The organism is Nocardia sp. MH4, from assembly GCF_019266065.1.
Taxonomy (GTDB): domain Bacteria; phylum Actinomycetota; class Actinomycetes; order Mycobacteriales; family Mycobacteriaceae; genus Nocardia; species Nocardia canadensis.
On the sequence record NZ_LPNR01000099.1, the window covers coordinates 56,632 to 102,368 of the forward strand.

The 45,737-nt window shown below is 70.5% G+C and carries 50 protein-coding genes (1 of these 50 running past the window's edge); 13 read left to right on the top strand and 37 right to left on the bottom strand.

Annotated features, from left to right (window positions below):
- On the bottom strand, positions 1 to 808 hold the 5' portion of the coding sequence (locus tag ATM97_RS15065; protein ID WP_218718641.1) for a wax ester/triacylglycerol synthase family O-acyltransferase. 602 nt of this gene lie to the left of the window's left edge; 808 of the gene's 1,410 nt are visible here — the first part of the coding sequence; the start codon lies at positions 806 to 808; its stop codon lies off the left edge, out of view.
- 247 nt (positions 809 to 1,055) lie between these two features.
- Between ATM97_RS15065 and secA the strand changes: the two genes are divergently transcribed.
- Complete coding sequence (gene secA, locus ATM97_RS15070) at positions 1,056 to 3,851, top strand: preprotein translocase subunit SecA (RefSeq protein WP_218718642.1); 2,796 nt, start codon at positions 1,056 to 1,058, stop codon at positions 3,849 to 3,851.
- 116 nt (positions 3,852 to 3,967) lie between these two features.
- Here secA and ATM97_RS15075 read toward each other — a convergent pair whose 3' ends face one another.
- The 4 genes from ATM97_RS15075 to ATM97_RS15090 all read right to left on the bottom strand — a co-directional run bounded on the left by ATM97_RS15075 (position 3,968) and on the right by ATM97_RS15090 (position 5,604).
- Positions 3,968 to 4,192 (bottom strand): hypothetical protein, encoded by a 225-nt coding sequence (locus ATM97_RS15075; protein ID WP_218718643.1) that lies wholly within the window; start codon positions 4,190 to 4,192, stop codon positions 3,968 to 3,970.
- Positions 4,193 to 4,270: 78 nt separating this feature from the next.
- Positions 4,271 to 4,945: a pentapeptide repeat-containing protein gene (locus ATM97_RS15080; protein WP_218718644.1), complete on the bottom strand. Its 675-nt coding sequence runs from the start codon at positions 4,943 to 4,945 to the stop codon at positions 4,271 to 4,273.
- A 60-nt stretch (positions 4,946 to 5,005) separates the two neighbouring features.
- Positions 5,006 to 5,329 (bottom strand): hypothetical protein, encoded by a 324-nt coding sequence (locus ATM97_RS15085; RefSeq protein WP_218718645.1) that lies wholly within the window; start codon positions 5,327 to 5,329, stop codon positions 5,006 to 5,008.
- Complete coding sequence (locus ATM97_RS15090; protein WP_218718646.1) at positions 5,326 to 5,604, bottom strand: hypothetical protein; 279 nt, start codon at positions 5,602 to 5,604, stop codon at positions 5,326 to 5,328. Before ATM97_RS15090 ends, ATM97_RS15085 begins: the two co-directional genes overlap by 4 nt.
- A 77-nt stretch (positions 5,605 to 5,681) precedes the next feature.
- Between ATM97_RS15090 and ATM97_RS15095 the strand changes: the two genes are divergently transcribed.
- A complete protein-coding gene (locus ATM97_RS15095) occupies positions 5,682 to 7,235 on the top strand; it encodes a PucR family transcriptional regulator (RefSeq protein WP_218718647.1) in 1,554 nt (517 codons plus the stop codon).
- Here the strand turns inward: ATM97_RS15095 and ATM97_RS15100 are convergent.
- The 3 genes from ATM97_RS15100 to ATM97_RS15110 are packed head-to-tail and all read right to left on the bottom strand — an operon-like array spanning position 7,223 to position 9,821.
- Entirely contained in the window at positions 7,223 to 8,086 is an 864-nt protein-coding gene (locus ATM97_RS15100; protein WP_218718648.1) for a polysaccharide deacetylase, read from the bottom strand. The genes ATM97_RS15095 and ATM97_RS15100 overlap by 13 nt on opposite strands.
- Complete coding sequence (locus tag ATM97_RS15105) at positions 8,083 to 9,198, bottom strand: NADH:flavin oxidoreductase (RefSeq protein WP_218718649.1); 1,116 nt, start codon at positions 9,196 to 9,198, stop codon at positions 8,083 to 8,085. Before ATM97_RS15105 ends, ATM97_RS15100 begins: the two co-directional genes overlap by 4 nt.
- A complete protein-coding gene (locus tag ATM97_RS15110; RefSeq protein WP_218718650.1) occupies positions 9,195 to 9,821 on the bottom strand; it encodes a DUF1989 domain-containing protein in 627 nt (208 codons plus the stop codon). The genes ATM97_RS15105 and ATM97_RS15110 overlap by 4 nt, the downstream gene beginning before the upstream one ends.
- 148 nt (positions 9,822 to 9,969) lie before the next feature.
- On the opposite strand from ATM97_RS15110, the gene ATM97_RS15115 reads away from it, so the two are divergent.
- A complete protein-coding gene (locus tag ATM97_RS15115; RefSeq protein WP_218718651.1) occupies positions 9,970 to 11,406 on the top strand; it encodes an amidase family protein in 1,437 nt (478 codons plus the stop codon).
- 260 nt (positions 11,407 to 11,666) lie between these two features.
- Positions 11,667 to 12,959, top strand: coding sequence for a hypothetical protein (locus ATM97_RS15120; protein WP_218718652.1), 1,293 nt, complete (start codon positions 11,667 to 11,669; stop codon positions 12,957 to 12,959).
- A gap of 12 nt (positions 12,960 to 12,971) precedes the next feature.
- Here ATM97_RS15120 and ATM97_RS15125 read toward each other — a convergent pair whose 3' ends face one another.
- The 6 genes from ATM97_RS15125 to ATM97_RS15150 all read right to left on the bottom strand — a co-directional run bounded on the left by ATM97_RS15125 (position 12,972) and on the right by ATM97_RS15150 (position 18,626).
- Positions 12,972 to 14,489: a class I adenylate-forming enzyme family protein gene (locus ATM97_RS15125; RefSeq protein ID WP_218718653.1), complete on the bottom strand. Its 1,518-nt coding sequence runs from the start codon at positions 14,487 to 14,489 to the stop codon at positions 12,972 to 12,974.
- Positions 14,486 to 15,238, bottom strand: coding sequence for a glycosyltransferase family 2 protein (locus ATM97_RS15130; protein ID WP_218718654.1), 753 nt, complete (start codon positions 15,236 to 15,238; stop codon positions 14,486 to 14,488). Before ATM97_RS15130 ends, ATM97_RS15125 begins: the two co-directional genes overlap by 4 nt.
- Entirely contained in the window at positions 15,235 to 16,254 is a 1,020-nt protein-coding gene (locus ATM97_RS15135; RefSeq protein WP_218718655.1) for an NAD(P)-dependent oxidoreductase, read from the bottom strand. Before ATM97_RS15135 ends, ATM97_RS15130 begins: the two co-directional genes overlap by 4 nt.
- Positions 16,255 to 16,335: 81 nt before the next feature.
- A complete protein-coding gene (locus ATM97_RS15140; protein WP_308248484.1) occupies positions 16,336 to 16,659 on the bottom strand; it encodes a hypothetical protein in 324 nt (107 codons plus the stop codon).
- 50 nt (positions 16,660 to 16,709) lie between these two features.
- The gene (locus ATM97_RS15145; RefSeq protein WP_218718656.1) at positions 16,710 to 17,576 is read right to left on the bottom strand and encodes a hypothetical protein; all 867 of its coding nucleotides are present in this window, start codon (positions 17,574 to 17,576) and stop codon (positions 16,710 to 16,712) included.
- Positions 17,577 to 17,582: 6 nt separating this feature from the next.
- The gene (locus ATM97_RS15150; RefSeq protein ID WP_218718657.1) at positions 17,583 to 18,626 is read right to left on the bottom strand and encodes a 3-oxoacyl-ACP synthase III family protein; all 1,044 of its coding nucleotides are present in this window, start codon (positions 18,624 to 18,626) and stop codon (positions 17,583 to 17,585) included.
- 112 nt (positions 18,627 to 18,738) lie between these two features.
- Here ATM97_RS15150 and ATM97_RS15155 point away from each other — a divergent pair, with 112 nt between their 5' ends.
- Positions 18,739 to 19,950 (top strand): cytochrome P450, encoded by a 1,212-nt coding sequence (locus tag ATM97_RS15155; protein ID WP_308248485.1) that lies wholly within the window; start codon positions 18,739 to 18,741, stop codon positions 19,948 to 19,950.
- Positions 19,951 to 19,998: 48 nt separating this feature from the next.
- Here ATM97_RS15155 and ATM97_RS15160 read toward each other — a convergent pair whose 3' ends face one another.
- The 7 genes from ATM97_RS15160 to ATM97_RS15190 form a co-directional block, all read right to left on the bottom strand.
- Positions 19,999 to 20,718: a hypothetical protein gene (locus tag ATM97_RS15160; protein ID WP_218718658.1), complete on the bottom strand. Its 720-nt coding sequence runs from the start codon at positions 20,716 to 20,718 to the stop codon at positions 19,999 to 20,001.
- A 212-nt stretch (positions 20,719 to 20,930) separates the two neighbouring features.
- Positions 20,931 to 22,340: an FAD-binding oxidoreductase gene (locus ATM97_RS15165; RefSeq protein WP_308248486.1), complete on the bottom strand. Its 1,410-nt coding sequence runs from the start codon at positions 22,338 to 22,340 to the stop codon at positions 20,931 to 20,933.
- Between the two features lie 43 nt (positions 22,341 to 22,383).
- Entirely contained in the window at positions 22,384 to 23,013 is a 630-nt protein-coding gene (locus ATM97_RS15170) for an ABC transporter ATP-binding protein (RefSeq protein ID WP_218718659.1), read from the bottom strand.
- Entirely contained in the window at positions 23,007 to 23,987 is a 981-nt protein-coding gene (locus ATM97_RS15175; RefSeq protein ID WP_218718660.1) for an ATP-binding cassette domain-containing protein, read from the bottom strand. Before ATM97_RS15175 ends, ATM97_RS15170 begins: the two co-directional genes overlap by 7 nt.
- A complete protein-coding gene (locus ATM97_RS15180) occupies positions 23,984 to 24,808 on the bottom strand; it encodes an ABC transporter permease (RefSeq protein ID WP_218718661.1) in 825 nt (274 codons plus the stop codon). Before ATM97_RS15180 ends, ATM97_RS15175 begins: the two co-directional genes overlap by 4 nt.
- On the bottom strand, positions 24,801 to 25,832 hold the full coding sequence (locus ATM97_RS15185; protein WP_374104863.1) for an ABC transporter permease: 1,032 nt from the start codon (positions 25,830 to 25,832) through the stop codon (positions 24,801 to 24,803). Before ATM97_RS15185 ends, ATM97_RS15180 begins: the two co-directional genes overlap by 8 nt.
- Positions 25,790 to 27,394, bottom strand: coding sequence for an ABC transporter substrate-binding protein (locus ATM97_RS15190; RefSeq protein ID WP_218718662.1), 1,605 nt, complete (start codon positions 27,392 to 27,394; stop codon positions 25,790 to 25,792). The genes ATM97_RS15185 and ATM97_RS15190 overlap by 43 nt, the downstream gene beginning before the upstream one ends.
- A gap of 82 nt (positions 27,395 to 27,476) precedes the next feature.
- Between ATM97_RS15190 and ATM97_RS15195 the strand changes: the two genes are divergently transcribed.
- Positions 27,477 to 27,812, top strand: a complete 336-nt coding sequence (locus ATM97_RS15195; protein WP_218718663.1) for a helix-turn-helix transcriptional regulator — start codon at positions 27,477 to 27,479, stop codon at positions 27,810 to 27,812.
- 12 nt (positions 27,813 to 27,824) lie between these two features.
- On the opposite strand, the gene ATM97_RS15200 is transcribed toward ATM97_RS15195, so the two are convergent.
- From ATM97_RS15200 to ATM97_RS15220, 5 genes are all read right to left on the bottom strand, one after another.
- A complete protein-coding gene (locus ATM97_RS15200; RefSeq protein ID WP_218718664.1) occupies positions 27,825 to 28,274 on the bottom strand; it encodes a hypothetical protein in 450 nt (149 codons plus the stop codon).
- Between the two features lie 95 nt (positions 28,275 to 28,369).
- Entirely contained in the window at positions 28,370 to 28,816 is a 447-nt protein-coding gene (locus ATM97_RS15205) for a MarR family winged helix-turn-helix transcriptional regulator (protein WP_308248487.1), read from the bottom strand.
- A 62-nt stretch (positions 28,817 to 28,878) separates the two neighbouring features.
- The gene (locus ATM97_RS15210) at positions 28,879 to 30,249 is read right to left on the bottom strand and encodes an aldehyde dehydrogenase family protein (RefSeq protein WP_218718665.1); all 1,371 of its coding nucleotides are present in this window, start codon (positions 30,247 to 30,249) and stop codon (positions 28,879 to 28,881) included.
- Positions 30,249 to 31,331: an AMP-binding protein gene (locus tag ATM97_RS15215; protein ID WP_218718666.1), complete on the bottom strand. Its 1,083-nt coding sequence runs from the start codon at positions 31,329 to 31,331 to the stop codon at positions 30,249 to 30,251. The genes ATM97_RS15210 and ATM97_RS15215 overlap by 1 nt, the downstream gene beginning before the upstream one ends.
- Before the next feature lie 129 nt (positions 31,332 to 31,460).
- A complete protein-coding gene (locus ATM97_RS15220; RefSeq protein ID WP_218718667.1) occupies positions 31,461 to 31,778 on the bottom strand; it encodes a hypothetical protein in 318 nt (105 codons plus the stop codon).
- A 196-nt stretch (positions 31,779 to 31,974) separates the two neighbouring features.
- Here ATM97_RS15220 and ATM97_RS15225 point away from each other — a divergent pair, with 196 nt between their 5' ends.
- On the top strand, positions 31,975 to 32,844 hold the full coding sequence (locus tag ATM97_RS15225) for an Ig-like domain-containing protein (RefSeq protein WP_218718668.1): 870 nt from the start codon (positions 31,975 to 31,977) through the stop codon (positions 32,842 to 32,844).
- Between the two features lie 28 nt (positions 32,845 to 32,872).
- Here the strand turns inward: ATM97_RS15225 and rsgA are convergent, their stop codons facing one another.
- Both rsgA and aroA read right to left on the bottom strand, forming a co-directional pair.
- The gene (gene rsgA / locus ATM97_RS15230; RefSeq protein WP_218718669.1) at positions 32,873 to 33,754 is read right to left on the bottom strand and encodes a ribosome small subunit-dependent GTPase A; all 882 of its coding nucleotides are present in this window, start codon (positions 33,752 to 33,754) and stop codon (positions 32,873 to 32,875) included.
- Positions 33,755 to 33,870: 116 nt separating this feature from the next.
- A complete protein-coding gene (gene aroA, locus ATM97_RS15235; RefSeq protein ID WP_218718670.1) occupies positions 33,871 to 35,181 on the bottom strand; it encodes a 3-phosphoshikimate 1-carboxyvinyltransferase in 1,311 nt (436 codons plus the stop codon).
- Positions 35,182 to 35,265: 84 nt separating this feature from the next.
- On the opposite strand from aroA, the gene ATM97_RS15240 reads away from it, so the two are divergent.
- On the top strand, positions 35,266 to 36,048 hold the full coding sequence (locus tag ATM97_RS15240; protein ID WP_218718671.1) for an SOS response-associated peptidase: 783 nt from the start codon (positions 35,266 to 35,268) through the stop codon (positions 36,046 to 36,048).
- 60 nt (positions 36,049 to 36,108) lie between these two features.
- On the opposite strand, the gene ATM97_RS15245 is transcribed toward ATM97_RS15240, so the two are convergent.
- Together ATM97_RS15245 and ybaK are read right to left on the bottom strand one after the other, a co-directional pair.
- Complete coding sequence (locus tag ATM97_RS15245) at positions 36,109 to 36,420, bottom strand: hypothetical protein (RefSeq protein ID WP_218718672.1); 312 nt, start codon at positions 36,418 to 36,420, stop codon at positions 36,109 to 36,111.
- Positions 36,421 to 36,518: 98 nt separating this feature from the next.
- Positions 36,519 to 37,010 (bottom strand): Cys-tRNA(Pro) deacylase, encoded by a 492-nt coding sequence (ybaK, locus tag ATM97_RS15250; protein ID WP_218718673.1) that lies wholly within the window; start codon positions 37,008 to 37,010, stop codon positions 36,519 to 36,521.
- A 78-nt stretch (positions 37,011 to 37,088) separates the two neighbouring features.
- On the opposite strand from ybaK, the gene ATM97_RS15255 reads away from it, so the two are divergent.
- Positions 37,089 to 37,886: a sigma-70 family RNA polymerase sigma factor gene (locus tag ATM97_RS15255; protein ID WP_316576358.1), complete on the top strand. Its 798-nt coding sequence runs from the start codon at positions 37,089 to 37,091 to the stop codon at positions 37,884 to 37,886.
- An 11-nt stretch (positions 37,887 to 37,897) separates the two neighbouring features.
- Positions 37,898 to 38,161: a mycothiol system anti-sigma-R factor gene (gene rsrA / locus ATM97_RS15260; RefSeq protein ID WP_218718691.1), complete on the top strand. Its 264-nt coding sequence runs from the start codon at positions 37,898 to 37,900 to the stop codon at positions 38,159 to 38,161.
- 67 nt (positions 38,162 to 38,228) lie between these two features.
- Here rsrA and ATM97_RS35005 read toward each other — a convergent pair whose 3' ends face one another.
- Entirely contained in the window at positions 38,229 to 38,303 is a 75-nt protein-coding gene (locus ATM97_RS35005) for a 50S ribosomal protein bL37 (RefSeq protein ID WP_110293457.1), read from the bottom strand.
- A gap of 146 nt (positions 38,304 to 38,449) precedes the next feature.
- Here ATM97_RS35005 and ATM97_RS15265 point away from each other — a divergent pair, with 146 nt between their 5' ends.
- Complete coding sequence (locus ATM97_RS15265) at positions 38,450 to 38,665, top strand: biotin/lipoyl-binding carrier protein (RefSeq protein ID WP_189026708.1); 216 nt, start codon at positions 38,450 to 38,452, stop codon at positions 38,663 to 38,665.
- A 31-nt stretch (positions 38,666 to 38,696) separates the two neighbouring features.
- Complete coding sequence (locus ATM97_RS15270; RefSeq protein ID WP_218718674.1) at positions 38,697 to 40,211, top strand: sensor histidine kinase; 1,515 nt, start codon at positions 38,697 to 38,699, stop codon at positions 40,209 to 40,211.
- A 112-nt stretch (positions 40,212 to 40,323) separates the two neighbouring features.
- Here the strand turns inward: ATM97_RS15270 and ATM97_RS15275 are convergent, their stop codons facing one another.
- Complete coding sequence (locus ATM97_RS15275) at positions 40,324 to 40,578, bottom strand: WhiB family transcriptional regulator (protein ID WP_022567051.1); 255 nt, start codon at positions 40,576 to 40,578, stop codon at positions 40,324 to 40,326.
- A 252-nt stretch (positions 40,579 to 40,830) separates the two neighbouring features.
- Positions 40,831 to 41,775, bottom strand: coding sequence for a diacylglycerol kinase family protein (locus tag ATM97_RS15280; protein ID WP_218718675.1), 945 nt, complete (start codon positions 41,773 to 41,775; stop codon positions 40,831 to 40,833).
- Positions 41,776 to 41,868: 93 nt separating this feature from the next.
- Between ATM97_RS15280 and ATM97_RS15285 the strand changes: the two genes are divergently transcribed.
- Positions 41,869 to 42,324: a hypothetical protein gene (locus tag ATM97_RS15285; RefSeq protein WP_308248489.1), complete on the top strand. Its 456-nt coding sequence runs from the start codon at positions 41,869 to 41,871 to the stop codon at positions 42,322 to 42,324.
- Here ATM97_RS15285 and ATM97_RS15290 read toward each other — a convergent pair whose 3' ends face one another.
- Genes ATM97_RS15290 through ATM97_RS15305 form a run of 4 tightly spaced genes read right to left on the bottom strand, consistent with a single transcriptional unit; the run spans position 42,325 to position 45,380 of the window.
- A complete protein-coding gene (locus tag ATM97_RS15290; RefSeq protein WP_218718676.1) occupies positions 42,325 to 43,002 on the bottom strand; it encodes an endonuclease V in 678 nt (225 codons plus the stop codon). It lies immediately after the preceding gene.
- A gap of 3 nt (positions 43,003 to 43,005) precedes the next feature.
- Positions 43,006 to 43,491, bottom strand: coding sequence for a GNAT family N-acetyltransferase (locus ATM97_RS15295; RefSeq protein WP_218718677.1), 486 nt, complete (start codon positions 43,489 to 43,491; stop codon positions 43,006 to 43,008).
- Entirely contained in the window at positions 43,488 to 44,105 is a 618-nt protein-coding gene (locus ATM97_RS15300) for an acid phosphatase (protein WP_218718678.1), read from the bottom strand. The genes ATM97_RS15295 and ATM97_RS15300 overlap by 4 nt, the downstream gene beginning before the upstream one ends.
- A 36-nt stretch (positions 44,106 to 44,141) precedes the next feature.
- A complete protein-coding gene (locus tag ATM97_RS15305) occupies positions 44,142 to 45,380 on the bottom strand; it encodes a hypothetical protein (protein ID WP_218718679.1) in 1,239 nt (412 codons plus the stop codon).
- Between the last annotated feature and the right edge of the window lie 357 nt (positions 45,381 to 45,737).

The window sequence follows — 45,737 nt, forward strand, 5'->3', positions numbered from 1 at the left end:
AGCAGTCGAAGTGGCGCCGGATGGTCCGGTAGTCCTCGAGGTCGGTGCGCACCACGTCGAACCGCCTGCTGCGCGAGGTACGGGCGTTGAGCGGGCTGTCGGCGACCCCGGAGGTCGCCGCGCGGACCGCGTTCGTCGCCGCCTTGACCGCCATGCGCGTGCCCCGGACCAGCCCGAACGCGTTCGACCCGGCGTCGCGGGCGACCTCGTAGGCCTCGCGCGGCTGCGCGGCCAGCTGGGACAGCGCGCCCGCCAGCAGCTCCACGTCGGTGGGTTCGCGCGGGGCCCGCCACGCGTCGTCGGCCAGTTCGCGCGGCAGCGGGCTGTTGTCGAGGATCACGTGCCCGATCTCGAGGGCGGTGTCGCCGTCGACGAGCGCGGAGTGCGATTTGGTGAACACCGCGCTGCGCCCGTCGGCCAGCCCCTCGATGAGATACATCTCCCACAGCGGCCTGCCCTGATCGAGCGGGCGCGAGGCGAGCCGGGCGACCAGGTCGTAGAGCTGTTCGTCGCTGCCCGGACCGGGCAGCGCGGAGCGGCGGATGTGGTAGCTGATGTCGAAGCGGCTGTCCTCCACCCACACCGGCCTGCCCAGGGCGAGCGGGATCTCGCGCACCTTGCGGCGGTAGCGCGGCACCAGCGGCAGCCGGGATTCGACCAGGTCGATGAGGCCGTCGTAGTCGAGGACCTGGCCGGTGACGCCGGTTTCGGTGTTCTGGAGGATCGCGAGAGAGCCGATGTGGATCGGGTTGCTGCTCGACTCGAGTCGGTAGAACGACGCATCCTGCGGCGTCAGTCTCGTGATCACGCGCTCCGCTACTCCTTCCGGTGCCGCACCGCGCAGATCGGGCACGTGCCTCATCCTACGTCACCGTAGGTGAATCGCGGTGCCGGGCAAGGAGCCTCCTCGGCGCGCGTGACCTGGGCCGATGCCATCGCCCGGTACACCGGGCACGGGTACTCCCGGCCGGGTACGGTGGTCTGCGGACTACCATGGCCCATAACACCGTGGCTCACTAGCCGAACACACTCCGACCAGAGGACTGACGAGACCCGTGCCTGCGCTGACACTGACGAGGTTGCTACGGATTGGTGAAGGTCGCATGGTCAAGCGCCTGTCGAACCTCGCCGACGAGGTCATCGCGTACGGCGAGGAGATCGAGCAGCTGACCGACGACGAGCTGCGCGCCAAGACCGGCGAGTTCAAGCAGCGCTACGCCGACGGTGAGACCCTCGACGACCTGCTCCTCGAGGCGTTCGCGGTGGCCCGGGAGGCGTCCTGGCGGGTGCTGAACCAGAAGCACTACAAGGTGCAGATCATGGGCGGCGCCTCGCTGCACCTGGGCAACATCTCGGAGATGAAGACCGGTGAGGGCAAGACCCTGACCTGTGTGCTCCCCGCGTACCTGAACGCGCTCTCCGGCGAAGGCGTGCACGTCGTCACCGTCAACGACTACCTCGCCAAGCGCGACGCCGAGTGGATGGGCCGCGTGCACCGCTTCCTCGGCCTCGAGGTCGGCGTGATCCTCGGCGGCATGACCCCGGCCGAGCGTCGGGTGGCCTACCACGCCGATGTCACCTACGGCACCAACAACGAGTTCGGCTTCGACTACCTGCGCGACAACATGACCCACTCGCTCGACGATCTCGTCCAGCGCGGGCACAACTTCGCCGTGGTCGACGAGGTCGACTCCATCCTCATCGACGAGGCCCGTACCCCGCTGATCATCTCGGGCCCGGCCGACGCCTCGTCCAAGTGGTACGCCGAGTTCGCGCGCATCGCGCCGCTGCTGAAGAAGGACGTCCACTACGAGGTGGACATCAAGAAGCGCACCATCGGTGTGCACGAGGCGGGCGTGGAGTTCGTCGAGGACCAGCTCGGTATCGACAACCTCTACGAGGCCGCGAACTCGCCGCTGGTGAGCTACTTGAACAACGCCATCAAGGCCAAGGAGCTCTACACCCGCGACAAGGACTACATCGTCCGCGACGGCGAGGTCATCATCGTCGACGAGTTCACCGGCCGCATCCTGGTCGGCCGCCGCTACAACGAGGGCATGCACCAGGCGATCGAGGCCAAGGAGAAGGTCGAGATCCAGCCGGAGAACCAGACGCTGGCCACGATCACCCTGCAGAACTACTTCCGCCTCTACAACAAGCTGTCCGGTATGACCGGTACCGCCGAGACCGAGGCCGCCGAGCTGCACTCGATCTACAACCTCGGCGTGGTCCCGATCCCGACGAACAAGCCGATGGTCCGCAAGGACCAGGCCGACCTGATCTACAAGTCGGAAGAGGCCAAGTTCGCCGCGGTCGTCGACGACGTGGTGGAGCGGCACGAGAAGGGCCAGCCGGTCCTGATCGGTACCACCAGCGTCGAGCGCTCGGAGTACCTGTCCAAGCAGTTCACCAAGCGCGGCGTCGCCCACTCGGTGCTGAACGCGAAGTTCCACGAGCAGGAAGCCCAGATCATCGCCGAGGCCGGTCGGCCCGGCGCGGTCACCGTCGCCACCAACATGGCCGGTCGTGGTACCGATATCGTGCTCGGCGGCAACGCCGACATCATCGCCGACATCCTGCTGCGCAAGCAGGGCCTGGACCCGGTCAACACCCCCGACGAGTACGAGGCCGCCTGGCACTCCGCCCTCGAGCAGGTCAAGAAGCAGACCGAGGACGACGCGGAGAAGGTGCGCGAGGCCGGTGGTCTGTACGTGCTCGGCACCGAGCGGCACGAGTCGCGCCGTATCGACAACCAGCTGCGCGGTCGTTCCGGTCGCCAGGGCGACCCGGGCGAGTCCCGCTTCTACCTGTCGCTGGGCGACGAGCTGATGCGCCGCTTCAACGGTGCCGCGCTCGAGGCGATCATGACCCGCCTGAACCTGCCCGACGACGTGCCGATCGAGGCGAAGATGGTCTCCAAGGCCATCAAGAGCGCCCAGACCCAGGTCGAGCAGCAGAACTTCGAGATCCGCAAGAACGTCTTGAAGTACGACGAGGTGATGAACCAGCAGCGCACCGTCATCTACGGCGAGCGCAACCGGATCCTGCGTGGCGAGGACATGGAGGGTCAGGTCCAGAACATGATCACCGATGTCGTCGCGGCCTATGTCGACGGCGCCACCGCCGAGGGCTACGTCGAGGACTGGGACCTGGACAAGCTGTGGACCGCGCTCAAGACGCTGTACCCGGTGAGCCTGGACCAGAAGGAGCTGGTGGGCGAGACCCACACCGGCGACGCAGGCGAGCTCACCCGCGACGAACTCCGCGAGGCCCTGCTCGACGACGCGCACACCGCCTACGAGAAGCGCGAGCAGGAGATCGACGGCCTGGCCGGCGAGGGCGCGATGCGCAACCTGGAACGTCAGGTCCTGCTCTCGGTCCTGGACCGCAAGTGGCGTGAGCACCTCTACGAGATGGACTACCTCAAGGAGGGCATCGGCCTGCGCGCGATGGCCCAGCGCGACCCGCTGGTCGAGTACCAGCGCGAGGGCTTCGACATGTTCGCCGCGATGCTCGAGGGTCTGAAGGAGGAGTCGGTCGGCTTCCTGTTCAACCTCCAGGTCGAGGTCCAGCAGCCCCAGCCCGAAGGCGTGTCCGTCGGCACCGGCCTGCGCTCCCCGGTCGGCGCCCGCCCCCAGGACACCCCCGTCGAGACCCAGGCCCCGCCCGCCCTGCGCGCCAAGGGCATCTCCGATCAGGCCCCCCGCGGCCTGAACTACTCGGGTCCCGCCGAGGACGGCCGCGCCGAATCCCATTCCGACGCGCAGGAATACGGCGGCCAGCAGCCCGGCACCCGCCGCGAACGCCGGGAGGCCGCCCGCGCTGAAACCAAGGGTAAGCGCCGTCGCTGACGCACTCTCGATAGCTAGACCCACCGAGGCCCCCGCACCCGCGGGGGCCTCGGTCTTCGTTGAAGCAGCTGAAATCCGACCGGCCGCACCGCGGTTCGTCGGCGACGCCGCGGAATTCAGCTCGTGGGGGTCGACGATCCAGAGGTGCTCCGCGTGCTCGAGGGGGTGGTCGCGGAGGACTTCGGGGTGCTCGGGCCGGTGCAGCCGCCGGTCTTGTCGACGACCGGCACCACCATCTCGCACACGACTTCTTTCGCCGTGTCGGCTCCTTCGTCCGCCTTGCAGCCGACGATCCCGAATCCGACGACGAACGCGAGAACCACCGCGACCAGCTTCTGCACAGCGTCAGAATGCGCGTGTATTACCCACTCGTGCAAGGAAATTCGTGGTCACCTGCCCCGCGCTCGGGCGTGGCTACCTCATCCGCACACGGCTACCCCGACCGCGGTGGCGCCGTTGCGGGCGAACCACGCCGCGAGTTCCTCGCCGCGCACCAGCCGCGGTGACTCGTAACCGATGTCGATCGCGCCGTCGACCGCCCCGCTGGCGCCGGTCAGATCGCAGCCGGCCAGCCGCGCGCCGTCGAAGTTCGCGCGATCGAGCCGGCAGTCCCGCAGACTCGCGCCGCGGAAGTCGCTGTCGCCGAAGCAGGCCCGGCGCAGGTCGGCGCCGGTCAGATCGGCGCCGCGGAAATCGGAGGCCGCGAAATCGGCTTTCATCAGGCGCGCGCCGACGAGCCGGGCCGTGCGCAAGACGCAGTCGCGGGCCTGCGCGGTGCCGAGGTCGGCGCCGGTGAGGTCGGCCCCGGACAGATCGGTGGCGAGCATCCAGGCGCCGTAGAGGTCGGTATCGATCAGCCGGGCACCGGCCAGCCGGGCTTCGCCGAGCTCGGCGCCGCCCAGATCGAGCCCCGACAGATCGCTGCCGGTGAGGTCGAGTCCCCAGCCGTTGAACAGCATCTCGGTCGTGCGTGGCACCGTCGGGTCGGCGGGGAGCTGGGCGAGATAGTGGGCGAGGACCTTCCTCGCGTCGGGGTCGTTGGGCCACCTGGGCACCGTGTGCAGATCGGCTTTCGGCCGACGCCGCCAGAACATCATGAGAAGTATTTACACCCTGCGGTTCTCACGCGGGAACGGTCGGGTCACGAACACGAATCAGCTGGCGCGGTGGATGGGATGGACCCGCGACAGCGCCCGTTTGGCCTCGGCGAGTGAGATCAGCTGATCCTCGTCGTCGATCTCGGCGACGGCGGCCTCCGCCCATTCCCGCAGCAGCGTGGACACGCCGACCCGACGTTCGTCGGCCAGGTCCTTCAACCGGGAGTGCAGGCCCAGCGGCAACCGGATGGAGGTGGTCACCATGATGTCCTCGTTGGCGGGCAGGCGGGGTGGCGCTTCGGCGGCCGCATCGGAGAAACTCAGCCGATCCATGAAGTCGGCGAGCTCTTCCTTGCTCGATGGATAATCCTGATCGCTCATGAGCGGTCCCTACTTTCCCACTGCTCGAATTGCGCCAGCTCCTCGGCGCGCATCGCGCGTGCGCCGATGATCACCCACGTCCAGTCGTCGCGCTGTCGTGTGACCACGATCAGCGGACGTCCGGCCGTGGTGCGCCCCCACACCGTCAGAACGGACACCTGGCCGTCGAAGGCCGGGCGTGGCCACCGTCGTGACGCTGCGAGGACCTGCCGAACCTCGCTGGGTTCGACGCCGATCAGGTGAGCGATCGCCCAATCAGGCCACTCGAAACCCATAAGTCCATAATACGCACGTAGTAACTACCTGTGAAAGCACTGAGCATCCCGACCGGATCGGTGGGTAGATTCGCTGGGTGTTGACCATCAGCAGACTGGTCGCCGATCCCGCGCTCGGCCTGCGGATCGTGACGCCGGAACTCACCGATCGCCTGGCCGCCGAGATCCGCTGGCTGCACACCACCGAGCTGCCCGACCCGTCGCGCTATGTGCGTCCCGGCGAGCTGGTGCTGACCAACGGGCTGTGGCGGCCGCACGTCGCGGCGGCGGGGTTCGTCGAGGCGCTGACCCAGGCGGGTGCGGCCGGCCTGGTCTTCGGGCTGACCGCGCAGACCCCGGTGCTGCCCGCCGAACTCGTCGACCTGTGCCGCGAGCGCGAGCTGCCCCTGGTCGAGTTGTGTATCGGGGTCCCGTTCGCCGCCCTCACCCGGGCCGCCGCCCGGATCCAGAACGAGGTACTGCAAGCCGAGCTGACCGCGACGGTGCGTCGGGGCGACGCGCTGGCCACCGCGCTCTCGCGTGGCAGCGGTGCGGCGGGCGTCCTCGAAATCCTGCGGGGCGAGACGGAATTGCCGCTGCTGGTGGTCGATCGGCGGGGCCGCTGCCTGGCCGCCATCGGCTGTGAGCCGACCGCCGAGCAGATCAGGGTGGCCGCCGCCGCGCTCAATCGCACGCCACCGCCGCTGGAGGTGAACCTGCTCGGGTCGGGACCGACGGCGCTGTACCTCGTCAAGGGCGCGATGGGGGAGATCGACGCCGGGCTCTACTGCCTCGAGCCGGCGGCGACGCTGACCGCCGCCGACCGGGAGGCCCTCGAGCAGGCGGCCAGGTTCCTGAGTCTCGAGGTCACCAAACAGCAGGCGGTGCAGGCCATCGAGGCCCGCTTCGCCGCCGAGGTGCTCGAGATGATCCTGTCCGGACCCGGCCGCGACGACGACGTGAGCCGTCGGTTGCGGGCCTACGGCGTGCCGTCGGACGAGCCGCTCGCGGTCCTCGCGCTCGCGGGCGCGGACGTGTCCCTCGACGACATCGCCGACGCGGTGGGCACCCTGTTCGCCGCGCACGGCATCCCGGTGTTCACCGCCGCGGGCAGCCGCGACGTGGTGGCGGTGAGCCCGTGGCCGGGCACCGCCGAGGAGCTGGCCCGCTTCGCCGCCGAGCTCTCCGGCGACATCGCCCGCCGTACGGCGGCGCCCCGCATCGTCATCGGCGTCGGTGACCTCGCCGCCGCCGCGTCGAGCCTGCGCGAGCCGCTGGTCCGGGCGCGGGAGGTCTGCCAGGCGTTGCGCGCGCAGCCCGGCCCCGACACCGCGACCTTCGCCGATATCGCCACCCACCGGATGCTGCTGGGCCTGCTCGACGCCCGGGTCCTGGAGCGATTCACCGACCAGGTCCTCGGCGCCCTGCGTGCGCACGACGCCCGCGCCCACACCGAACTCGAGCACACCCTGCGCGTCTTCCTCGCCAACGACGGGCAGTGGGGGGTGACGGCGACGGCGTTGCATGTGCACGTCAACACCCTGCGCAACCGGATGGCCAGGATCACCGAGCTCACCGGCCGCGATGTCCACCGGCTCGCCGACACCGTCGACCTGTTCCTCGCGCTCGCGGCGGGCGCTCAGCCGGGATAGATCGCCGGATCCAGGTCGTAGGTGGGCAGTGGCCGCTGCGGTGTCGCGGTGTCGGCGCGGGCCCAGGCCGCCACGTCCCGGCAGCGCGCGAACGTCACGTCCCCGCACTCCTGGGCGTAGCGGATCAGGCTGCGCAGCGCCAGCATCCGGCCAGGGCGGCCGGTGAGGAACGGGTGCATGCAGACGTTGAACAGGCACCGGTAGTGGCGCATCCCGTCGAGTTCGGCCCGCCACATGCGCTCGACCTTGGCCGGCTCCTCGATGACCGACCCGATCCGCGGTTGCGGCAGGTACGCGTACTGCTCCCAGTCGTCGAGCGACCAGTGCACCGGCAGTTCCACCACCGGCGCGTGCGCGCCCGGCACCAGATACGGCCGGTCGTCACCCATCAGCGAGGAGTCGTAGGCCAGCCCGTATTCGGCGACCAGCCCGAGGGTTTCGCGGCTGGCGCTCCACATCGCCGCCCGGTGCCCGGCGATGTCGATGCCCTGTGCCGCGAAAACCTCCAATGCCCGAACGAAATCCGCGCGCTCGGCGCCCGGGGGCAGCGAGGTGGGCGCTCGGTGACTGTAGGAGTGGTGGGCGACCTCGTGCCCGCGATCGACGATCGCGGCGGCCAGCCCCGGACGCTGCTCCGCGACCCAGCCGGGCACGAAGAACGTCGCGGGCACGGCCAACTCGTCGAGCAGGTCGAGGATCCGTGGCACGCCGACATCGGGCCCATAGGACTGGTGCGACATCACCATCGGGTGCTCGGCGTAGCGCCCGCCCTCGGCGAGGATCGGCGTCTCGGCGTCGACGTCGAAGGTCAGGGTCGCCACGGCGGCCGCGCCACGGGTCCAGGAGGTCATCGGCGTGCGCGCCAGGCCGCGGCAGTGTCCAGGTTCGCCATGGGGTGCAGCATCTCACGGTCGAACGCGGCGAGCGGAGCCCCGGTCTCGACCCGGCGGGGCAGGTCGGGGTTGGCCAGCGCGCCGGTGCCGAGCGAGAGCAGATCCGCGTGCCCGCCGGTGAGGACGTCGGCCGCCTGGGGCAGCGCGTGCATGCCGCCGTTGGCGACGACCGGCTTACCGGTCACCTCGCGGGCGAGCTGGGTGATCGTCGAGCCGCCCGCCAGCCGCGCGGTCTCCAGGAAGTCGCGGCCCTCGCTGGCGATGTGCAGGTAGCTCGCGTCGGCCAGCGCGTCGAAGATCACACGCGCGTCGTCCGCGCCGCCGGGCCAGCGGTAGGCGAAGTCGTTGACCTTAGTCTGCGACAGCCGCATTCCCACCGGCAGGTCGCCGACGGCCTCGCGCACCGCGTCCAGCACGCGCACGTGCAGCCGGATCCGGTTCGCCACCGGGCCGCCGTACTCGTCGGTGCGCAGATTGGTGTAGTCGGTGAGGAACTGGTCGAGCAGGTAGCCGTTGGCGCCGTGGATCTCGACGCCGTCGAACCCGGCGGCCCTGGCCCGGGTGGCCGCGGCGGCGAATCCGGCGATCACCTCGTCGATATCCCGGGCGGTCATCTCCGCGGGCGCGCTCCACGCGCCGCCGACGCCGCCGTAGTCGGCCATCATCCGTCCCGGCGGCGCCACGGCCGACGGACCGATCGTCCCGACGCCGTAGGAGTTGCCCTGGGAGATGGCGCCCGCGTGCATCAGCTGGGCGACGATCGGCACGCCCTCGGCGTGCACCGCGTCCACCACCGTCCGCCACCCGGCGACATGGCCCTCGGTGACCAGACCGGGCTGGCCGAAGTAGCCCTGGCTGTGCGCGGCGTCGGGGTAGATGCCCTCGGTGGTGATCAGGCCGAAGCCGCCTGCGGCGAATTCGCGGTAGTACCCGGCCATCTGCGCGGTCGGGGTGCCGTCGGGCTGGGCCGAGATCCGGGTCATCGGGGCGACGGTGAAGCGGTTGCGCAGCCGCAGGGGTCCGAGATCGAACGGGGCGAGGGCGGGGTGGGCGAGGTCGGTGGTGGTCATCGGTTCTTCTCCTCGGTGGTCAGGACGGTCAGCGACAGCGGGCTCGGGCCCGCCCCGTTGATGACGTTGTGGTCCTGCGGGCAGGACGAGACGACGACGAGACACGGCAGCTCGGCGCGCAAGGTGATGGCGTCGCCGGGCCGCGTCGCGGCGGTCAGCCACGACAGCTCGCCGTCGGCGCCGACGGGGATGCGCATGAACACGTTGATGGGCTGCGGGATATGGGACGGCGCCGGATACCCGCGTTCGGCCAGCGCGTCGGTCAGGTTCTGCGCACAGCTGGCGTGGTCCGGATCCCCGTAGGCCGCATAGCGTTGCGGGTCGCAGGCGGCGATCAGCATGTCGTGAATGCCGGGGGAGGTGTCGGCGAGGTAGGTGAGGATCGGGCGGCGCCGGTTGGTCACGAATGCCTCGCCCAGCGCCGGGAACAGGCGGCTGGTGTGGGTACGGGTGTGCGCGGCGCTGTGGTGTTCGGCGAGGTCGTCGGCGTGGTAGGCGAACACGTCACCGACCTGCCCGCCGGCGACATCGGTGATCCGCAGGCGATCTCCGGGGCGCAGGAGCACCGACCTGGCCTGCCTGGCGGGCACGAGGACCGGCTCCGGGTGGCTCAACGTTGTCATGCCGTTCAGTCAACCGGTGCGCGGGACCCGAGCGCCATGGAGATGTCGACACTCTCTTGTGTTCGAAGTGGATGTTTCACTATGTCACGAGGGCTTGCGGGCGCGATAGCGTGCGATGGTCCGTTCGGTCTACGCACAGGAAGTGCCCATGATCACTGCCCTCGCCACGGCACACGCCATCGCGACCGGCGACACGACCTCTTCGGCGGTCGTCTCCTCGGCGATAGCCGTTGCGCGGCAGCCTGATTCGGCCACGACGCTGGTGACCGTCACCGCTGAACGCGCCCGTCTCCAGGCCGCGGTCGGCGATCGCCGGGCGGCACGGGGCCTTCGGCGCAGTGTCCTCGACGGTGTGCCGATCGTGTGGAAGGACCTGTTCGATCTCCAGGGCACGGTCACGACGTGCGGTTCGGCCAGCCACCAGTACGACGAACCCGCCGCCGTCGACAGCCTGCTCGTGCGCCGGGCCCACGATCGGGGCCTGGTCACCCTCGGCAAGACCACCCTCAGCGAGTTCGCCTTCTCCGGCCTCGGCGTCAACACCCGCTTCGGCACCCCCACCAACCCCGTGGCCCCCGATCTGATCCCCGGCGGATCCTCGTCGGGGTCGGCCGTCGCCGTCGCCCGTGGCCTGGTCCCGCTGGCGGTCGGCACCGACACCTCGGGCTCCGTGCGCATCCCCGCCGCCCTCTGCGGAGTCCTCGGATTCCGCGCCAGCCCAGGGCGATACGGGCCGCACGACTTCGCGCCGCTGTCGCCGACTCTCGACAGCGTCGGTCTCTTCGCCACCACCGTCACCGACATCGCCGCCCTCGACGGCCTATTGCTTCCATCAGGTTCCACGCCGTCACTCGGGTCGGCGCCCGTCGGCCAGGGGTTCGAGGGCCGGACAACGGGCCGGGAGCGTATCGCCGGTCATGGGAACGAATCCCTCAGAACGACAGCGGGATTCGACGCCGCGCGCCCGCTGCCGCCCCGGTTCGTCGTCCCGACCGGCGAATGGACCGACGACCTCGCGGCCCCGATCGCCGAGAACTTCGCCCGCACCGTCGCGCACCTGCGGGCCGCGGGAGCGGCCGTCGAGGTCCGCGCGCTCGCGTCCCTCGTGACCGCACAGCGACTGCTGGACGACCACGGCACGATCGTCGGCGCCGAGGCCCACCGCCTGCACGGCCACCGGCTTCGCTCGACGATGCCGATCGAACCGGCCACCCGCCGCCGTCTGGAAGCCAACGCCCACACGGCGACCACCATCGCCCCGGTGTACGCCGCGCTGCCCGGCCTGCGCGCCGACTTCGCCGCCGAACTCGGCGCCGCGACTCTCCTCTGCCCGACGATCCGCCGCCTGCCACCGCCGATCACCGACCTGCTCGCCGACCCGGATGCCTACGACACCGCCAACGCGACGATCCTGCGCACCACGATGCTGCTGAGCTACCTCGGCAGCTGCGGCATCAGCCTGCCCACCCCGTCCCGCCACCCGGGACACTCCGTCCTGCTCTCCAGACACGGCGGCGCCGACGGCGCGCTGCTGGCGGACGCCCTGTGGACCGAACGAGTCATGCACCGGCACCAGGATCACTAGCGGCCGAACGAGTCGCGCACTTGCGCTGGGATCACCAGCGGTCGAACGAGTCGCGCACCTGCCTCGGGATCACCAGCGACCGAATCCTCGGTGGCGCAGTGGGGACCGCGGGTCGGCGGCTTGCCTGTGCAGGGGGTCGGCGCCGGTCCGGCGCACCGGGAACCGTGGGATTCGCGCCGGGGTGCGGTCGCGGCCGTACTCTCGAACGGACGCGTGTGGACGGGCCGCGGGTGGGTCCGGGTGAGTGGAGGAGGGCGGGCGTGAGGGTGCGCGACGGCGAGATCGATCGCCCGCTGTCACCGTCGGAGCGCTGGTTCTGGCTGGTCGATCAGCTGTCCCCGGCCAATTGCGTGGTCCGGCTGCGGGTGCGCGGCCCGATCGGCGGGTATCGCCTGGAGGACGCCGCGGCGGCGGTGGTCGCCGAATTCCCGTTGCTGCGGGTGGTCGTCGCGGACGGGCCCCGGTTCGTGCCCGCCGCCGACCCACATCTGCCGGTGCTGCATCGCATCGTCGGCGATCCGGACGAGTGGCGCACCGTCTTCGACGAGCAGCTCGCCACCCCGGTCGATCTCGCGACCACGCCCGGCAGGCTCATCGATCTGGCCTGGCGCCCAGGTACGTCCGACGAGCTGCACGACCTGATCCTGGTCTTCTCGCATGTCCTCGTCGACGGCCGTTCGATGGCCTCGCTCGGCTCCCGCATCCTCGCCGTCGCCTTCGGCGCGCCCGCGTCCGAGATCGTCCGGCCCCCGATCCCGGCCGCCGACGACCTGATCCCACCCGCGCACACCGGCCTGCTGCGGTGCCTGCGCACGAACCTCTCCGGCCAGCTCACCGCGACTCTGCGGCGCACCGTCGGCCTGCCCGGCACCCCGCCGCCGCTGCCCGCCCGGCGCACCCGCACCGTGCTGCGCACCCTCGAGGGCGACGAGCTGGCCGCGCTGCGCACCCGCTGTCATCGCGCGGACGTCACCGTCAACGCCGCGCTGACCGCCGCGCTGGCCCAAGCGCTGGGCGAGCTGAATCGCCCCCGTGGCTCCGGCATCGCCGCCATCGGCATCCCGGTCGACGTGCGGTCGCGCCTGCGTCCGCCGCCCGCCGACGACGAACCGGGCATGTTCACCGCCGTGGTCCCCACCTTCATCCCCTTCGGCCCGGAAAGCTCCCTCTGGGACGCGGCCGGCACCGCCAAAGCTCACCTGGCTCAGCGCCTGGACCGCCATGCCGACCTCACCGCGCTGGCCGCGATTCGCTACGGGTGCCCGCGCTCGCTCGAATCAGGCAGGCGCGCAGTCGAACTCGTCGACCGTCGCGCGCCATGGAACGTCACCCTGAGCAACCTCGGTCACCTCACCACCCCCGAAACCCCCGAGCCCCTGCCCATCACGGCCCTCACCGTCGCGGGCACCAACTCCTGCGCCAGCGCCCTCACCGTCGCCGTGGCGACCCTGCACACCACCATGTCGATCACCTTCTGCTACGTCGACACGATGCTCGCGCGCTCCACCATCGAATCCCTCGCCGACCACACCCTCGCCGCCGTCACCCGCTGACACCCGGCGGAGCTAGCCGAGGTGGGCGCGCAGCCGGTCGCGGAGGGCGGCGCGGTCGGGTTTGTTCGTGCGGCCGCTGACCGGGATCTTGTCGACGATCACGATGTCGTCCGGAACGGCCGTGGTGTCGATGATCTGGGGCAGGCGGGTGCGCAGCAGCGCCGCGATGTCGCCCGCGTCCGGGTCGGCGACCACGGCGAGGACGATACGTTCATCACCGATCTCGTCGGGCAGGCCGACCATGATCGCCTCGCGGACCCCGGCGATCGCGGTGATCACCGGCTCGTACAAGCCCGGGTAGATATTGGTCTTGCCGCGGATCATCATGTCCTTCTTGCGGCCGGTGAGCACGAGCTGCTCGCCGTCCCAGCGCGCCAGGTCGCCGGTGGCGACCTCGGTGAGCGGCTCGTCGCCGAGATAGCCGCGGCACAGATTCGGGCCTGCCAGGACGAGTTCACCGTCCGCGGCGATGCGCGCCCGCACGCCGGGGACGGGGGCGCCGAGCAGATCGCCCTCGTGGGCGAGCTTGGCGACGTCGTTGGTGACGGCGACCGGCAGGATCTCCGTCATCCCGTAGATGGCGAGGAACTCGGTGCTGGGCAAGGATTTCCGCGCCCGCCGCAGCAGCGCCGAGGTGACGGGTGCCCCACCGAGGGCGACCTGGCGCAGGTTCGTCGGTGCGGTGATCTCGCCCGCCTCGAGCGCGTCGAGCGCGACGGCCAGGTCGGCGGGGGTGTAGAAGGCGTGGGTGGCGCTGCGCAGCTGGTGGGTGAACCGCACCGGGTCGATGTGGGTGCCGAAGCGTGGATACGGCGGCATCGCCCAGCGCGCGCCCGCCATCAGCGCGGGCAGCCCCATCATCAGCTGCTCGGTGTGCAGGAACGCGCCGGGGGCCAGACTCGTCCGCCCGCCCATCGCCGCCAGCCCGGCGCCGAGCGAAGCACGGGTGTGTACAACGGCTTTCGGGTCATCGGTGGTCCCGGAGGTGAACACGATCAGCGCGGCCGCCTCGGGATCGGCGGGCGCCGCGGCGGGCCCGGCCGCCTTACCGGTGAAGCGGCGCAGGGGAATCGAGCCTGCGGGCACGCCGGGCAGCCACGCGCCGCTGTGGATGTGCCGCACGTCCAGCGCACCGAAGCGCGGCAGGCTCAGCCCCCGCCGACGCCCGAAGCCGGCGAGCGGGCCGCTCACCGCGTACAGCAGCGATTCTGTGGCCGCCCAGGTCGGTTCGACCAGGGCCACCCGCTGGGCGAACAGCTCGGGCCCGATGCCCGGGTCGACGAACACGATGGTGCCGCCCGCGGCGATCACGCCGAAGATCAAGGTCACCGAGGCCACGCTCGGGCGGATCGAGAACAGCATCCGGTCGCCGGGCGCGAACCCGGTCGCGCCCAGATTGGCCGCGACCCGATCGACGCTGTCGACGAGCTCGCGATAGGTCAGCGCGCGCTGACCGACCGTGCCGAGGGCCGAGGCGTCGGGAATGCGATCGGCCTGCATCGCCAGGTGAGCGAGGAAATCGGCGGTCATCGGATATCGACGATGTCGGGCCGGTAGCGGTGGTCGGCGTACCAGGCCAGTGTCTTGCGGATGCCCCACGCGCGCACCCGCCGGTTCGAGCCGTACACCCGCACGTCACGGCGCAATCCGTAGTCGGTGGTGATCGTGCGCACGGCATTGACCAGCGCCCGGTCCTCGTGCAGGTCCTCGATGGCGGTGCGCGGGAATCCGCCTGCGGCCGTGTACAACTCGGCTGTGATCGCCATATTGCAGCCGGGCGTCATCACGTACGGGCCCAGATACTTCGGGTCGCGATTGCCCGAGCGCACCTTCCCGAAGGCCGAGGCCACCTCGAGTGCGACCCGGATGATCGTGCGGTCCCGCCACGACACCCCTTCGTCGGTCCGGGGAATCAGCTGCCCGCTGATCAGTCGCAGCCCCGCGTCGAACCCGGCGTTGATCCGCTGGGTCCAGTCGGGCGCGGGCAGGCAATCGGCGTCGGTCCGGGCGAGCCGGGTCGCGCCCCGCGCGATCGCGTACCGCATTCCGGTGTCGGCGGCGGCGCCGGTGCCCTTCTGCGCTTCGCTGATCACCTCGATCGCGGGAACCGGATGCGCGGCCGCGAACGCCCGCACGATGTCGGCGGTGCCGTCGGCCGAATTGTTGTCGACCACGACCACGCGGAAGTCGGTATCACGTTGCGCGGCAACGGCAGTCAGCGTCGCGTCGATCCCGCGCGCTTCGTCGAAGGCGGGGATCACGACCCACAGCCCGCTCACCGCCGCGCCACCAACCGGTCGAGACCACCGATCTCGGTGACCCAGTCGTAAAAGCGATCCAGCCCCTCCGCGAACGGCACGGTCGGTCGGTAGCCGAGTTCGCCCTCGGCGCGCGAGAGATCATAGGTCGCCGACCGGGTGACCAGCGCGACCGCGTAGCGCGACAGCGGGGGAGTCCACCGCCGCGCGACCGCCGGAATCCGCCACACCGTCTCGATCGCCGCCAGCGCCCCGCCGAGTACCGGCGCGGGCACGACCACGCTCGGCGCGGACAACCCGAACCGCCGCGCCACCGCGGCCATCGTCGGCCACACCGCCACCGGCTCGGCATCGGCGACGAAATAGGCGCGCCCGCCGACCTTCTCGGCCGCGAGCGCCAGCTCCACCGCCTGCACCAGATGATCGATGTAGCACAGCGACGCGCGCACCTCGCGGCCGCCGGACAGGTCGGGCAGGCGTCCCGCCCGCAATTTCGCCAGGATCTGCACGATCGGCCCGTGTCGATCCCCGGGCCCCCAGACGGCGCGTGGCCGCAGCGAGCACGTCGTGAAGGTCGGCGTATCGGCCGCCAGCACCAGCTGTTCGGCGACCGCCTTGGTCTCGCAGTAGCTGTTGAGGAATCGCGCCGGGTACGGCACCGACTCGTCGATCCCCAGCTGATCACCGCCGTCGGGCGCCATCAGCGCGCTGGGACTGCCGATGAACACGAAGCGCTCGACTCCGGCCGCGGCGGCCTCCTGCATCAGCCGATCGGTCCCCGCGACATTGACCGCGAAGAACTCCGCGGGCCGTCCGAACTCGCCGAGCAGCGCCGCGGCGTGCACGACGGCCGTCACCCCGGAGACCGCGCGGGCCAGCGCCGCCGTGTCCGCGAGATCGGCCACCGCCACCTCGGCGCCCGCCGGGGCCGTGGCGGGGTCGCGGACCATTGCCCTGACCGTGACGCCGCGCGCCAGCAGGCCGCGCACGATCGCCCCGCCGACGAACCCGCTCGCCCCCGTCACCAGCACAGTCATCGCGTCACCCTACGACGTGGACCCGGCCCGACCGCCGGGGCGCACCGGTCCCGGCGGTCGCGCGCCGCTGCCCACGCCGATTCACCGATCGGCCTCGCCCAGTGTCTTCCACCAGGTCGCACCGAGCAGCATCGTCATCGCGGCGGCCCGGCCGGGCCCGATCCCGTGCTCGGCGGCCACCCGCCGCGCGGCTGGGATCTGGGCGAGGTGCGCGCCGACGCTGAGCGCCAGATCGATCCAGAACGCCAGCTTCGCCAGGCGGGAACGGAACGGCCGCACGATCCCGAGGATCACGTAGGCCCAGCCGAGCACCGGCACCGTCCGCAGGGCGAGCACTGTCGTCGCGTTCGGGGCGCTCGCCGTCGCCGCGCGATGGCGCGCCTGAGTCTGCTGCGGTGCCGTCACCGTCCACCTCTCCTTGTTCGCGTTCGCTGTCGACGCGGCGTGTGTGGTCATCACCGGACCCCGGGCCCGCGGTAGGTCACCGCGGCTGCCGTCGGCCCGCCGTCGGCGGCCACGAACAGCAGCGGCTGATCCGTGCGTCCGGCCTCGCGGGCCGCCACGTAGGCGGCCGTGAGCGCGGAAGTGTGCGCGTCACCGGCGAAGTCGTCGGTCACCAGCGCGGCGACGCCGAGTTCGGCGGCCAGTGCCGTGGCGAATTCGGGCGTCGGCTTGCCGCACACGAGGACCACGCGCTCGGCCTCGATGTCGTCGGCAGCCAATGCTTCCCGGGCCGCCGCGGTCGCGTGCTCGACGAGTTCCGCTGTGCCGGTGTCGAGTTCGACGGTCAATGCCGACCGTCCGGTGGCGCCCATCGCCGAGAGCGTCACGTAGCCCTGCGGATCGGGCAGCGCGTCACCGGCACTCACGTGCACGCCGCCGAAACCGATGGCGGTGGCGGAATTCTCGAGCACCAGTGCCGCCCCGACCGGCTCGAACGGGAAGTCCGCGTCGGCGCGCATCGACGGATGCGCGTCGCCGGAGACGACGACCACGTGCCCGGCGGGCAGGTCGGCCAGCAGCGACGCGGCCACGCCGACCGCGTTGACCAGGCCGCAGGCGCCGTTCATCAGGTCGAACGACAGGCAGGGCACGTCGCCGGGCCGGTACTCGAGGCCGATGCCCGCCGCCTGCTGGATGAGCGCGGCCACCGCCGGTTCGACGAGGTTCGCGTCGCGGTAGACCCCGACGTTGATCAGCGCGTCGACCTGGTCCGGCGGACAGCCCGCACCGGTCAGCGCGGCCCGCGCGGCGGCGGCCGCCTGACCCACCGAGCTGACGCCACCGGTCTGCGTGACGGCCGAAGAAATGATGATTCCCATACTGTCCTATACCCGCAGATCGCCGATTGTCACCGACAAGAACCCGGCGACCACGCCCGACGCGGCGGGCACCAGCAGCACTTTGGACCCCGGCGCGATCCGGCCCTGCCGCAGTGCGTCGTGCAGCACCACGAAGTGCGAGGTCGAGGCGGTGTTGCCGAAGCGATCCAGCACCGCCAGCTTCGGCGGCATCGGTGAGTCGAACTCGCGCTCGGCGATCTTGTCGATCAATTCCACGGCGGGACCGCTGAATTGATGATGGATCAGATAGTCGTAGCCCTCGGCGGCGAAGTCGGAACCACGGGCGGCCAGGAACTCGCGCTGCCGCGAGGTCCACAGCAGATACCGCGACTCGTTGTGCATCGCGCGATTATCGGTGTAGAGCGCGACGCCGGGGCCCTGATCGCTCGGCATGCCCAGGCACAGTTTCGCGAAGGCGGCGCTGGTGTTGAGCTCCACGTAGTCCAGGCCGGGGCCGTCGGTGGCGTCGAGGACCACGGCCGCGCCCGCGTCGCCGACGGTCAGCGAGGCGAACTGCGGGTCGTACTTCTGCGAGATCTCGCGCACCGCGGTATCGGAGATCGGGGTGATGCACTCGCCGGAGACCACCATGCCCCTGCGGACCGCGCCGGAGCGAATCATCCGGTCCAGCAGCAGGACTCCGGTCATCATCCCGGCGCAGGCGTTGGACACGTCGAAGTGGATGGCCCGGTTCGCCCCCAGCGCGGTGCGCAGCATCAGCGCGAACGACGGCTCGAGGCAGAAGTCCTCGCCCCGGGTGCGGGTGATCGAGCAGGAGATGATCACCTCCAGTTCGGCGGCCTCGTAGCGGGAGTTCGCCAGCGCCTCTCGGGCGGCGGCCAGCGCGATGCTGAACGAGTCCTCCGGCCTGCCCTGCGCGTCGACGCCGCGCACCCGCCGCGCCGCCACCCCGCTGACCTTCTCCAGATCCAGCGGCGCGTCGATGGCCAGCCGGCTCATCAGCTCCGCCGTGGTCACCTCGCGGGCGGGCAGATACGCGCCGACGGCCTCGATTGTGGATTTCACCATGTGCTTGTTCACTTCCGAATATCGCGCGATGCACAGTCCTCCATCAGCGCATCTCGCCGATCCTAGTCACAGACCTTCACTATTCGGTCTCGCTCAACTAGATTGTGCCGGGGTGTGGAGTGCTGCCCGACGCCATGAACTCACCCTACTCGCCGCAGGTCAGCCCTGGTTGCCCGGCGTGCTGCTGCTGGGCCGGGTCGCGCGCCCGATTCGCAAGGTCCCCAAACTCGGCTGGTTCGTTGCCGATCCGCTGGTCGCACGCCAGATCTACAACGACAGCACGCACTTCAGCATCGTCTCCGAGGGCGCCGCCGGGCACTGGTGGGCGCAGGTCATCGGCGACTGGGTCGAGGACCTGTTCGAAGGCCCGGGTCACACCGAGCTGCGGACCACGGTGCGAGACCTGTTCACCCTGACCCACACCGATGCGCTCGTGGAGCGCGTCATCGGTCCTGACCTGCGGGATCTGCGCGATCGGCTGGCCGAGGGCGAGACCGTCGACATCGCCGCGCGCGCCCAGATCCTGGTCGGGCGCAGCGTGTCCGACCTGGTCGGCATGCGCCCCGAGGACATCGCCGCGGCCATCGGCGGCGATCCCACCGACGACCTCGACGCGCTGTTCCTGCGGCTGTTCCACCATGTGGAGGAGCTGGTCAACCTCGGTTTCGGCACCATGGCCTCGACCACGCTCGACCCCGTCGCGGTGGCGCGGGCGAAGGAGCTGGCCGGGCAGCTGGCTGTCAATGTCCCTACCGCCTACGAGCGCGCCGATCCCGACACCACGCTGGGGCGCTGTCGCGAACTCGGCCTCGACGTCGAGCACGCGGCCGGGCTGGCCATCCTGATGGCGGTGGCCGGCACCGACACCCTGGCCAGCGCCATGACCAGGATGGTCGCGATCATGCACGACACCGGCGAGCACCGGGCGCTGCTGGCCGCGCCCGAGCGGCTGCCCGACGCGGTGCGCGAGACGCTACGGGTGACCAGTCCGGCCTACCTGGTCGGGCGCTCGGTCACCGCCGACGTGCGCGTGGCGGATCGGGACCTGCGTGCGGGCGAGCACGTCAAGATCCTCACCTGGACCATCAACAACGCGGTCGGCGAGTTCAGCGTGCACCGCGACTACGTGCCCGAGACCCGGCAGTTGTGGTTCGGCGGCGGCCGCCATCTGTGCCTGGGTGCCCAGCTCGTGCACTCCGAGCTGACCGCGCTGCTCGCGGCGCTGACCGCGGCGGGCAGGCCGTGGGAGATCGTCGAGCGCCGCTACCGGCGCAAGGTCTTCATCCCCACCTACGAGACGCTGCGCATCCGGCTGGCGGACTGAACACAGCACGAAGGCCCCGTCCACCGGACGGGGCCTTCGCGGTGGCTACTACTGGTTTTCCGGGGCGTTGATCCGGTTGCTGAAGCCGATACCGATCACGATCGCGGCGGGCACACCGGTGATCACCAGACCGGCCGCGGCGCCCAGCGGGATGCCGACCGCGCCACCGGCGAGGCAGCCGGCGATGCCGGTCGCGCCACCGAGCGCCAGCACCGGGATGCCCAGGATCAGGCCGCCCGCGGCGCCGATCGCGCAGCCCGCGACGCCACCGACGAGGGTGCCGACCAGGGTGCCGATGGCGGTGACGATGCCGAACTGGGTGGCGGCGGCGCTCACCGCGTCGTCGAAGGCGTCCTGACGGACGACGTCCTTGAGCAGGGTGGACGGGCGGGCCGAGGCCGCCTCGGTGCGCGGGGTGAGCACGGCGCGAGTGCCGTCGATGGCGGCGTCGATCGGGTACTCGAGGTCGTTGAGCGTGTAGGCGAGCGGGAACCCGACGACCACGTTGCCCTGCCCGTCACGGACCTGGAACTGGCCGTTCTCGCTGGCCAGCGAGCCCGCGTCGGTCTCGACGACGACGGAGTCGCCCTCGATGCCGGTCTTCCAGTTGATGCCGGGCAGCACCTGGTTCACGCCCTGGCTCACGCCGTCGAGGAAGGCGGGAATGGGCGCCGGGGCCGGGGCCGGAGCGGCGTGCGAGGTGCCGGTGGCGATACCGAGCGCGGCGATGACAAGTGCGGAGGTTGCGGCAACCTTGCTGAGCTTCATGAATGCAGTCTTTCCCTCAATGGCAATGCTCCCGGGGGAGCGCAGGCCCTCGATCGAGCACCCATGAACAAGTGTCCAACTCAATGTTGCTGAGATGTAACTTAAAATGTCATAAGAGCACAAAACGGACAGTGATATGCGCCATTGCCTGCGAATGCCATTTGCCGCGTGGAACTTTCACCCCCGAATTCGCCATCGTGATCTGAAACACGTCAGTGTCGTCGGTGGTCGGCCACTGCCGGGACGAGCCGCAACCGTCGCGACAGATCTGACGCGAAGACCTGCTCGGGATCGGCCGCATCCCGCACCCGCCGCCATTCGTCCAGCCGTGGATACATCGCCGCGATCGTCTCCGGCGCGGTCCGCGAGTCCTTGGCGAAGTACAGGCGCCCGCCCGCGACCAGCACCCGCTCGTCGAGCTCACGGCAGAAGCGGTCCAGACCGGCCGTGATGGGGAAGTCCAAGCTCAGCATGTATCCGGGGTGTGGCCAGGACAGCGGCGCCGGGTTGCTCGGGCCCATCCGCTTGAAGACGTTGAGGAACGAGTGGTGCCCCGACTCGGCGATGGCCTGCACCGCGCGCGCCAGGTGCCGCTCGGCGCCGAACGGCATCGAGAACTGGTATTGCAGGAACCCGCGCCTGCCGTAGGCGCGATTCCACTCACCGAGCAGATCCAGCGGATGGTAGAACTGCGTCAGATTCTGGATGCGACCGCGCGCGCGTCGCGGGAACATGCGATGCGCCGCCTCGGCCGCGATTCTCGTCGTCACGCTGTTCACCATCCCGTTCGGAAAGATATCGGGCACGGTGAACAATTGCGGCGCATCGAAAGTCAGCGGTTTGCTGCGAAGTTTCACCGGCAGCTGGTCCACGGTCGCGAGCGAACCGCGGCTGAACCCGGCCCGACCGAGTTTCGCGCCGGTGGAAATGGTGTCGGGCACCGACATCGAATAGTCGTAGCCGTCGTCGGACCCGCCGGTCAGTAGCGCCATCGTCTCGTCGAGATCGCGGGTGCGGTCGTTGTCGACGAAGAAGTACGCGGTCTCGGTGTGCTTCAAGCGGATTCGGGCACCGGTCACGATGCCGGTCAGCCCCATCCCGCCGACGGTCGCCCAGAACAGCTCGGACTCGGGGCCCTGCGGGGTCAGTGTCCGCACCGAACCGTCGGCGGTGAGCAGATCCAGCGACACCACGTGGTTGCCGAAGCTGCCCTGCGAATGATGGTTCTTGCCATGGATATCCGACCCGATGGCCCCGCCGACCGTCACCTGCCGGGTCCCCGGCAGCACCGGAACCCACAGCCCGTACGGCAGCGCGCGCCGCATCAGGGCATCCAGGCTCACCCCGGCGTCGACGTCGGCGATCCCGCTGTCGGGATCGATGTGGTGGATGCGGTCGATCGCGGTCATGTCGACCACCAGCCCGCCGCCGTTCTGCGCCGGATCGCCGTAGCTGCGGCCCAGTCCGCGCGCGATCACCCCGCGCGGGCCCGCCGTGCGCACCCGCTCGGCGATCACGCCGATGTCAGGCGTGCGCAATACCTCGGCGACGGTCGGCGCGGTGCGTCCCCACCCGCTCAGGCTGCGCCGTTCGGTCTCGGGAATCCCCTGTGTGAAAGTCACGGGAGCACACGTTAAGTCGTGTTGCTGAGGGCAGCCTGAGGCGTCAGCGTGTGGTCAGGGTGCCGTTCTCGACGGCGGTGACGCGGGTGCAGGTGGCGTCGAGGAGCGGACGGTCGTGGCTGATCAGGAGCACGCCGAGGGTGTCGGCGGCTTTCGTCATGATCAGCCGGATGATCGTGGCGGTGGTGGCGGCGTCGAGCATGGCGGTGGCCTCGTCGAGGACGAGGTAGCGGGGGCGCTGGGTGAGCGCCCTGGCGACGCAGGCGCGTTGGAGCTGACCGTCGCTGAGGGCGTGCGGGCGGCGATCGAGCAGGTCGGGGGTGAGGCCGACCGCGGCGGCGACCGCGGTGAGGTCGGGCGCGGAGGCGCGGCGGATCGTGGCCGGTTCGGCGATGATCTGGGCCAGGGTGAAGTGGGGATTGGTGGCGGCGCGCGGTGATTGGAAGACCATCGCGATCGCCCCGCGCCGCGCGTGTGGCGGCTCGCCGTCGACGGTGACCGTGCCCGCGCGCGGCGGGAGCAGTCCGGCCAGGGTCTTGGCCAGGGTGGTCTTGCCCGAGCCCGAATCGCCGGTGATCCCGACGATCTCGCCCGGCGCGACCCGTAGGTCGACCCCGCGGACCACGGGCTCCTCGGCTCGGTAGCCCACGGTGAGGGCGTCGGCGATCAGCATCGGGACCTCGGTCGGCGGATCATGCGCTCGCCCTCGCGAACCAGCGCGGTGGGCCCGCCCGCGTAGGGGCAGGTCTCGGACAGGTTGGTCAGCGCGAGCGGCGGATGCGGCAGGGGGCGCAACCCGCGTTCGGGCAGGGCCGCGAGCAGATCGCCGGTGTAGTCGTGCCACGGATCGTCGAGAACCTCCCGCCCGGGGCCGACCTCCATCAGGCGCGAGGCGTACATGATCGCGACGGTGTCGGCGATGCCCGCGCGCAGCAGATGCCCCAGATCGTGGGTGATGAGCAGGACCGCGGCGCCCTGATCAGCGCACTCGCGCAGCAACTGGCCGATCTGGTCGGTGCGCGCCCGGTCCAGTCCGGCGGTCGGTTCGTCGGCCACGATGACCTCCGGATCGCCGGCCAGAGCCGCCGCCACCGCCGCCCGCTGGGCCATCCCGCCCGAGAGTTCGTGCGGGTACAGCGACAGCGCCGAGGACTCGAGCCCGGCGCGCTCGACCAAGGCGGCGGGGGTGTGGTCGGTGCCCAGCGCGGCGATCGCCTCGGCGAGCTGGGAACCGATCGTGCGCACCGGCGTGAAGTGCGTCCCCGGCGACTGCGGGATCAGGGCGATGTGGCGTCCACGGTAGGAGTGCTCGCGGCGGCGAGGGCGTCGCAAGGCCCGGTGGGCCGGGGTCGCGGCGCCGAGTCCGGCGCGTGGCGGGCGGGCTCCGGTTCGCGGGTTCTCCTCGTCGAGCAGGTCGACGGTCCGGTCACCCAGATCCAGGCGCACCGCCCCGTCCGTGCGCGCCGTCGGCGGCAGCACGCCGACCACAGCGGCGGCGACGATCGACTTACCGCAGCCGGACTCGCCTGCCAGCGCGGTCACCGTTCCCGACGCCACCTCCAGCGACACCTCGGTGGCCGCGTGCACGACATCCTTGCCGCGCAGGGGAATCCGCACGGTGAGCGCGTCGATCGACAGTCCGGTCACCGGGGCATCCTCGCGGGTTTCGGCGGGAGCAGTACCCCGCGCAGTGCCGAGCCGGCGATGGCGACGGCGACCGTGGTCAGCACCAGGAAGCCGGCGGGGAAGACCAGCGTCCACCACCCGCCGAGCAGCAGGGAGGTGCGCGCTTCCTCGAGCAAGGTGCCGAGGCTCGGTTCGTGCGGCGGCAGTCCGAATCCGAGGAACGACAGCGTCGACTCGTGCCAGATCGCGTGCGGCAGCAGCAGGACCACCGCGATCAGTGCCTGCGGGGCGACCGCGGGCAGCAGATGCCGGGTGAGCAGATGGGTCCGTCCGGCTCCGGCGAGCACCGCCGCCGCCACGTACTCGCGTTCGCGCAGACTCAGGCTCTCCGCGCGCACGATCCGCGCGACCTGCACCCAGTGCGTGAGTCCGATCGACAGCACCACCGCCGCCGCGTTCCCGCGGAACAGCGCCACGATGACGATCCCCAGCAGCAGGTGCGGCAGCGCGTTCGCGGTGTCGGCCAGCCGCATCACCGCCCGATCGATCCGCCCGCCCGCCAGCGCCGAGACCGCGCCGACGCCGACCCCGATCACCGTCGACACCGCCGCCGCGCACGCCGCGACCACCAGCGAGGTACGCAGTGCCGCCGCGATCCGGACGAACAGCGGCCTGCCCGCCGCGTCGGTGCCGAACCACGCCCGCGCCGACGGCGCCTGGCGGGCGGCGGCGAAATCGGTGAGCCGGTCGTCGACACCGGCCACCCACGGCACCAGCACCGCGTACAGCACCACGGCGGCCAGCACGGCCAGCGCGAGGAACAGTCGCCGCCGCTCAGCCATCGGCCCGCACCCGCGGATCGAGCACGACCACGGCGATGTCGGCCAGCAGCGAACCGAGCATGACCGCGCAGGTGGTGCCGACGGTGAGGATCGCCAGCAGGGCCATGTCCAGGTCCTTCGCCGACTGCACGAACGCCCCGGCGACGCCGGGCCAGGAGAAGATCTCCTCGACCAGCACCGCGCCGACCACGACCTCCGGCAGCCGCACACCCAGGATGGTCACGAACGGGGCCAGCGAGGTCGGCAGGATATGCCTGCGGGTGATCGTCGTGGCGTCGATGCCGCGCGTGGCCGCGCCGACCACGAAATCCTCACTCCGGTTGCCCGACACCGACTCCCGCACGGCCAGCAACAGCCAGGGCACCTGCGACAGCGCCAGCGCGGACGCGGGCAGCACGAGATGCCGTGCCACCTGGGCGAATCCGGGGTCGGCGCCCGCGTCGGTCAGCCCGGCCGGTGGCAGCCAGCCGAGGCCGACCGCGAACACCGCGATCGCCGCCAGCGACACCACGAACGGCGGCAGCCCCTGCAGGATCACACACGCGGCGGCGACCCCGCGGTCGACGAGCCCGCCGCGACGCATGCCCGCCCATACCCCCGCACCGAGCGCGACCACCACGGCCGCGGTCATCGCCACGATCACCAGCAGTACCGTCCACGGAATGCGCTGGGCCAGTAGCTCGCTCACCGGCTGGGCGAAACCGCGCGAGACGCCGAGGTCGCCGCCGAGCAGGTCGGTGACCCATCGCCAGTAGAGCTGATACCAGGGCGCGTCCACGCCGAGCTGGTCCGTGAGCAGGGTCTTGTCGGCGGCGCTGGTCGATTCGTAGCGCGCGCCGAGATAGCCGACCAGCGGATCGAACGGTGACACCGCCGCGGCCGCGAACAGCCCGGCCGACACCGCGACGAGCACCGGAATCAGCGCCACCAACCGCCGGCCCGCCATCGCGCCGATGCCGCGACCGCGCAACCGGCCGCGGGTCACGAGCGGGTCCAGGTCTGCAGCGACCACCACGGCCCCCAGGTGACGCCGTGGGTGTGCGGCTCCAGGATCGGGCCGGAGGTGGTCCAGGCCGAGTCCTTCACCACGTAGGTGTGATCCAGGTGCACCAGGAACACGTGACTCGGGTCCTGGCCGTAGCGGCTCTGCACATCCCGGTAGGCGGCCGCCCTGATCGCGGGATCGGTACTGCGCCTCGCCTGTTCGAGGAGCGCGTCGATCGCGGGGTCGCGGTGCCTGCTCGCGTTGTCGTACGGGCTGCTCGCGCCGGGGTCGGCCGCGGGCGAGTGCAGGGTGGCGTAGGCCTGGGTATCGGGGTCGTACGGTTCGCTGCCGCCGCCGAGCAGAATGCCCGCCGTGTCGATGCGCGGCTCGATGCGGTCCCAGGACAGCGCCTCCGGATCGACCTCGACGCCGACGCGCCTGGCGTCGGAGACGAAGGCCAGGGCCAGATCGCGGCGCAGGGTGTCGGTGGAGTTGTACATCACCGTGAACTTCGCGCGCACACCGTCTTTGGCGCGGATGCCGTCGGGGCCGACACGCCAGCCCGCCTCGTCCAGGATGCGCTCGGCGCGGGCCCGGTCGAACGCGAAGGTCACCGCGGGGTTGTGGGCATCGCCGTAGACCTCGGGCAGCGGGGTGTACGCGGGACGGCCGTGGCCGCCGAGGATGTTGTCGATCATGGCCTGGCGGTCCACCGCGTAGTTGAGGGCCAGGCGCACGGCGGGGTGGCCCGCGACCGGGTCGCCGGCGGGCATCGAGATGCCGCGCCAATCCGCGGACGTGTTGGCCCGCACCGACATCGACGCCCGGGCGCCGAACGTCTCGGCCAGCAGCGGCGGCAGCGTGGTGCCGTCGAGTTCGCCCGCGGCCATCCGCTGCGCGCGGGTGTTGTCGTCGGGGACGTAGAGCAGCGTCAGCCGTTTCACCGCCGGCGCGCCGCCCCAGTAGTCCTCGTTCGCCTCGAAGACCGCGCGGGTCGGTTCGAGGCCGACGAGCCGGTACGGGCCGGTGCCGATCGGCGCGGTGTTGAGCGTGGACGCGGTCGCGGGGCCGGGAGTGGCGACGGATTCGGCCGGGACGATGCCGATGAGCAGCTTGGTGGGGAACGCGGCGTAGGGGTGGCGCAGGGTGAACCGGACCGAGGCCGGATCGACGGCCTCCACCCGCTCGATCATCGAGAACGACGAGCGGGCCTCCGAGGCCGAGGCCGGGTCCAGGATCGCCCGATAGGTGGCGACCACGTCGGCGGCGTCGAAGGCGGAGCCGTCGCTGAAGCGCACGCCGGTGCGCAGGGGCGCGGTCCATACTGTGGCATCGGCGTTCGGGGTGGGCAGCGCGGTGGCCAGGGCCGGGGCGAATCCGGACAGCCCGGGACCGCCGGTCAGGCGCAGCAGGCCGTCGTACATCTTGGCCTCACCGGCCGCGCCGTATCCGGCCACCGGGTTGTATCCGCCCAGCTCATAGGCGTCGGCGAGGACGAGCGAGTCGGTCGACCCGCTCGTCGGCGCGCCACACGAGGACAGCGCCACGGCCAGCGCGCACGCGGCCCCCACAGCGAACAGCGACCGAGCGTGCAGCCTCATCCTCGTCCCAACTCATGTTTATCTGAACAGATGGACAGATAATAGCCGCGCTGTCCAGTCGAGGACTAAGCTGAGCGTCGCCATGGGAGAGCCACGCACACTGGAGGGATCGCCGGTCGAACTCGGTCGGCGCGCGATCGGTGACGTCGAGATCGCCGCCTGGGCCCAGCGATTCGACCTGCTCTCCGACCCGAACCGCCTGGAGATCCTGCTGTGCCTGCACCGCACTCCCGGCATCAGCGTGGGCGAACTGGCCGCCGCCATCGGCCGCACCGAGAACGCGATCTCCCAGGCCCTGCGCGTCCTGCGCCACGAAGGTTGCGTCACCTCCAGTCGCGAAGGCCGCACGGTCACCAACCGCTTGACCGACCCGATCATCCACGAGATCCTGCACGCCATCGGCGCCAAACACGCCTGATGGCGGCCGCTTTCAGGTCGCGGAGCCGGGGCGGACGATCATGAGGACGACCACGGCGGTCCAGAGCAGGTTGTAGATGCCGGCGAGCATGGACAGGGTGCGCAGCCGTTTGCCGTCGTCGGGGGTGTCGAGGGCCTGGCGCTGCAGTGGGTGGATCTGGACGGCGAGCAGGCCGCCGGCGATGGCGGTGGTGATCATCGCGATGGTGATCCAGATTTCGTTCATCCGGCCCTGGATCGTGGCCAGGACGATGCCGATCACGGGGACGACGATCGCGAGTTTGGCGTAGTTGCCGGTGATCCGGTGCAGGGCGACCGCGACCGACCGGCTGCGCACCGCCTCGGGATCGGGTCCGCCCGCCGTGACCGGGGCGTAGCGGGGGAACAGGCTGGTGGCGACCGCCGAGCCCCCGACGAAGACGATGCCCGCGACCACGTGCACGGACAGCAAGAGATGTTCCACCTGTCGACTCCCTCCGACCTTCAATGTGGCTGAAGCTTAGCTCGAGTTTCAACAACATTGAAGGTCGGTGGGGTCACGTCACGCGGGCAGACGGTTCAGGCTGTCGACGCGCCGGTGAACGCGGCGACGACGGCCGCGCCGACCCGCCGCTGGATCGGGTCGGCGTCGGGTCCGAACAGCTCGGTGTCGACCCGTGTCACCACCTTTCGCGCCTCGCCGAGCAGGCGCGTGCCCGCCTCGGTGAGCTCGATCGCCGACGCCGAGCCGGCGCGCGCGGTGCGGTCCTGCACCAGTCCGGCCGCGACCAGCGACTTCACCGCGGTGTGCACGCTCTGCACGCTCGTCCCCGACATCCGCGCCAGCTCGCTGAACGACGCGCCCGGCAACCCGTTGATGTGCCCGAGCAGCCCGAGCCTGGCCACCGTGAGATCCAGCGGCGCCAACCCGGCGCTCAGTGCGGCCTCGACCCGGCGCGACAGCGTGATCACCAGGATGGTCGGGCTCATCGCCGGTGGTCGGGGGCGCGGGTTCTCGGTGGTCACCCGGCCATTTTCTCGCATGCGCCCACGCCCGGCGGGGACAGGCCGGGCGCGGGCGCGCCGGATCAGACGCCGGAGCGGATCATGCCCTTGCAGCGCATGAGGAATTCGGCCAGGTAGCCGTCGTGCGGGACGCCGGGCCGCAGCCAGGTCGTCGGATGGTCACCGAGGTAGAGATTGGTGATGCTCGGCTCGTGCAGCAGCGCGTCGACCAGTTCGGCGCGCGTGGTCATCGCCGTCAGAACCAGCGTATCGCGCAGGGGCGCAATGCCGTCCGTGGGCTGCCACGGCCCGACCCAGACGCAGGGGAAGGCCAGTTCGACCCCGAGTTGGGGCGCGGTCGCGGAGTCGACCAGGTGCACGGCCGGGCGCAGGACCGCACCGCCGGAGGGAAGTTCGTCGACGATGGTGTCGCCGCCGAGCAGCGGCGTCGCCGTGCCCGCCACCTCGTGCAGGTACGCGTCGATCGCCGTCACCGTCGACACCGGCTGCACGGTGAGCAGGGCGTCGGGATGATCGGCGGGCAGGCTCGGGATGCGGGCCAGGCGCTCGGCCAGCGCCCGGGCCACCGGTTCCGGATCGCCCTCGACCAGCACCGCGGTGGTGCAGGTGCAGGCGGTACCACCCAGGTGACTCACCGAATCGGCGATCACGTCGATGTGCTCGCGCCAGTCGACGTCGGCGGTGATCAGGATCTTCGACCGGCCGGGGCCCTGGGTGAGCACCCGCGAGCTCGCGCCGTACTTGTCGACGACATCCTGACCGCCGTAGACGATCGCGTAGTCGGCCTCGGCGATGATCACGTCGGCGGCGGCGTAGTCGGTGGGCAGCAGAGTGATCGTCGCGGGTGGGAATCCCGCCATCCGCAGGGCGCTCACCAGCCGGAACGCGGTGAACGGCTCGCGCGCCGAGGGCCGGACGACGACCTTGTAGCCCAGCGCGAGCGCCTCCGGCCAGAGCCCGTGCACCGCGGGCGTATTGCCCGCCGCGTGCACCGCGAAGATGTCGCCCTTGCGGACCCACACGCCCGCGCCCTCGCGCGTGCGATCGTCGGACCATTCCGCGACCGCGCCCCGCGGCATGGCGAATGTCATTGTGTCGCTGGATGATCGCAGCACCTCGGCGACCCACTCGACCGATCGGCGCACCACCTGCTGGGGCACGCCGGACACGGTCGAGACGATCCGGACGTACTCCTCGGGATCGAGGCCGCCGATGGTGGCGGTGGTGAACAGCTCGGCGGCCTTGGCCATGAGCGCGAAGCGTTCGGCGGCCGGGACGGTGGGCGCGGCCCGCATCGCCGCCAGCGCGCGGCGCACGAACAGGGCCGGAACCTGGCCCAGCGTGCCGACTTCGGTGCCGTCGAGCGCGGTGATCGGCAGACGCTGCCGGGCGTGGTAGGAGCCGGCGGGACCGAGGGCGTCGATCTCGATCATCAGTAGACCCCCTCGATGACGGACTTGTCGGCGAAGGTCCGCACCGGCCGCACATCGGCGACGGCGCAGCCGAGCGCGCCCGGCGCGGGCGCGGCCCGCAGCGCGGTGTCGCGTTCCAGATTGTTCGGCAGCAGAGCGTATTTGGTGAGGTGGTTCATCACCACCTGACCGCGCTCACCCTCGGCGACATCGTCGCCGGTGGCCGGATCGACCACCCGGAACGCGATGTAGGGGCTCGGCGTATCGAACACGGCCAGCCCGTCCGCGCGCTCGATATCGCGCTCGCGCGACATGCCGAGAATGGTGGTGCTGCCGTAGAGGCCCTTGAGCGGGATGCCGGGAAAGACCTCCTGCCGCAGGATCTCCCGGGTGTCGGCATCCATGTGCGCGCCGCTCCAGCACAGGAACTTCACCTGCGCGCGCACCGCGTCGACCAGCTCCGGGCGCCGGGCCAGCCGCTCGAGCAGCGGCGGGGTCGCGATGAGGATGCCGACCGACTGGGTCGTGAGGATGGCGGCGGCCTGGTCGATCAGGTGCTCGGCGTAGCGGTCGGCGCCCTCGGTGTCGCCGGAGCCGATGAGCTGCTTGATCCAGCGCGGGTCCAGATCGACGGTGAACTTCACGCCGTGGTGTCTGCGGGCGCGCCGGGCGGCGAACTCCCCGAACATGTGTGGGCCGCTGGGGGCGATGGCCAGGGTGTTCGTCGTTCCCAGGTCGGCGTAGTGGTGCTCGTCCCAGGACAACGCGAACTCCATCCAGCGCTCGAACATCACGAACCGCTTGGGCGCCCCTGTCGTCCCGCCGCTCTCGTAGACCCCCGCGATCTCCCGGTCCGCGCCGCGCAACCCGCGCGGGATCAGCTCCTCCACCGCGACGTCGCGGAACTCGTCGATCACGTTGGGGAACAAGCGCAGATCGTCGAAGCCGCGCACGTCGGTCCGCGGATCGAAGTCGAGCTCCGCGGCCCGCCGTAACCAGTACGGACTCCCCGTGTCGGCACCGAAATGCCAGCTCATCAAGGCCCGGACGTAGTCGTCGGGATCGACGTCGACAGCGTCCAGATCGAGTATGTCGGAACACATGGCACGGCCTCCGAGGCTCGCAAAAATTGGGCGTTTTGCGAGGTTCATCGTTCCGCGCCGGAGGCCGCGCGAGCTCACAGCCGCGCCCACGTCGATCAGACGATAGGAACGTCCATGGTCCGCCGGTGGCTAGGCCGGTAAGGCGGGGATGGTGCGGGCGTGGGTGACCTCGGGGGTGACGGTGATGATGTCGCACGCGGCGAGCAGCCGGTGGGGCAGGTCGGAGCCCAGGTGGGTGAGGTCGGGGGTGACCACGGCGGCGGCCTCGGTGGTGGTCACCACGTCGAGCAGGCGACCGAGGGGATTGGTCGTGCGGTTGCTGAACACGACGGTCTTGGTGAAGCGGTAGCCGAGTCGCTCGGCTAGGGAACGGATCTGCGTTTCGTCCCAGGACTGGGCGACACCCGAGATGTCGCGGCGCAGATAACCGATCGCCGGTGGCTTCATGGGGGAGACGCTACCGGCGTCGGGGCCCGGTTGCCGGGAACGCGAACCAACGTGAGTCGAATTCGCAATCTGAATGAGACTCATTTCGGAATTCGATCCGCGTGGGTGTCACTGCGTGATCTACTGCTCGCCAGCTCGGGCGATTCGTCGCCTCGACGACGACGTCGAGGGCGCCCGGTGTACGTGGGAGACAACGATGGTGGACAGAAGAGTGCAGCGGGTGGCCGGTTCGATGGCCGCGTTCGCGGTGGCGGCCGGTTTCGCGGTGGCGGCGATGCCCGCGACGGCATCGGCGGCGCCGGGAACGATCACCTGGAACGACGGGAACAGCAAGTTCACCCGGACGGTGTCCAACACCAACCCGGTCGTCGGCGACACCGTGACCGTGACGACGAAGTTCGAGCGCACCGGCATCCCGGTGGAATACATCTACAACATCAAGGACCTGCACCCGGCCTGCCTGACCCCGGTCCCGGGTTCGGCCAAGATGGGCGGTGACCAGGTCCAGCTCGACACCTCGTCCTCGGACTGGGTGCGCGCCGAATTCGGTATCACCAAGTACCCGGTGTACCCGAACATCGAACCGAAGTCGCAGACCTTCGAGGTGCAGTACAAGGTGGGCGTCAACTGCGCCCGTGACACCCCGCTGCCGACCTCCATGCACTACGGCGGCTCGCTCGGCGACGGCACCTACCAGGGCAAGGGCCCGAACATCACGGTCTCCAGCGACGCCGTGTCGAGCACCGTGCTCACCGAGGTGACCGGCGCGCAGGTCGGCAAGGCCGTCACCCTGGAGGCCACCGTGTCACCGGCGGCGGCCGGCGGCACCGTCCAGTTCAAGGCGGGCGACAACGTCCTGGGTGACATCCCGGTCGCCGCCAACGGCAAGGCCACGATCGTGTGGACGCCGGGTGCCGCGGGTGCCTACACCATCGGCGCGACGTTCTCCGGCCGCAGCGGCGTGGCCAGCTCGTCGACCACCAAGGTGGTCACCGTGGCCGACGTACCGACCGATCCCGGCCCGGGTGACGGCGGCGGCACCGGCACCGGATCCTTCGGGTTCTGACGCGCCGGCCCCGGCACGGAATCGGTTGCTACCAGGTCTCGTTCGAGATCAGCGCGGTCAGCAGCTGACGAATCGCGGCGACCCGCCGTTCCGTGCCGGGGAGCTGGTCCAGCGCGCACTCCGGGTCCGCGGGCGGACCCAGGTGGGTGCAGCCGCGCGGGCAGTCCTCGATGGCGTCGGCGAGGTCGGTGAACGAGGCGATCACGTCGTCGGGCGTGATGTGGGCCAGACCGAACGACCGCACGCCGGGGGTGTCGATCACCCAGCCGCCCTCGGGCAGCGGCAGCGCCACCGACTGGGTGGAGGTGTGCTTGCCCTTGCCCACCCCGGACACCTCGCCCACGGCCCGATAGGCATCGGGCACAAGGCGATTCACCATCGTCGACTTACCGACCCCGGAGTGCCCGATCAGCGCGGTGAGCCGGTCGTCGAGCAGCTCGAGCACCGGCTCCATCGGATCGTCGATCCCGGCGTAGAGGATCTTCAGGTCCAAACCCTCGAACGCGGCGGCGAATTCGGACTCCGCCACCAGATCGCGCTTGGTGAGCACCAGGATCGGTTCCAGCCCACCGGCGTAGGCGGCCACCATGGCCCGCTCGACGAAACCGGTGCGCGGCGGCGGATCGGCCAGCGCGACCACGATGAACAACTGCTCGGCATTGGCCACGACGATCCGCTCGAACGGATCGGTGTCGTCGGCGGTGCGCCGCAGCACCGTGCTGCGTTCGGCGACCCGCACGATGCGGGCGAGGGTGTCCGGCTTGCCGGTGAGATCGCCGACGACGTCGACCTGGTCGCCGACCACGATCGGCGTGCGGCCCAGTTCCCTGGCCCGCATGGCGACGATGCGCCGGTCGGCATCACCGTCGAGCACACATCCCCAGCGGCCGCGGTCCACCGCGACCACCATGGCGGCCTCGGCGTCGTTGTGCCGCGGGCGCGTCTTGGTGCGCGGACGCGAGGCCTTGCCCGGGCGGACCCGGACATCGGATTCGTCGTAGCTGGCTGCGGAGCGGCCTTGGCGGCTCAGCGCGCCGCTCCCTCACCCGATAGCGCGGGGTCGAGCATCTGCTCCCACAGGGTGACGAAGGTCGGCAGCGTCTTGGCCGTGGTGCCGATGTCCTCGATCTCCACGCCGGGCACCCGCAGACCGAGAATCGCGCCCGCGGTGGCCATCCGGTGATCGGCGTAGGAGTGCCACTGCCCGCCGTGCAGCGGGGCGGGCACGATCTCGAGGCCGTCCTCGGTCTCGGTGACATTGCCGCCGAGCCGGTTGATCTCGGTCGACAGGGCCGCGAGCCGGTCGGTCTCGTGGCCGCGCAGGTGCGCGATGCCGCGCAGGTACGAGGGCGAGTCGGCCAGGGCGGCCAGCGCCGCGACGGTGGGGGTGAGTTCGCCGACGTCGTGCAGGTCGATATCGATGCCGGCCAGGCGACCGGGGCCGCGCACGGTGAGCACGCCGTCGAAGATGCGCGCCTCGGCGCCCATCCGGACCAGGATCTCGCGGATCACGTCACCGGGCTGGGTGGTGCCGCGCGGCCACATCGGGACGCTCACCTCGCCGCCGGTGACCGCGGCCGCGGCCAGGAACGGGGTGGCGTTGGACAGATCGGGCTCGATCTCCCAGTCCACCGCGCGGATCGGGCCCGGCTCCACGGTCCAGGTCTGCGCGCTGCGCGAATCGGTCGGGGTGTGCACGGTCACGTCGGCGCGGCGCAGCATCTCCACCGTCATCTCGATGTGCGGCATGGACGGCAGCTGCTTGCCGTCGTGGTGGACGGTGATGCCCTCGTCGAACCGGGCCGCCGAGAGCAGCAGGCCGGAGACGAACTGCGAGGAACCCGACGCGTCGATGGTGACCGCGCCGCCGCGCAGGCTGCCGGTGCCGTGGACGACGAACGGCAGCGCGTCGCCGTCGACATCGAGGCCGAGCTTGCGCAGCGCGTCGAGGATGGTGGTCAGCGGGCGGGACTTGGCCTGCTCGTCGCCGAAGAAGGCCACGTCGCCGGTCGCCAGCGCGGCGGCGGGCGGCAGGAAGCGCATGATGGTGCCGGCCAGGCCGCAGTCGACGGCGGCGCTGCGCAGCGGCGCCGGGGTGACCTCGAGCGTCTCGGCGTCACCGAGGATCTCGGTGCCCAGGCTCTGCAGTGCCTTGATCATCAGGTCGGTGTCGCGGCTGCGCAGCGCACCCGTGAGGGTGGACGGCCCATCGGCCAGTGCGGCCAGGATGAGCGCGCGATTGGTGATGGATTTCGAACCGGGCAGGGTCACGGTCGCGTGGACGGGGACCTCGATATGGGGCGCTGGCCAGAAACTCACCCGCCCATCTTCGCGCATGTGCGGTCCGGACACACGGGTGGTGTGGAATTCGGTGTGGTCGCGTCGCCGTCGCGTGTCGGACTCCGGTGAGACGATGGCCGTATGTGCGGACGATATGCGACGACCACGAATCCGGGTCGGCTGGCGGCCGAACTCGACGCGATCGACGAGACCGACCTCGACGCGGACCAGCAGGAATCGACGGTCAGCTACAACGTGGCCCCGACCAGCCAGGTGCTCACCGTGGTCGAACGCCACGAGCACGACGCCCCCGAGGACGACCCGAAGCTGCGGGTGCGGCGCATGCGCTGGGGCCTGATCCCGTCCTGGACCAAGGCGGGCGAGCCCGGCAAGCCGGCCAAGGGCAAGCCGCTGTTCAACGCCCGCGCCGACAAGGCGGTCACCGCGCCGTCGTTCCGCGAGGCCGCCAAGCACAAGCGCTGCCTGGTGCCGATGGACGGCTGGTACGAGTGGCTGGTCGAATCGGACCCGGCCGCGCAGGGCAAGGCCGTCAAGCGGCCGTATTACATGGCGCACGCGGACGGGTCACGGCTGTACATGGCCGGCCTGTGGTCGGTGTGGCGTGATCGGGAGGTGCCCGACGCCGCTCCGCTGCTGTCGTGCACGATCCTGACCACCGACGCGATCGGCGACCTGGCGAAGATTCATGACCGGATGCCGCTGCCGATGCCGCGCGAGCACTGGGACGCCTGGCTCGACCCCGACCATCCCGCGCCCGCCGAGCTGCTCGCCGGCGCTTCGCCCGCCGAGGTGTCGGCGATCGTGGCGCGGCCGGTGTCGACCCTGGTCAACAGCGTGCGCAACAACGGACCGGAGTTGCTCGCCCCCGCCGACCCGGTCGTCGGCGAAGCCGGACTGTTCTAGCCGGTCACCCGAAACGAACGGGCCGGATCAGCGCGCTGATCCGGCCCGTCCAGGGACTACTCAGAGCTTGCACGGCACCGCGTCGGTGGCGATGTTCAAGCCACACTTCAGGATTCCGGTGGCCAGATCGATCAGCTCGCTGGCGACCCCGCCGCCGAGTTTCTCCGCCTTCTCGGCCTTTTCGTCCTTCTCGGGCGCGGCTTGTGGCGAGTTCTTGGAGGTGCCGGGACCGTTGAGCGGGTAGTCGCTCGGATCGGTCGGCGCGGTCGGGGCGACCGGCGGGATCGCGGTGACGGGCGGGGCGAAGGCGACAGCGCCGAAGGTCAGGACAAGAGCACCGGACAGGGTGGCGATCGTCGAACGAGCGGACATTTCTCGCATCACATCCTCGGGTCGAATCGGTCGTACCGGGCGCGGACTGCGTCGCAGTGAATTCGGAACCAGACCCCGATCGGATGGCTGTGCGCTGCTCAGGCCGTGATCGGGGCCGTGACGGCCGCCGCCGCGCGGACCAGATCGGCCGGCGCCAGCTCGATCTCCAGGCCCCGTTTGCCCGCGCTGCACAGCACCCGGTCCCAGTCCAGGGCCGAGGCATCGACGACGGTCGGCAGCTTCTTGCGCTGGCCCAGCGGGGAGACGCCGCCCAGGACGTAGCCGGTGGTGCGCTCGGCCCTGGTCTTGTCGGCCATGCTCGCCTTCGGCGCGCCCAGCGCCGCGGCGGCCGCCTTCAGCGACAGCTTGGCGGGCACCGGCAGCACCGCGACGGCCAGCGCCCCGGTGGACAGCTCGATCACCAGCGTCTTGAAGATCTGCGCGGCCTCGACACCCAGTTCCGCGCCGAGCGCGTCGACCGCCTCGTCACCGAAGGACTCCGCCCGTGGATCGTGCGCGTAGGCGTGCACCCGGTGGGCGATGCCCGCACCGGTGAGAATCTTGATCGCGGGAGTCGACGCGGCTGCCATGAGCGTCACCCTAATCACGCGGGTGCCCCGCTCGGCAACCACATTTCCGTCCGTCCGGGAACACCGATGCGGGGGTGCATGTTGCACCCAAGTGACAAGCCCACCCGCCGCCGAACTCGCGAAGGAGAGATAGTGACACTGCTGCTCGAGGAGCGTCCCGTCTCGCCGCAGGGTGCGCGATTGCCCTTCGATTCCGTGGTGCCGGTAGATTCGGCTACTACGGCGATCGAAGGGATTGGTGTGACGAGCGACGACGACGTGGTGCCTGCGGAGGCGTCCGGCTCAGAAGTCGACGAAGCCGAGCTGGCTGCGCGGTTCGAGCGCGATGCGCTCCCGATGCTGGACCAGCTCTACGGCGCCGCCCTGCGCATGACCAGGAACCCGGCCGACGCCGAGGATCTGGTGCAGGAGACGTATGTGAAGGCGTTCCAGGGGTTCAAGTCCTTCAAGGAGGGCACGAATCTGCGGGCCTGGCTGTACCGCATCCTGACCAACACCTACATCAACTCCTATCGCAAGAAGCAGCGCCAGCCCGCGCAGTACCCGACCGACGAGATCACCGACTGGCAGCTCGCGGCTACCGCCGAGCACTCCTCGACGGGCCTGCGCTCGGCCGAGGTGGAGGCGCTCGACGCGCTGCCCGACGACGAGATCAAGGCCGCGCTGCAGCAGCTGCCGGAGGAGTTCCGGATGGCGGTGTATTACGCCGACGTCGAGGGCTTCCCGTATAAGGAAATCGCCGACATCATGGGTACCCCGATCGGTACCGTGATGTCCCGGCTGCACCGCGGCCGCAAGCAACTCAAGGGTTTGCTCGCCGATGTGGCGCGCGAACGTGGATTCGACCGTGGGGAACGCCAGGAGGTAACGAAGTGAGCGACCCCGACATGGAGATGGACTGCACTGCCGTACTCGCGGACGTGTGGCTCATGCTCGACGGCGAATGCGATCAGGCCACCCGGGACCGGCTCCAGGAGCACATGGACCATTGCAGTCCGTGCATCGAGGCCTACGGCATCGAGGAGAAGATCAAGGGCCTGCTCAGCCGCAAGTGCGGGGGTGAGCACGCGCCGGAGGGCCTGCGCGACCGGCTGAAGCTGGAGATCCACCGGTCGATCACGGTCACCAGGATCGAGACCACCGAGGGCTGAGCGCCCTGGTCAGGACACAGAAAAGGGGCACCCGACGGGTGCCCCTTTTCCGTACTCCGAGCGCAGCTCAGGAGTTGGGCCGCTTGCCGTGGTTGGCTGCGTTGCCCTTGCGGCTGCGCTTCTTACGTCCACGCTTACCCATAGGTTGCTCCCTTCTCTGGGTCCTCCCCGCCGGAGCGCGGAGCACGATCTGATCGAGAGCCATTGTTTCATGTGTGATTGGCTGTAGCTTCGGCGGATACGGCCATCGCGCATCGCGGTGGCCGAACGACTAGTGAACGGGGTGCCATGCCTGAAGAAGTGCGCGCGGAGATGGTCTCGACCGTGCTCGCTGTCGAGGTCGCGGTGGGCGAGCACGTGCGGGTCGACCAGACCCTGGTGCTGCTCGAATCCATGAAGATGGAGATCCCGGTGCTCACCGAGGTCGAGGGTGACGTCACCTCGATCGATGTGGCGCCCGGACAGGTCCTCCAGGCGGGCGACCTGATCGCCACCATCGCCTGACCCGCACCAGGAAGCGAAGCGTAGATCCACCGTGGCAACTCTGAGCGAGCTCCTGGCCGAGCACACCGACCTCCCCGGCACCGCCGTGGACCATCTGCAGCGGGTGGTGGGTGACTGGCAGTTGCTCGCCGACCTCTCGTTCTCGGATCTGCTGCTGTGGGTCGGCGCCGGGCCCGTCGCCGAGGGTGCCGACGTCGTGTGCGTCGCCCAGATCCGCCCGACGACCGCGCCGACGGTCCACCTGGACGACAAGGTGAGCACCACGGCCTCGCGCACCGACTTCCCGCAGGTCTTCGACGCCCTGCTGACCGGGGAGACGGCGCGGACCGACACCGAGGTCGAGGTCAGTGAGGTCTATCACCCGAGCCCGGTGCACGCGGTCCGTGAGGCCATCCCGGTGCGCTGCGGTGACGATGTGATCGCGGTGCTCAGTCGCGACTCCGACCTGGCGCGTTCCCGGGTGCGCAGCACCCTCGAGACGGCCTACGTCTCCTGTGCCGACGACCTGTGCCAGATGATCGCCGACGGCAGCTTCCCGACGCCGGAGGATCGCGCGGCGACCCACTCGAGCCCGCGGGCCGGCGACGGCTTCATCCGGCTCGACACCGAGGGCATCGTCGTCTACGCCAGCCCGAACGCGCTCTCGGCCTACCACCGGATGGGCATGCAGGCCGATCTGGTCGGCCAGGATCTCGCGGTGACCACCCGCTCGCTGATCACCGACCCGTTCGACGCGCAGGAAGTGGTGGCCGACATCCAGGCCGCGCTGGCCGGGCGCACCGGCCGCCGGATGGAGGTCGAGGCGCGTGGGGCGACGGTGTTGCTGCGCACCTTGGTGCTGCGGCCGGGCGGCGAACTGGCCGGGCCCGCTGTGCTCGTGCGCGACGTCACCGAGGTGAAGCGGCGTGACCGCGCGCTGCTCAGCAAGGACGCGACCATCCGCGAGATCCACCACCGGGTGAAGAACAATCTGCAGACCGTGGCCGCGCTGCTGCGGCTGCAGGCGCGCCGCACCGAGAATCCGGAAGCCCAAGTGGCGCTGACGGAGTCGGTGCGCCGGGTGACCAGCATCGCCTCGGTGCACGAGATGCTGTCGATGTCGGTGGACGAAGAGGTCGACCTCGACGAGGTCGTCGACCGGCTGCTGCCGATCATGGCGGACGTGGCCACGGTGCACACCGCGCGGATCAAGGTCCGCCGGGCGGGCTCGCTCGGGGTGTTCTCCGCCGAGCGCGCGACCCCGCTGGTCATGGTGCTGACCGAACTGGTGCAGAACGCGATCGAGCACGCCTTCGACGCGGGGCAGAACGGTACCGTGACGATTCGGTCGGAACGGTCGGCCCGCTGGCTCGATGTGATCATCAGCGACGACGGCCGTGGGCTGCCCGCGGGGTTCAGTCTGGAGGGGTCCGACCGCCTCGGCCTGCAGATCGTGCGGACCCTGGTGACCTCCGAACTCGGCGGTTCGATCGGTCTGCATCCCGGTGCCGATGTGGGCACCGATGCGGTGTTGCGGGTCCCGCTGGGCCGCCGCTCCGGACGCTGAGAAATCCGAAAACCGCTGGAGGGCAACAATAAACCCGGCACCGCGAGGTGCCGGGTTCTCAACATGCGTTACCGGGCCGGGCTGAATGGCCCGGCAACGCCTCCTTCGTCGACTAGACGGAGGTACGCGTACGGGTGCGCGCGTTGCGCCGCTTGAGCGCGCGACGCTCGTCTTCGCTCATTCCACCCCACACGCCGGCATCCTGTCCGGACTTCAGGGCCCACGACAGGCAATCGGCAGTGACGGGGCAGCGGGCGCAGACCAGCTTGGCATCGGCAATCTGCGCGAGCGCAGGACCACTGTTACCCACCGGGAAGAACAGCTCGGGGTCCTCGTCGCGACAGATGGCCTTGTGGCGCCAGTCCATTCCTCTGCTCCTTTGCGCGGGCGCCACAAAGGGCACCTCTGGTTAGTGGATCGTTCACTTGTGCGACTCGAATGTTTCCGCACGGTTGCTTGTGAATGCTTTCACGAACACCGTAGATGTCAATAGGTGTCCGGCGCACCGTGGGGGAGATCACGCTCTCAGGGCCCCGCAGGGGGAACCCGCCCGGTCCTTTGTACTCGCGTCTCCTGGTTTTCGCAGCGCAACCGGGAGATTTTTCCGCGTGTCCGGAGTTCAGGACGGCTTGGGAGCCACCACATCGAGGATGCCGGGCACCGATGTGAAATGCACCATCTTGCGTTTTCCGATGAAGTCGCCATCGATTTGCAGGCCGATCTCGTCGGGCGTCTCGATGTGCACCGACGGCACATCGTCCACCCGGAAAAGGCTGTCCGACTTGGGGTTTCCATTCTCGGCCAGCAACTGCCTGGCAAGCAGCAGGGTGCGGGTCACGCTCATCGAACGAACCGCGAACACGCCCAGTCCGGATTCGAAGGTCGTCCCCGGATTCGTGCGAATCGGACGGTCCTCGAGATAGGTCCACGGACTCGAATTCGTGACGAAGGCGTAATACACCTCATCGATCGGATCGTGTCCCGGGACCTCGACGGTGACGCGCGGATCCTCGCGCCGAGCGCGGAAGAACTGGCGCACGGTGGTCCGCAGATAGCGCGCGGGCGTGGCCTTGCGGCCCTTCGCCCTGGCGACGTCGATCGCCTCGCACACATCGGCGTCCAGACCTACGCCGGCGCTGAACGTGAACCACCGATCGTCGGCCAGCCCGAGCCCGATCCGGCGGTCGGCGTCGCGGGCGAGCAGATCGATGAGCTGGTTGGTTGCTGTGACCGGATCGGGGGAGATGCCGAGGGCGCGGGCGAAGACGTTGGCCGAGCCGCCGGGGATGATGCCGAGCCGCGGTCGCCAGACCTGATCGTCGCCCACCTGGGGCACCGGCAGGAAGCCGTTGATGGTCTCGTTGACCGTCCCATCGCCACCGTGGACGACGATCAGGTCCATCTCTTGCGTGGATGCCCACTGGGCGAGTTCGGCCGCGTGGCCGCGATGCTGGGTGTGCGCAACGGTCAGCTGCGTCCGGCTCTCCAGGGCATGGGCGAGCAGATCCCGGGTCGCCGGGGTGGTCGAGGTGGCATTCGGGTTGACGATGAGCAGCGTCCGCACGATGTCGAGCGTAATGGGAGACCGTGAACACCCGGCGCGCGCCGGGCTGCCACGACAGCTCGTCGTAGGCTGGGGCACGTGGCGGAGCACGACGTGACAGACGGTGGCGAACAGCGCGACGACGAACCGGTGCCGACCGGCATCCCGAGCTCGATCCGGGTCGCGGGCGCGCTGGTGACGCTGGAGGGCCTGGCCGGTGTCGGGACCGCGGTCGTGCTGGTGGTGCGCGCGCTGACCGGCCACGACCAGTCGGTGGCCAGCGGCATCGGCACCGCGATGTGGTTCGGAGTGCTCTTCGGCGGCGTGCTCGCCGCCGGCATCGCCCTGCTGCGCGGCAAGCGCTGGGGCCGCGCGATCGCGGTCATCGCCCAGGTGCTGTTGCTGCCGGTGGCGTGGTCGCTGTTGACCGACTCGCACCAGCCGCTGTGGGGCAGCCTGCTGGCGATCATCGCGCTCGGCGGGCTCGCGGCGCTGTTCGCGCCGGCGTCGAGCCGGTTCATGGCCCAGGACTACGGCGAACTGCCCGATACCGAGCACAAGGGCGCGTAGTCAGGCTGTCGCCGCGCGCAGCGCCGCCCGGCACAGGTGGTCGGCGCGGCGGGTGGTCTCGGGTTGCCGGAAGCCCCGGGTGAGGGCGAGCACCTGCGCGCAGGCGGTGTCGAGGTCGATGAGGTGGCCGACCGAGACGAACAGCGGCTTCACCTCGTCGCGGGTGCGCAGCGCGCGCCCCACCACCTCGCCGTCGATGGTGACGTCGGTGGCGTCGCCGCGGCGCGGACCGGGCTCGGCGTAATCGCCCCAGACCGATTTGGCGACACCGATGGTCGGAATTCCGGCCAGCAACCCGACGTGGCAGGCCAGTCCGAAGCGGCGCGGATGCGCGCGGCCCTGGGCATCGCAGACGAGCAGATCCGGTGTGCCGGTGAGCTTTTCCAACGCCGCGACGGTGGCCGGGAGTTCCCGGAAAGCGAGCAGTCCCGGCACATAGGGAAAGGTCGAAATTCCGTGTGCCACTGCCGATTCCACCGGCTCCAGGGTGGCGATATCGAGAATTACCGCCGCCGTCGCGACGGTGCCGTCCGCGGCGTAGGCCGAATCAATTCCCGCCGCCGTCGAGAATTGCGGCGGCGCCGGATTCTCCGCGCGCACGAGCGGGCGCAGTTCGTCCTGGAGCGCGATCGCCTCGGCGGGCGTGCGCGGCCACTCGCGCGGCGCGTCGATCCGCACGGATCAGCCCGCGGTCGCGGCCAGCGCCAACAATTCGTCGCCCGCGAGCCGGTAGCCGATCCACTCGTCCTGCGGTGCGGCGCCGAGGGATTCGTAGAACGCGATCGACGGCGTGTTCCAGGTGAGCACCGACCACGACACCCGGCTGTAGCCGTGCGCGACCGCCTCGGCCGCCAGCGCCGCGACCAGCGCGCGACCGAGCCCCGTGCCGCGGGCCGCCGGCCGCACGTACAGATCCTCCAGGTAGATGCCGTGCACCCCGTCCCAGGTGGAGTAGTTCAGGAACCATATCGCGCACCCCACCACGACCCCGTCGTACTCGGCCACATGAGCGAACAGCGCGGGCGCCGCCCCGAACAGCGCCGCGTCCAGTTGCTCGACGGTGAGCGTGCACTCCGCGGGCGCCTTCTCGTACTCGGCCAGCTCGTGCACCAGCTCCACCAGCACAGGCACATCGGCGGGCGTGGCGCGGCGGACCAGAGCGCTCATCGGGCGGCTCCCTCGATCGGTTCGGTGCGGGTGGTGAGGTTGTGGCCCCAGACGGTGTGGGCGTCGTGGTCGTAGCCGAGTTCGGTGATCGCGCCGGTGGACATGGCGAAGCGGCGGCCCTCGGTGACGGCGAACTCGGCCCAGCGGGCGATCAGGACGCGGGAGAAGTGGCCGTGGCCGACCAGTACGACATCGCGGTCGGCCAGGATCGGTTCGACCCGGGCCAGGATCCGGTCGGCCCGGGCGCCCACCTGCTCGGCGTTCTCGCCGCCGGGGACGGGGGCGGTCCATACCGTCCAGCCGGGCACGGTCTCGCGGATCTGGACGGTGGTCAGGCCCTCATAGTCGCCGTAGTCCCACTCGGCGAGGTCGTCGTCGATCGCGGCGTGGGTCAGCCCGGCCAGTTCGGCGGTCTGCCTGGCGCGCAGGCGGGGGCTGGTGAAGACCAGCGGATCGCGCAGGTCGAGTGATTTCAGCACCAGTCCGGCCGAGCGCGCCTGGGCTTCACCGAGCGGGGTCAGCGGCAGATCGGTGTGGCTGGTGTGCCGTCGCTGACTGGACCAGGTGGTTTCACCGTGGCGCAGCAGGACCAACCGGGCGTCGGGAGTGGACATGGGTCCATCATGGCAGGCGCCGTCGCGGCGGCATCCTCAGCCGAGGGCGTAGAGCTGGCCGCCGCGGCGTTCGAAGACCGTCGTGCCAAGGACCGCGGTGGAGATGGTGTCGCCCTGGTAGTCGGTGCGTTGCAGCGGGATCCGGGCGACGGTCTCGCCGGTGGCGGTGTCCACCGCGATCAGTCCGTCGGCCACCGGCACCAGCAGTCTGCCCGCCATCAGCGCGGGCGTGCCGAGCGCGTCGCGGACCGTCCAGACCGGCTGTAAGGTGTTCGCGCTCAACGCGATCAGGCTGTCGCCGGTGAAGACGTAGATCGCCGAACCGAGCCGGGTCACGGTGTTCGTGCGCGGGTTCCACGGCGCGGCCAGCTGATGCACCGCGATCTCGTTGCCGGTGCCGTCGTGCACGGCGATCCGGGCGGGCAGGCCGAGACCGGTCGCCGTCGCCGGGGTGGCCGGGTAGTAGACGGCGGTCTTGTTGTCCGACACCGCGAGCACGCGCAGTTCGGGGGAGTCCGCGCCGGGCGCGGTGAGCACCCGCGAGCCGTACTCCTCGGGGTTGGTCGATTCCTTCGGCGCCGGGTTGAGGACGGTCAGCCGGGCGGTCATGTCGGCGGGGCAGCGCTCCAGCACCGACAGCCGCGCGGAACTCGACGCGGCGGAGGTCAGCGCGCACCCGCTGCGCGGCTGGGTGTTCGGGTTCACCGGGGCGTCTACGTAGCCGAATTCGAGGGTGCGTACCAGGTCCGACCGCCACATCTCCAGCCGGTCGGGGCCGAGAGCGAGCAGATAGGTGCCGTCGCCGGTGACCCGGATGTCGTCGTCCATGTAGCTGCTGCGCGCGACCTTGCGCGCGCCGGTGTCGGACTCGAGCATCGCGGTCTGGCTGCAGCCGCGCTGATCGCGGTAGGTGGCGATGACGGTGCCGAACTGGGATTCCACCGCGCACAGCGGCATGTCGCGGCGATACCACCACAGCTGCTCGCCGGTGACCGGGTCGCGGCCGCTCACGGTGCCGTCGTCGCCGGTCACCACCACATTGCCGGAGGTCAGGGCTCGGCGGCCGGCGGTATCGGCCGCGTGCCACACCTCGCCGAGCGTCGCGGGTAGTTGCGTCGCCGCGGTCACCGTCGGCGCGGGCGAGGCCGCGGTGACCGAATCGGTCCCGGTGGCGTCGGCTCGCGCCCACACCACGATCGCCGCCACCACAAGGATGACGGCGATCGCCGCTGCGGCAAAGATATCGGCGCGCGTCCGCCGCTCGGGTGCGAGCACACAGGCGAGTGTATTTGGCGCGCCGTGGCACCCGGACCCGCGGCCCCTGGTGGCCCGCCCGCGCGCGCGGCGCTGTCGTCCGCGCGCGGACGCCTGACCAGGACCGGCGGGTTCGCGGGCTGTCCCCCGCGCCCGAGGTGGGGCAGCGGGCGCTCGGCGTGGCGCCTTCGTCGTCGGAGACCTGTCACCCGGCGAGGTCGACCAGCTGGCCGCTGTCGTCAGGCGCCGAGGTCAGCGGGCTGTCGGGCGTCGGGCCGACCGGGGTGGCAGAGGCGACCGCCCCCGGCCCGAGGCGGGCAGGGGGCGGTCGGTGGATGGTTCCGCGTCAGGCGTCGACGGTCACCGGGCTGTCGGCCG

Bases quoted from the DNA above. Each gene is read 5' to 3' on its own strand.
- ATM97_RS15080 (WP_218718644.1), bottom strand. From the start codon at position 4,945: ATGTTCTGGCGGCGTCGGCCGAAAGCCGATCTGCACACGGTGCCCAGG.
- ATM97_RS15085 (WP_218718645.1), bottom strand. From the start codon at position 5,329: ATGAGCGATCAGGATTATCCATCGAGCAAGGAAGAGCTCGCCGACTTC.
- ATM97_RS15090 (WP_218718646.1), bottom strand. From the start codon at position 5,604: ATGGGTTTCGAGTGGCCTGATTGGGCGATCGCTCACCTGATCGGCGTC.
- ATM97_RS15100 (WP_218718648.1), bottom strand. From the start codon at position 8,086: ATGACCTCCTGGACCCGTGGCGCGGCCGCCGTGGCGACCCTGACCTTC.
- ATM97_RS15105 (WP_218718649.1), bottom strand. From the start codon at position 9,198: ATGACCACCACCGACCTCGCCCACCCCGCCCTCGCCCCGTTCGATCTC.
- ATM97_RS15110 (WP_218718650.1), bottom strand. From the start codon at position 9,821: ATGACAACGTTGAGCCACCCGGAGCCGGTCCTCGTGCCCGCCAGGCAG.
- ATM97_RS15115 (WP_218718651.1), top strand. From the start codon at position 9,970: ATGATCACTGCCCTCGCCACGGCACACGCCATCGCGACCGGCGACACG.
- ATM97_RS15125 (WP_218718653.1), bottom strand. From the start codon at position 14,489: ATGACCGCCGATTTCCTCGCTCACCTGGCGATGCAGGCCGATCGCATT.
- ATM97_RS15135 (WP_218718655.1), bottom strand. From the start codon at position 16,254: ATGACTGTGCTGGTGACGGGGGCGAGCGGGTTCGTCGGCGGGGCGATC.
- ATM97_RS15145 (WP_218718656.1), bottom strand. From the start codon at position 17,576: ATGGGAATCATCATTTCTTCGGCCGTCACGCAGACCGGTGGCGTCAGC.
- ATM97_RS15150 (WP_218718657.1), bottom strand. From the start codon at position 18,626: ATGGTGAAATCCACAATCGAGGCCGTCGGCGCGTATCTGCCCGCCCGC.
- ATM97_RS15160 (WP_218718658.1), bottom strand. From the start codon at position 20,718: ATGAAGCTCAGCAAGGTTGCCGCAACCTCCGCACTTGTCATCGCCGCG.
- ATM97_RS15170 (WP_218718659.1), bottom strand. From the start codon at position 23,013: ATGCTGATCGCCGACGCCCTCACCGTGGGCTACCGAGCCGAGGAGCCC.
- ATM97_RS15180 (WP_218718661.1), bottom strand. From the start codon at position 24,808: ATGGCTGAGCGGCGGCGACTGTTCCTCGCGCTGGCCGTGCTGGCCGCC.
- ATM97_RS15190 (WP_218718662.1), bottom strand. From the start codon at position 27,394: ATGAGGCTGCACGCTCGGTCGCTGTTCGCTGTGGGGGCCGCGTGCGCG.
- ATM97_RS15195 (WP_218718663.1), top strand. From the start codon at position 27,477: ATGGGAGAGCCACGCACACTGGAGGGATCGCCGGTCGAACTCGGTCGG.
- ATM97_RS15210 (WP_218718665.1), bottom strand. From the start codon at position 30,249: ATGATCGAGATCGACGCCCTCGGTCCCGCCGGCTCCTACCACGCCCGG.
- ATM97_RS15215 (WP_218718666.1), bottom strand. From the start codon at position 31,331: ATGTGTTCCGACATACTCGATCTGGACGCTGTCGACGTCGATCCCGAC.
- ATM97_RS15220 (WP_218718667.1), bottom strand. From the start codon at position 31,778: ATGAAGCCACCGGCGATCGGTTATCTGCGCCGCGACATCTCGGGTGTC.
- ATM97_RS15225 (WP_218718668.1), top strand. From the start codon at position 31,975: ATGGTGGACAGAAGAGTGCAGCGGGTGGCCGGTTCGATGGCCGCGTTC.
- rsgA (WP_218718669.1), bottom strand. From the start codon at position 33,754: ATGGTGGTCGCGGTGGACCGCGGCCGCTGGGGATGTGTGCTCGACGGT.
- aroA (WP_218718670.1), bottom strand. From the start codon at position 35,181: ATGCGCGAAGATGGGCGGGTGAGTTTCTGGCCAGCGCCCCATATCGAG.
- ATM97_RS15240 (WP_218718671.1), top strand. From the start codon at position 35,266: ATGTGCGGACGATATGCGACGACCACGAATCCGGGTCGGCTGGCGGCC.
- ATM97_RS15245 (WP_218718672.1), bottom strand. From the start codon at position 36,420: ATGTCCGCTCGTTCGACGATCGCCACCCTGTCCGGTGCTCTTGTCCTG.
- ybaK (WP_218718673.1), bottom strand. From the start codon at position 37,010: ATGGCAGCCGCGTCGACTCCCGCGATCAAGATTCTCACCGGTGCGGGC.
- ATM97_RS15255 (WP_316576358.1), top strand. From the start codon at position 37,089: ATGTTGCACCCAAGTGACAAGCCCACCCGCCGCCGAACTCGCGAAGGA.
- rsrA (WP_218718691.1), top strand. From the start codon at position 37,898: ATGGAGATGGACTGCACTGCCGTACTCGCGGACGTGTGGCTCATGCTC.
- ATM97_RS15265 (WP_189026708.1), top strand. From the start codon at position 38,450: ATGCCTGAAGAAGTGCGCGCGGAGATGGTCTCGACCGTGCTCGCTGTC.
- ATM97_RS15275 (WP_022567051.1), bottom strand. From the start codon at position 40,578: ATGGACTGGCGCCACAAGGCCATCTGTCGCGACGAGGACCCCGAGCTG.
- ATM97_RS15295 (WP_218718677.1), bottom strand. From the start codon at position 43,491: ATGAGCGCTCTGGTCCGCCGCGCCACGCCCGCCGATGTGCCTGTGCTG.
- ATM97_RS15300 (WP_218718678.1), bottom strand. From the start codon at position 44,105: ATGTCCACTCCCGACGCCCGGTTGGTCCTGCTGCGCCACGGTGAAACC.